50 protein-coding genes and 3 tRNA genes (2 of these 53 only partly in view) are annotated in these 57671 nt (G+C 69.1%); 24 read left to right on the top strand and 29 right to left on the bottom strand.

Annotation, left to right across the window (positions count from 1 at the left end):
• On the top strand, positions 1-276 hold the 3' portion of the coding sequence (locus O9280_RS05095; protein ID WP_297867207.1) for a replicative DNA helicase. 1116 nt of this gene lie to the left of the window's left edge; only the last 276 of its 1392 coding nucleotides appear in the window; the start codon falls outside the window, past its left edge; the stop codon is at positions 274-276.
• 15 nt (positions 277-291) lie between these two features.
• Here the strand turns inward: O9280_RS05095 and alr are convergent, their stop codons facing one another.
• Entirely contained in the window at positions 292-1431 is a 1140-nt protein-coding gene (gene alr / locus O9280_RS05090) for an alanine racemase (RefSeq protein WP_298339658.1), read from the bottom strand.
• Positions 1432-1523: 92 nt separating this feature from the next.
• On the opposite strand from alr, the gene O9280_RS05085 reads away from it, so the two are divergent.
• From O9280_RS05085 to O9280_RS05030, 12 genes are all read left to right on the top strand, one after another.
• On the top strand, positions 1524-3119 hold the full coding sequence (locus tag O9280_RS05085; protein WP_298339655.1) for a cryptochrome/photolyase family protein: 1596 nt from the start codon (positions 1524-1526) through the stop codon (positions 3117-3119).
• A complete protein-coding gene (locus O9280_RS05080) occupies positions 3116-3877 on the top strand; it encodes an SDR family oxidoreductase (RefSeq protein ID WP_298339652.1) in 762 nt (253 codons plus the stop codon). Before O9280_RS05085 ends, O9280_RS05080 begins: the two co-directional genes overlap by 4 nt.
• Positions 3874-5313, top strand: coding sequence for a deoxyribodipyrimidine photo-lyase (locus O9280_RS05075; protein WP_298339647.1), 1440 nt, complete (start codon positions 3874-3876; stop codon positions 5311-5313). Before O9280_RS05080 ends, O9280_RS05075 begins: the two co-directional genes overlap by 4 nt.
• A 100-nt stretch (positions 5314-5413) precedes the next feature.
• Positions 5414-6910, top strand: a complete 1497-nt coding sequence (locus O9280_RS05070) for a wax ester/triacylglycerol synthase family O-acyltransferase (RefSeq protein ID WP_298339644.1) — start codon at positions 5414-5416, stop codon at positions 6908-6910.
• A complete protein-coding gene (gene msrA / locus O9280_RS05065; protein WP_298339641.1) occupies positions 6911-7546 on the top strand; it encodes a peptide-methionine (S)-S-oxide reductase MsrA in 636 nt (211 codons plus the stop codon). It begins immediately after the preceding gene.
• Positions 7547-7570: 24 nt separating this feature from the next.
• Positions 7571-10186, top strand: a complete 2616-nt coding sequence (locus O9280_RS05060; RefSeq protein WP_298339638.1) for an EAL domain-containing protein — start codon at positions 7571-7573, stop codon at positions 10184-10186.
• Complete coding sequence (locus tag O9280_RS05055; protein WP_298339632.1) at positions 10183-10788, top strand: glutathione S-transferase N-terminal domain-containing protein; 606 nt, start codon at positions 10183-10185, stop codon at positions 10786-10788. The genes O9280_RS05060 and O9280_RS05055 overlap by 4 nt, the downstream gene beginning before the upstream one ends.
• Positions 10789-11089: 301 nt before the next feature.
• A tRNA-Val gene (locus O9280_RS05050) sits at positions 11090-11164 on the top strand.
• A 75-nt stretch (positions 11165-11239) separates the two neighbouring features.
• A complete protein-coding gene (locus O9280_RS05045; RefSeq protein ID WP_298339629.1) occupies positions 11240-11902 on the top strand; it encodes a 4'-phosphopantetheinyl transferase superfamily protein in 663 nt (220 codons plus the stop codon).
• Positions 11895-12212: a GIY-YIG nuclease family protein gene (locus tag O9280_RS05040; RefSeq protein ID WP_298339625.1), complete on the top strand. Its 318-nt coding sequence runs from the start codon at positions 11895-11897 to the stop codon at positions 12210-12212. Before O9280_RS05045 ends, O9280_RS05040 begins: the two co-directional genes overlap by 8 nt.
• Positions 12213-12216: 4 nt before the next feature.
• Complete coding sequence (locus O9280_RS05035) at positions 12217-12474, top strand: hypothetical protein (RefSeq protein ID WP_298339622.1); 258 nt, start codon at positions 12217-12219, stop codon at positions 12472-12474.
• Between the two features lie 2 nt (positions 12475-12476).
• Positions 12477-12971: a YgjP-like metallopeptidase domain-containing protein gene (locus O9280_RS05030; RefSeq protein WP_298339619.1), complete on the top strand. Its 495-nt coding sequence runs from the start codon at positions 12477-12479 to the stop codon at positions 12969-12971.
• A 62-nt stretch (positions 12972-13033) separates the two neighbouring features.
• Here the strand turns inward: O9280_RS05030 and O9280_RS05025 are convergent, their stop codons facing one another.
• The 3 genes from O9280_RS05025 to O9280_RS05015 all read right to left on the bottom strand — a co-directional run bounded on the left by O9280_RS05025 (position 13034) and on the right by O9280_RS05015 (position 15527).
• Positions 13034-14176 (bottom strand): hypothetical protein, encoded by a 1143-nt coding sequence (locus O9280_RS05025; RefSeq protein WP_298339616.1) that lies wholly within the window; start codon positions 14174-14176, stop codon positions 13034-13036.
• Between the two features lie 111 nt (positions 14177-14287).
• Complete coding sequence (locus O9280_RS05020) at positions 14288-15082, bottom strand: alpha/beta hydrolase (RefSeq protein WP_298339613.1); 795 nt, start codon at positions 15080-15082, stop codon at positions 14288-14290.
• A 61-nt stretch (positions 15083-15143) separates the two neighbouring features.
• Complete coding sequence (locus O9280_RS05015; RefSeq protein ID WP_298339610.1) at positions 15144-15527, bottom strand: hypothetical protein; 384 nt, start codon at positions 15525-15527, stop codon at positions 15144-15146.
• Between the two features lie 58 nt (positions 15528-15585).
• On the opposite strand from O9280_RS05015, the gene O9280_RS05010 reads away from it, so the two are divergent.
• Positions 15586-16761 (top strand): hypothetical protein, encoded by a 1176-nt coding sequence (locus O9280_RS05010; RefSeq protein ID WP_298339604.1) that lies wholly within the window; start codon positions 15586-15588, stop codon positions 16759-16761.
• A gap of 63 nt (positions 16762-16824) precedes the next feature.
• On the top strand, positions 16825-18036 hold the full coding sequence (locus tag O9280_RS05005) for a DUF1566 domain-containing protein (protein ID WP_298339601.1): 1212 nt from the start codon (positions 16825-16827) through the stop codon (positions 18034-18036).
• 30 nt (positions 18037-18066) lie between these two features.
• Here O9280_RS05005 and O9280_RS05000 read toward each other — a convergent pair whose 3' ends face one another.
• Positions 18067-18669 (bottom strand): TetR/AcrR family transcriptional regulator, encoded by a 603-nt coding sequence (locus O9280_RS05000; RefSeq protein WP_298339598.1) that lies wholly within the window; start codon positions 18667-18669, stop codon positions 18067-18069.
• A 61-nt stretch (positions 18670-18730) separates the two neighbouring features.
• Here O9280_RS05000 and O9280_RS04995 point away from each other — a divergent pair, with 61 nt between their 5' ends.
• Positions 18731-19804: an efflux RND transporter periplasmic adaptor subunit gene (locus O9280_RS04995; RefSeq protein ID WP_298339595.1), complete on the top strand. Its 1074-nt coding sequence runs from the start codon at positions 18731-18733 to the stop codon at positions 19802-19804.
• A complete protein-coding gene (locus tag O9280_RS04990) occupies positions 19801-22923 on the top strand; it encodes an efflux RND transporter permease subunit (RefSeq protein ID WP_298339592.1) in 3123 nt (1040 codons plus the stop codon). The genes O9280_RS04995 and O9280_RS04990 overlap by 4 nt, the downstream gene beginning before the upstream one ends.
• 61 nt (positions 22924-22984) lie before the next feature.
• Here the strand turns inward: O9280_RS04990 and O9280_RS04985 are convergent, their stop codons facing one another.
• On the bottom strand, positions 22985-23839 hold the full coding sequence (locus O9280_RS04985) for an NAD(P)H-binding protein (RefSeq protein ID WP_298339588.1): 855 nt from the start codon (positions 23837-23839) through the stop codon (positions 22985-22987).
• 101 nt (positions 23840-23940) lie between these two features.
• On the opposite strand from O9280_RS04985, the gene O9280_RS04980 reads away from it, so the two are divergent.
• Positions 23941-24894 (top strand): LysR family transcriptional regulator, encoded by a 954-nt coding sequence (locus O9280_RS04980; protein ID WP_298339585.1) that lies wholly within the window; start codon positions 23941-23943, stop codon positions 24892-24894.
• A gap of 134 nt (positions 24895-25028) precedes the next feature.
• Positions 25029-25226 (top strand): YjfB family protein, encoded by a 198-nt coding sequence (locus O9280_RS04975; RefSeq protein ID WP_298339582.1) that lies wholly within the window; start codon positions 25029-25031, stop codon positions 25224-25226.
• Here O9280_RS04975 and O9280_RS04970 read toward each other — a convergent pair.
• The gene (locus O9280_RS04970) at positions 25217-27325 is read right to left on the bottom strand and encodes an FAD-dependent oxidoreductase (RefSeq protein ID WP_298339579.1); all 2109 of its coding nucleotides are present in this window, start codon (positions 27323-27325) and stop codon (positions 25217-25219) included. The genes O9280_RS04975 and O9280_RS04970 overlap by 10 nt on opposite strands.
• Before the next feature lie 6 nt (positions 27326-27331).
• Positions 27332-28387 (bottom strand): SRPBCC family protein, encoded by a 1056-nt coding sequence (locus tag O9280_RS04965; RefSeq protein ID WP_298339577.1) that lies wholly within the window; start codon positions 28385-28387, stop codon positions 27332-27334.
• 100 nt (positions 28388-28487) lie between these two features.
• On the opposite strand from O9280_RS04965, the gene O9280_RS04960 reads away from it, so the two are divergent.
• Complete coding sequence (locus tag O9280_RS04960; RefSeq protein ID WP_298339574.1) at positions 28488-30191, top strand: tetratricopeptide repeat-containing sulfotransferase family protein; 1704 nt, start codon at positions 28488-28490, stop codon at positions 30189-30191.
• Positions 30192-30240: 49 nt separating this feature from the next.
• Positions 30241-32664 carry a TonB-dependent receptor gene (locus O9280_RS04955; RefSeq protein WP_298339572.1) on the top strand — a complete coding sequence of 808 codons (2424 nt, stop codon included), beginning with the start codon at positions 30241-30243 and terminating at the stop codon, positions 32662-32664.
• 158 nt (positions 32665-32822) lie between these two features.
• Here the strand turns inward: O9280_RS04955 and O9280_RS04950 are convergent.
• The 4 genes from O9280_RS04950 to O9280_RS04935 form a co-directional block, all read right to left on the bottom strand.
• Positions 32823-32898: transfer RNA gene (locus O9280_RS04950), tRNA-Glu, on the bottom strand.
• A gap of 23 nt (positions 32899-32921) precedes the next feature.
• Positions 32922-32997, bottom strand: a tRNA-Ala gene (locus O9280_RS04945).
• Between the two features lie 46 nt (positions 32998-33043).
• On the bottom strand, positions 33044-33544 hold the full coding sequence (locus O9280_RS04940; protein WP_298339569.1) for a DUF1249 domain-containing protein: 501 nt from the start codon (positions 33542-33544) through the stop codon (positions 33044-33046).
• 37 nt (positions 33545-33581) lie between these two features.
• The gene (locus tag O9280_RS04935) at positions 33582-34400 is read right to left on the bottom strand and encodes a pyruvate, water dikinase regulatory protein (protein ID WP_298339566.1); all 819 of its coding nucleotides are present in this window, start codon (positions 34398-34400) and stop codon (positions 33582-33584) included.
• Between the two features lie 139 nt (positions 34401-34539).
• On the opposite strand from O9280_RS04935, the gene ppsA reads away from it, so the two are divergent.
• Both ppsA and O9280_RS04925 read left to right on the top strand, forming a co-directional pair.
• Positions 34540-36927, top strand: a complete 2388-nt coding sequence (gene ppsA, locus O9280_RS04930; RefSeq protein ID WP_298339564.1) for a phosphoenolpyruvate synthase — start codon at positions 34540-34542, stop codon at positions 36925-36927.
• 5 nt (positions 36928-36932) lie between these two features.
• Positions 36933-37859, top strand: a complete 927-nt coding sequence (locus O9280_RS04925) for a mechanosensitive ion channel domain-containing protein (RefSeq protein WP_298339561.1) — start codon at positions 36933-36935, stop codon at positions 37857-37859.
• A 29-nt stretch (positions 37860-37888) separates the two neighbouring features.
• Here the strand turns inward: O9280_RS04925 and O9280_RS04920 are convergent, their stop codons facing one another.
• Positions 37889-40834, bottom strand: a complete 2946-nt coding sequence (locus tag O9280_RS04920) for a ligand-binding sensor domain-containing diguanylate cyclase (RefSeq protein WP_298339558.1) — start codon at positions 40832-40834, stop codon at positions 37889-37891.
• A gap of 36 nt (positions 40835-40870) precedes the next feature.
• Positions 40871-41440 carry an oligoribonuclease gene (gene orn / locus O9280_RS04915; RefSeq protein ID WP_298339554.1) on the bottom strand — a complete coding sequence of 190 codons (570 nt, stop codon included), beginning with the start codon at positions 41438-41440 and terminating at the stop codon, positions 40871-40873.
• Positions 41441-41563: 123 nt separating this feature from the next.
• Between orn and O9280_RS04910 the strand changes: the two genes are divergently transcribed.
• On the top strand, positions 41564-42037 hold the full coding sequence (locus tag O9280_RS04910) for a DUF2721 domain-containing protein (protein WP_298339551.1): 474 nt from the start codon (positions 41564-41566) through the stop codon (positions 42035-42037).
• A 1-nt stretch (position 42038) separates the two neighbouring features.
• Here O9280_RS04910 and tadA read toward each other — a convergent pair whose 3' ends face one another.
• The 15 genes from tadA to rlmN form a co-directional block, all read right to left on the bottom strand.
• Positions 42039-42512 carry a tRNA adenosine(34) deaminase TadA gene (tadA, locus tag O9280_RS04905; RefSeq protein ID WP_298339549.1) on the bottom strand — a complete coding sequence of 158 codons (474 nt, stop codon included), beginning with the start codon at positions 42510-42512 and terminating at the stop codon, positions 42039-42041.
• Positions 42503-44086, bottom strand: a complete 1584-nt coding sequence (gene guaA, locus O9280_RS04900; protein WP_298339546.1) for a glutamine-hydrolyzing GMP synthase — start codon at positions 44084-44086, stop codon at positions 42503-42505. The genes tadA and guaA overlap by 10 nt, the downstream gene beginning before the upstream one ends.
• Before the next feature lie 3 nt (positions 44087-44089).
• Positions 44090-45544 (bottom strand): IMP dehydrogenase, encoded by a 1455-nt coding sequence (guaB, locus tag O9280_RS04895; RefSeq protein ID WP_298339544.1) that lies wholly within the window; start codon positions 45542-45544, stop codon positions 44090-44092.
• A 31-nt stretch (positions 45545-45575) separates the two neighbouring features.
• On the bottom strand, positions 45576-46871 hold the full coding sequence (locus O9280_RS04890; RefSeq protein WP_298339541.1) for a TRAP transporter large permease subunit: 1296 nt from the start codon (positions 46869-46871) through the stop codon (positions 45576-45578).
• On the bottom strand, positions 46868-47362 hold the full coding sequence (locus O9280_RS04885; protein ID WP_298339538.1) for a TRAP transporter small permease: 495 nt from the start codon (positions 47360-47362) through the stop codon (positions 46868-46870). The genes O9280_RS04890 and O9280_RS04885 overlap by 4 nt, the downstream gene beginning before the upstream one ends.
• Positions 47359-48372 (bottom strand): TRAP transporter substrate-binding protein DctP, encoded by a 1014-nt coding sequence (dctP, locus tag O9280_RS04880; RefSeq protein ID WP_298339535.1) that lies wholly within the window; start codon positions 48370-48372, stop codon positions 47359-47361. The genes O9280_RS04885 and dctP overlap by 4 nt, the downstream gene beginning before the upstream one ends.
• 13 nt (positions 48373-48385) lie before the next feature.
• Complete coding sequence (locus O9280_RS04875; protein WP_298339532.1) at positions 48386-49279, bottom strand: TRAP transporter TatT component family protein; 894 nt, start codon at positions 49277-49279, stop codon at positions 48386-48388.
• A 9-nt stretch (positions 49280-49288) separates the two neighbouring features.
• Positions 49289-50179 (bottom strand): bifunctional methylenetetrahydrofolate dehydrogenase/methenyltetrahydrofolate cyclohydrolase FolD, encoded by an 891-nt coding sequence (gene folD / locus O9280_RS04870; protein WP_298339529.1) that lies wholly within the window; start codon positions 50177-50179, stop codon positions 49289-49291.
• A gap of 57 nt (positions 50180-50236) precedes the next feature.
• Complete coding sequence (gene moeB, locus O9280_RS04865) at positions 50237-51400, bottom strand: molybdopterin-synthase adenylyltransferase MoeB (RefSeq protein WP_298340606.1); 1164 nt, start codon at positions 51398-51400, stop codon at positions 50237-50239.
• Between the two features lie 642 nt (positions 51401-52042).
• Complete coding sequence (gene der, locus O9280_RS04860) at positions 52043-53440, bottom strand: ribosome biogenesis GTPase Der (RefSeq protein WP_298339525.1); 1398 nt, start codon at positions 53438-53440, stop codon at positions 52043-52045.
• Between the two features lie 4 nt (positions 53441-53444).
• Positions 53445-54662 (bottom strand): outer membrane protein assembly factor BamB, encoded by a 1218-nt coding sequence (gene bamB, locus O9280_RS04855; protein ID WP_298339522.1) that lies wholly within the window; start codon positions 54660-54662, stop codon positions 53445-53447.
• Between the two features lie 3 nt (positions 54663-54665).
• A complete protein-coding gene (locus tag O9280_RS04850) occupies positions 54666-55316 on the bottom strand; it encodes a tetratricopeptide repeat protein (protein WP_298339519.1) in 651 nt (216 codons plus the stop codon).
• 57 nt (positions 55317-55373) lie between these two features.
• On the bottom strand, positions 55374-56291 hold the full coding sequence (locus O9280_RS04845; RefSeq protein WP_298339516.1) for a RodZ domain-containing protein: 918 nt from the start codon (positions 56289-56291) through the stop codon (positions 55374-55376).
• The gene (pilW, locus tag O9280_RS04840; protein WP_298339513.1) at positions 56288-57070 is read right to left on the bottom strand and encodes a type IV pilus biogenesis/stability protein PilW; all 783 of its coding nucleotides are present in this window, start codon (positions 57068-57070) and stop codon (positions 56288-56290) included. The genes O9280_RS04845 and pilW overlap by 4 nt, the downstream gene beginning before the upstream one ends.
• Positions 57057-57671 carry the 3' portion of a 23S rRNA (adenine(2503)-C(2))-methyltransferase RlmN gene (gene rlmN, locus O9280_RS04835; RefSeq protein ID WP_298339510.1) on the bottom strand. The gene runs 573 nt beyond the window's last position, so 615 of the gene's 1188 nt are visible here — the last part of the coding sequence; its start codon lies off the right edge, out of view; it ends in the stop codon at positions 57057-57059. Before rlmN ends, pilW begins: the two co-directional genes overlap by 14 nt.

The following is a 57671-nucleotide window of genomic DNA, read 5'->3' as shown; positions in this document are numbered from 1 at the left end:
CTCTCGCAGCTCAACCGCGGCCTCGAATCGCGCACCGACAAGCGCCCGGTGATGTCCGACCTCCGCGAGTCGGGCGCCATCGAGCAGGATGCCGACATCATCCTGTTCATCTACCGCGACGATTACTACAACAAGGACAGCAACGACAAAGGCCTGGCGGAAGTGCTGATCTCCAAGCACCGTAACGGCGCGACCGGCACCGTCAAGCTGAAGTTCTTCGGCGAGTACACGCGCTTCGACAACCTCGCCCGCGATTCGGTGGGCAGCTTCGAGTAAGGCGCTGCCGCGGGCTCAGCCGCCGACGTATTCGCGCGGGATGCGCTCGTTCAAGCCCGTCAGGATCTCGTAGGGAATGGTGCCGGCGCGCTCGGCCACCGCCTCGACGCTCATGGCCCCATCGCCCTGCGTGCCGATCAGCACGACCTCGTCCTCGTTGTAGGCGGTGCCCTCGGGACCGAGATCGACCATGAACTGGTCCATGCACACACGCCCGATGATCGGCTTGCGCAGGCCGCGCACCAGCACCTCGCCTTTCGACGACAACGCGCGCGGCCAGCCGTCGCCGTAGCCGATGGGAATCGTGATCACCCGGGTATCGGTGCCGGCCGTCCACGTCGCGCCATAGCTCACCGTCGCGCCGGCACGCACGACCTTGAAGTAGACGACGCGCGAGGTCAGCGACAGCACCGGCTTCAATCCGATCGGATCGCGCGAGGCGGGGTCGGGCAGGGCGCCGTAAAGCGCGATGCCCGGACGAACCATGTCGAGCCAGGTGTCGGGGAAATGCAGCACGCCCCCGGAGTTCGCCAGATGACGGATCGGCATCGGCCCGCCGCTGCGGGCGCAGGCCCGTTCGACGTGGGCGCAGGCCTCGGCGAAGCGGGCGATCTGCTGGGCGGTCATCGGATGCGTCGGGTCGTCGGCGCAGGCCAGGTGCGAATAGACACCCTTGACCACGCAGCCGTGCGAGGCGAGCGCGGCGTCGATGAGGCCCTGGCACGAGTAGCTGTGCACACCCACGCGTTCCATGCCGGTGTCGATCTTGAGGTGCACGACGGCCTGTCGACCGGCCGCTTCGGCGGCGGCTTCCGCAAGGCGCAGCTTGTCGATCGACGAGACGGTGATCTCGAGATCGTGGGTGACGAAGTCCTGCAGCTGCTTGCCGTACACCCCGCCCATGACGAGGATCGGCACCCGCAGGCCCGCGCGGCGCAGGGCGATGCCTTCCTCGACGAAGGCCACGCCCAACTGGTCGATGCCCTGCGATTCCAAGTGCCGAGCCACCGGCACGAGGCCGTGGCCGTAGGCGTTCGCCTTGACGATGCCCATCACCGGTTTGCCGGTATGCCGGCGGATGCCCCGCAGGTTCTCGGCGAGGGCATCGAGATCGACGCGGATGCGGGTAGGGCGCTGGCTGGCGAGGTCGCTCATGGCGCGATTGTAGGGGGCCGGCATGGCGAGCTGCGGGCAGGAAAGGGCCGTCGGCCACGTGCCCTGCACGCCGCGCTGTCCAGACTCCGCCCATGCCCCGCGCACTCCGCCATCTCGTCCTCGTCCTCGGCGACCAGCTGAACCTCGACGCGGCGGCCTTCGATGGCTTCGACCCGGCGAAGGATGCGGTGTGGATGGCCGAGGTCGGCCACGAGGCCACGCAGGTGTGGTCGACGAAGCCGCGGATCGCGGTGTTCCTTTCAGGCATGCGGCACTTCCGGGACGCACTTCGCGCCCGCGGTGTCACCGTCCACTACCGGGCGATGGACGATCACCACGCTCCGACGCTGGAGGCGGCGCTGGCCGAAGACCTCGCGCAGCTGCGTCCGGAGGCGGTGATCGCGGTGACGCCGGGGGAATGGCGGCTGACGCAGTCCCTTCCGGCGACCTGCCGCGACGCCGGCGTGCGGTGGATCGAACGCGACGACACGCACTTCCTAGCCAGCCGCGAGGACTTCGCGCGCTGGGCGAAGGGCCGCAAGGAGTACCGGATGGAGTACTTCTACCGCGAGATGCGCCGGCAGCAGGGCGTGCTGATGGACGGCGACCAGCCGGCCGGCGGGCAGTGGAACTTCGACCATGACAACCGCGAGGCCTTCGATGCGCGCGGGCCGGGCTTCCTGCCCGCGCCGATCCGCTTCGAGCCCGATGCGACCACCCGCGAGGTGATCGATCTCGTCGAACGCCGCTTCGCCCTGCATCCCGGACGGCTGGCATCGTTCGACTGGCCGGTGACACCCGAACAGGGCGAAGCGGCGCTGCAGGACTTCATCGCCCACCGCCTGCCGCTGTTCGGCCGATACCAGGACGCGATGTGGACCGGCGAGCCGTGGCTCTACCACTCGCGGATCAGCGCCGCGCTGAACCTCAAGCTCCTCGACCCGCGCCGCGTCATCGCGGCGGCGGTCGCGGCTTGGGAGGAGGGCGGGGCGCCATTGGCTGCGGTGGAGGGCTTCGTGCGGCAGGTGCTGGGCTGGCGCGAATTCATCCGCGGCATGTACTGGCTGCGCATGCCCGCCTTCCTCGAAGACAACGCTCTGGACGCGCACGAGCCGCTGCCAGGGCTGTACTGGACCGGCGACACCGAGATGCGCTGCCTCGCCGAGGCCGTCGGCCAGACGCTGGAGCACGGCTACGCGCACCACATCCACCGCCTGATGGTGACCGGGCTGTTCGCCCAGCTCGTCGGCGTCGAGCCGCGGCGGGTGCACGAGTGGTACCTCGCGGTCTATGTCGATGCGGTCGAATGGGTCGAGCTGCCGAACGTGCTGGGCATGAGCCAGTACGCCGACGGCGGCAAGATGACCAGCAAGCCCTACGTGGCCAGCGGCAAGTACATCGAGCGCATGTCGAACTACTGCGCGCATTGCCCCTACGACCCGGCCAAAGCCACCGGCCAGAAGGCCTGCCCGTTCACCACGCTTTACTGGGACTTCCTCGACCGCCACCGCGAACGCTTCGAGCGCCATCCGCGAACGGCCCTGCAGTGGAAGAACCTCGCCCGCAAACCCGATGCGGAACTCGCCGCCATCCGCGAGGCCGCTGCCGCGCTTCGCGTCCGGCTGCGTGCCGCCCCGAATCCTGAAACCGCATCCCAAACGGGCCGCGTGCCCGAGGAGACGACATGAATCGCACCTGCCTCATCACCGGCGGTTCCGGCGGCATTGCCCGCGCATTGGCGGCCACGCTGCGCGCGCAAGGTTGGCGCATGGCCCGCGCCGGCCGCTCGCTCGACAAGCTCGCGCCCGATGACGGCGACGTGCTCATCGAAGCGGACATCGCCACGGAAGCGGGCGCGGCGAATGCCGTCGCCGAAGCCACCGCCGCGTTCGGTGCGGTGCCCGACGCGGTGGTCAACGCCGCCGGCGCCATCCTGCTGGCGGGCATCACCCGCACCAGCGAGGCGCAGTACCGCGACTGCCTCGCCGCCAACCTCGATACCGCGTTCTTCACCGCCAAGGCCTACGTGGCCGCGCTGCAGCAGGCGCAAAAGGACGGCGGCAGCGGGGCAGGGCGCCTGCTGATGTTCTCGTCGGTCGCCGCGGGCATCGGCGTCGGCAACCACGCCGCCATCGCGATGGCCAAGGGCGCGATCGAGGCGCTGGTGCGCTCCCTGGCCGCCGACCATTCGGCGATGGGCCTGCGCGTCAACGCCATCGCGCCGGGCCTGATGGCCACGCCGCTGACCGCGAAGCTCGTCGCCAACGAGGCGTCGAAGAAGGCGATCAGCGCGCAGTACCCGCTCGGTCGCCACGGCGAAGCCGAGGACGCCGCGGCGCTCGCGGCCTTCCTGCTCGGCCCGGGCGGCGATTGGATCAACGGCCAGATCATCGCGCTGGACGGCGGCTTTACCGCAGTGCGGCCGATGGTGAAGGTGGCCGGATGAGCCGCGCACTGGTCTGGTTCCGCCGCGACCTGCGGCTGGACGACCACCCGGCGCTGCAGGCCGCGCTGAAGGCCGGGCATGCCCCGGTGCCGGTCTACATCCACGCGCCGGAAGAGGAGGCCCCCTGGGCGCCGGGCGCCGCTTCGCACGCGTGGCTGGACCGCTCGCTGCGCTCGCTGCGCGAGGCGCTTCGCGCCATCGGCAGCGACCTGATCATCCGTCAGGGCCCGAGCACCGAGACGCTTCTGGCGCTGGCGAAGGAGTGCGAGGCCGAAGCGGTGTACTGGCACCGTCTGTACGAACCGGCGAGCATCGCCCGCGACTCGGCCACCAAGGCGGCTCTCAAGGCCGCCGGACTGCAGGCCGAGAGCCACAACGGCGCGCTGCTGGCCGAGCCTTGGACGGTCAAGACCGGCAACGGCGACCCGTACCGGGTGTTCACGCCATTCTGGAAGAACGCGCGGCAGGCGCTGGACGGCAACACCACCCATGAGGCCCCGACGAGCCTCCCGGCGGTGCCGATCGTCCACTCGCTCGATATCGATGCGCTCGGGCTTCGCCCCCACGCGCGTGAGGGCGGATGGGACCTCGGCTTCTGGCCGCACTGGCAACCCGGTGAAGCCGGCGCCGCGGACCTGCTCGAGGCCTTCATCGACGGCGCGCTGCATGGCTACAAAGAGCAGCGCAATTTCCCCGACCGCACCGGCAGTTCGAAGCTGTCGCCACACCTGCACTTCGGCGAGATCTCGCCGCGGCGCATCGTCGCGGCGCTGCAGTCGGCCCGCGTGCCGGCCAAGGTGCAGCCGGATCTGGACCACTACTACTCCGAGCTGGGCTGGCGGGAATTCAGCCACCACCTGCTGTTCCACTTTCCGCACACCAGCGACGAGAACATGAACCCGCGGTTCCAGGAGTTCGCATGGGCGGAGGTCGATCCCGCCCATCTCGAGGCCTGGCAGCGCGGCCGCACCGGCGTGCCGATCGTCGACGCCGGCATGCGCGAGCTGTACGCCACCGGCTGGATGCACAACCGCGTGCGCATGGTGGTGGCCAGCTTCCTCACCAAGAACCTGCGTTACCACTGGATCCATGGCGCGCGTTGGTTCTGGGACACGCTGGTCGACGCGAGCCTGCCGAACAACACCCAAGGCTGGCAGTGGACGGCCGGCACCGGCGCCGACGCCGCGCCCTATTTCCGCATCTTCAGCCCGGTGGCGCAGGCCGAGAAGTTCGATCCGAAAGGGGCGTACATCCAGCGCTGGGTGCCCGAACTGGCCCGCGTGCCGGCCGCAGCGCTCGCCGAGCCCTGGGCCCATGCCGAGGTGCTGCAGCGCACCGCGCCAGGCTATCCGAGCAAGCCCATCGTCGACCTGAAGGCGAGTCGCGCCGAGGCCTTGGCGGCGTATTCCGGCCCGAAGTCCTTGCCGCACGACTGAGTTGCGCGGCATCCTGCGGTCAACAGGGGAGGGGACCATGGCGAGGCGGAAATCCACGCGGGACAGGGCATCGGGCGCGCCGGCGAAAACCGGGAGCACCGTGCCGCGCAGCAGCGCCGCGGAACCGGCCGGCGACTCGCCGCCGCCGCGCCGTCGTCGCCGCGAGCCGATGTCGCGGGTCGATACGGCCTGGCTGCGCATGGAGCGCAGCACCAACCTGATGATGATCACCTCGGTGATGATGTTCGAGTCGCCGCTGGCGCTCGACCGCCTGAAGAAGGTGATCAAGGATCGCTTCCTCGCCTATCCGCGCTTCCGCCAGAAGGTGGTCGAGACGGCGATGGGGCCGCATTGGGAGAACGATCCCGATTTCGACATCGACTGGCACGTGCGCCTCTCGGCGTTGCCGGGCCGGGGCGGCAAGCGCGAGTTGGAGCGTTTCGCCAGCCACATGGCGAGCACCCCGCTCGACCAGACCAAGCCGCTCTGGCAGTTCCATCTCGTCGAGCGCTACGGCGGCGGCTCGGCCGTGGTCTGCCGCATCCACCATTGCTACGCCGACGGCATCGCGCTGGTGCAGGTGCTGCTCTCGATGACCGACGTCGAGGCCCAGCCGCAGAAGTCCGAGCCGCTGACGAAGCGCTGGCTCAAGAAGGAAGAGCACGCCAAGGTCGCGCAACGCGTCGGCGCGATCGGCCGCTACGTGCAGATGGGCGAGAAGGTGCTCGAGAAGGGCATGGATTTCGCCCGTGATCCCTCGCTGGCCGGCGTGCTCGCCAACGAGGGCATGGAGCTCGCGAAGGAACTCGCCTACGCCCTCGCGCTAGAGGACGACCCCTCCACCGTGCTGAAGATGCCGCTGGGCGTCAGCAAACGCTGCGCCTGGGCCGAGCCGCTGACCCTCTCCGACGTCAAAGCCGTGGGCCGCGCGTTCCAGTGCACCGTCAACGACGTGCTGCTCGCTTCGGTGGCGGGTGCGCTGCGCAGCTACCTGATCGAACGCGGTGAGGTGCTCGACGGCCGCAACATCCGCGTCACCGTGCCGGTGAACCTGCGGCCGCTGGAGCACGCCAAGCAGCTCGGCAACCATTTCGGACTCGTCTTCCTCGAACTACCCGTCGGCGAGCCGAACCCGGTGGCCCGGCTGCAGAAGGTCGCGGCGAACATGCGCCAGCTGCGCAAGTCGCGGCAGGCGATCATGGCCTTCGGCCTGCTGGCCGCGCTGGGCATGGCGCCGGTGCCGCTGCAGCGCGTCGCGCTGGAGCTGTTCTCGCGCAAGGCCACCGCGGTGGCGACGAACGTGCCGGGCCCGCAGAGCCCGCTCTACCTCGCCGGCAGCAAGATCAAGGACATGATGTTCTGGGTGCCTCAGACCGGCGGCATCGGCATCGGCGTCTCCATCCTCAGCTACAACGGCCGCGTGCATTTCGGCCTGATCGCCGACGCGAAGCTGATGCCCGACCCGGATTCGGTGATCCGCCGCTTCGAGCCGGAATTTGAGAAGCTGGTCTACCTCGCGCTGATGGCGGGCTGGGAGCACGACTTCGGCCCCGAGGATGCCGAGGCCCTGATGCCGACCGCCGACGAGCACGCCTGAGTGGCCACGTTCTGCCCGATCCCCGGACAGGGCCTGCAGGTGGCGCCCGACCAGGTGCCGATGCCCGCCGTGGACCTCGCACGCGACGACGACATGGGCGTGGCCGTGCTGGCCGGCGGCTGCTTCTGGTGCACGGAAGCGGTGTTCGCCGCCCTCGACGGCGTGCTCAACGTGATGCCCGGCTACATGGGCGGCGATGCGGCCACGGCGAACTACGACGCGGTGTGCAGCGGCCGCAGTGGCCATGCCGAAGCCATCCGCATCAGCTACAACCCCGCGAAGCTCAGCTTCGGCGCGCTGCTCCGGGTGTTCTTCACCGTGGCCCACGACCCCACGCAGCGCAACCGACAGGGCCACGACGTCGGGACGCAGTACCGGTCGACGATCTTTCCGCTCGACCACCGCCAGCACCAGGTCGCGGCCGGATACATCGCCCAGCTCGACACCGCCAAGGTGTTCGCGGGCCCGATTGCGACGACCCTGGAGCTTCACGGCGCGTTCTTCCCCGCGGAGGCATACCATCACCGGTATGCCGAGCGGAACCCCAGCCAGCCCTACGTGGCGGCCGTGGCCCTGCCCAAGCTCGACAAGCTCTACGAACACTTCGGGACATGGACCCGGCGTCAGCCGGATTGATCGCCTCACCTGGAGATTTTCAGGATGACGCTCCAGAACCATCGCGCCCCCCCGATCGTCCTGCGCGACCGCCACTCGCCCGTCGAGGCCTCGAGCATTCTCGCCGCTGCGCACGTGGCGATCGTCGTGCAGGGCCCCGACGGACAGATCGTCCATTGCAATGCCGATGCGGAACGCGTGCTCGGATTGAGCCGTGAGCAGATGCTCGGGCGCGACTCGCTCGATCCGCGCTGGGGCGCCATCACCGCCGAAGGAGCGACGTTGCCGGGCGATCACCATCCCGGGCCAGTCGCTCTGCGCACCGGCGAGGCGCAACTCGGCGTGACCATGGGCGTCCGGCTGCCGAACGGCAAGCGCCGCTGGTTGCTGGTCGATTCCGACGTGTTCGAGGCCGAGGGCCTGGGCACCTGCGCGGTATCGAGTTTCATGGACATCACCGAGCGGCGCCGACTGGAAGCCTGGCAAGCACTCACCCTGACCTTGCTGGACGAGATGGGCCGCCGTGCGCCGCTCGATGACCTGTTGCTTCGGCTCGTTGGATTCGTGGAGTCCCAGCTCGCCGGCGCCCGTTGCTCGATGCAGTTGCTGTCGGAGGATCGCCGACGGATGCAGAGGAGCCTCTCGCCGTCGCTCCCCGGCGCTTACGTCGCCGCACTCGCTGGCCTGGAGATTTCCCCGACGGTCGGCTCCTGCGGCGCCGCAGCCTCGCTGGGACAGACCGTCATCGTCTCCGACGTCTACAACCATCCGAACTGGGCGCCCTTTCTTTTCCTCGCCGAAGCACACGGCTTCCGCGCCTGCTGGTCGGAGCCGGTCTTCGACGACGCGGGGCGCCCGATGGGCACGTTCGCGGTGTACTACGACGAAGTGCGCGAGCCGGAACCGGACGACCTCCTCCTGCTCAGGCAATCGGCCAGCCTCGCGTCCTTGGTGATCCAGCGCGCCTCGGCGCACGAGGATCTGATGCTGGCCGCGGCGCTCTTCGAGCAGGGCAAGGAGTCGGTGGGGGTCACCGATGCCGGGCACCGCATCGTGCGGGTGAACCGCTCGTTTGAACGCCTCACGGGCTTCACCTCCGAGGAGGTCGTCGGTCGGCGCCCGGCCGACCTGCACGCCGCGTCACCGCTGGCCACGCAGGGCCGCAGCATCGAGGAGGACGCGGAGTCGGAGGGCCATTGGCAGGGCGAACTGCTGCTGCGCCGCAAGGACGGCGCCGTGGTGCCGGTGTGGCTGTCCGTCGTGGCGCTCCATGGGCCGGACGGCCACATCAGCCACTACCTGCGCACCGCCGTCGACCTTCGCGAAACCAAGGCGCAGGCCGAGCGCATCCGCCAGCTGGCGTTCTTCGACCCGCTCACCCGCCTGCCGAACCGCGCCTTGGTCACCGACCGCCTGCGCCAGGCGCTGGTGAGCGCGGAGCGGCGACGTCAGCCGCTCGCCGTGCTGTTCATCGACCTCAATCGCTTCAAGGAAGTCAACGACACGCTCGGCCACGATATCGGCGACAGCGTGCTGGCCGCGGTCGCGCGGCGCTTCGCCAACGTGGTCCGTCCCGACGACACCCTGGGCCGGTTGGGCGGCGACGAGTTCATCGTGATCGCCGATGGCGCGAGCGAGCCCGAAGCCACGCTTTGCGCCGAGCGTCTGATGGACGCGCTGGCCGAACCGATCGTCGCGCAGGACCAGCCCTTCGCCCTCGGAGCCAGCGTCGGCATTGCGATGTACCCGGGTGACGGCCAGGCGCCCGAGGAACTGATGAAGCACGCCGACATCGCCATGTACCGCGCGAAGAGCGCAGGCGGCGGCTACCGCCTCTACCAGCCGGAGATGAGCAGCGGCCTCGGCGAGCGCGTGGCGCTGGCCCGCGATCTCCGCTACGCGGTGATGCGCGGCGACGCCCTCAGCCTGCATTTCCAGCCGCAGTTCGAGCTCGCCACCGGCCGGCTGAGCGGCGCCGAAGCCTTGATCCGCTGGAACCATCCCACGCTGGGCCCGATCTCGCCGGCCTCGTTCATCCCGCTGGCGGAAGAGCGCTCGATGATGCTCGAGGTCGGTGAATGGGTGCTGCGCGCGGCCTGCCGGCAATTGGTGGCTTGGAAGGTGCAGGGCAGGGCGCTTCCCGGGCGGCTGGCCATCAACGTCTCGGCCCAGCAGCTGGACGCGCCGGACGCGCTGGCCCGGGCACGCCGGACGATGGAAGCCCACCGCATCGGCGCGGACGAAATCGAGATGGAACTGACCGAGAGCGCACTGATGCGCAACATCGATCACGCCCTGGCGGTGATGCGGGAACTGCGCGATGCGGGAATCGCCCTGGCGATCGATGATTTCGGCACCGGCTACTCGTCGCTCGCCTACCTGAAGCGCTTCCCGGTGGATCGCCTGAAGATCGACATGAGCTTCGTGCGCGACATGCTCTCCGACCAGAACGATTACGCCATCGTCGGCAGCATCGTCGGCATGGCGCGCCCGCTGCGGCTGGCCACCGTGGCCGAGGGCGTGGAGCATGCCGGCCAGGCCGAAGCCCTTCGCGAACTCGGCTGCACGCATGCGCAGGGCTACCTGTTCGGGCGGCCCGTTCCCGCCTCGGAATTCGCCGACCGCTGGCTTCCTATTTCTCCCTTGGCTCCCACCCCATGAAACTCTTCCACAGCCCCGCCAGTTGCTCGCTGTCGCCCGCCATCGCCCTGTTCGAAGCCGGCCTCCCGGTGGAACTGGTGAAGGTGGACCTGCGCAGCAAGACCACCGAGCACGGCGCCGACTACCGCGTCATCAATCCGCTCGGCTATGTGCCTGCCCTGCAGCTCGACGATGGCGAGATCCTGGTGGAAGGCCCGGCGATCGTGCAGTTCATCGCCGATCTCGCGCCGGCCAGTGGGCTGGCGCCGGCCAATGGCACGCGCGAGCGCTATCGCCTGCAGTCAGCGTTGGCCTTCATCAACAGCGAACTGCACAAGGGCATCGGCGTGCTGTTCGCACCCGGTCTCTCCGACGAGGAGAAGGCCGGCATGACCAAGCGCATCCGCTACCGCCTCGACCAGCATGAAGCGCAGTGGGGCGAGCGCACCTGGTTCCTCGGCGATGGATTCACCGTGGCCGACGGCTACCAGTTCGTGGTGCTGAATTGGCTGCAGTTCGTGGGCATGGACCTCGCCGACTGGCCGAAGCTCACGGCGCACAGCGCACGCGTCCGTGCGCGCCCCGCTGTGCAGGCCGCGATGAAGGCGGTGGGCCTCGGCTGAGCGCGCAGGCGCTTTTCCCCAAAGCCTGTGGATAGGCGTCTGGACAGTTCCGGGAATGCGGCCGGAGCGGCTGGCGCGGCAAGGGTGTCAAGCGGTCTGCTGGTTTTTTGACCAGGCTCGGAAGGCGGCATTCCGCTTTTCCACACGCGTTGTGGATAAGCGTCTGGACAGGCTCTGGAGCAAGTGCGTCGCGGCCTTGCGGCATGGGCGTGTCAAGGCGGTTTGCTCAAGGTTTGAGCAGCCCGCGGAGGAAATTTGACCGCCACGGGGGGAAGCCCGTATCCTTCGCGTCCCGATTTACGGGCGGTTAGCTCAGCGGTAGAGCACTGCTTTCACACGGCAGGGGTCACAGGTTCGAAACCTGTACCGCCCACCAGAACAAGGCGCCCCCGGGCGCCTTTTCTTTTGCCCCGGCTTCCTCGCAGCGACCGAACGATTGGAGCAGAGCAGGGTGGTCCCCATCGCGTTCTCCGTCCGCTTCTTCGATCTCGATGCCGTCCTCGTGGACGATTCGCTGTTGTCTAGCGACGAACGCGAGCGCGTCGGCCGCAAGGCGACGCCGGTCCTGCGCCAGCGCCAGGCCGCCTCGTTCCAGTGCTTGCGCCTCACCTTGGGCGAAGTGCTCGGCACCCGACCCGAGGCCTTGGCGTTCCGCGTCCAGGACAACGGGAAACCGGTCTTGGCCGAGGGCGAACTGCATTTCAACGTCAGCCACAGCGCCGGCGTGGGGCTGTTGGCCTGGGGGCCGCGCGAGCTCGGTGCCGACGTGGAAGCCCTGATCGCCCGCCCGAGCGAGAGCCTTGCCGAGGAGATCCTGGCGATCACCGAGCTGGAGGCCTGGCGGGCCCTGCCCACCACGCTTCGTCAAGCCGCACTGACGCGTGCGTGGGCGCGGAAAGAGGCGACCCTGAAGGCGATCGGCAGCGGCCTCCGCATCGCGCCGCGCACCATCGACGTCGGACGTTTCTGGCACGAACCCGATGCCCCGACGGCGCCGACGACGCTCCGTTGGACCCACGAGCACGAGGGACGCCGGTGGCAGGGTTTCGAAGGCTTCGAAGGGGTGCCGGAGGGCTACCGGGCGGCCGTCTGCATCGAGGCCGAGAGTGACTGACGCGGAACACTGGTTCGTCTACGTGCTCCGATGCCGCGGTGATCGCTTGTACTGCGGCATCGCCAAGGACGTCGAGGCGCGATTCGCCGAGCATCGCGCAGGGAAGGGCGCCAAGTTCACACGCGCGTTCCCTCCGGAGGCCATCGTCGCCACGATCACGGTCGCCGGCAAAGCGGAGGCGCTGCGGGAGGAGCGGGCGTTCAAGGCCCTGGCCCGCGTCCGCAAGCTGGAGCGGGTGGCGGAGTGGGGTGAACGCCGGTCAAACCGCGACCCAACGCACGCCAAGACAGACGCCCGCAACGGAACCTAGGCGCATGCTCCCGCCGGTTTTCGGCCCCGCCCTGGGGCCCACGCTGCCCATCGCCCCGTTCCGGCCGACGCCCATCGGCACGCCGGAAGCGCTGGCGACGCCGGCTCCCGCGGCCCGCCCTCTGCCACCCGTGCGCTCGCCGGGCATCGACGAAGTCGGCGCGATGCTTGCGTCGATGGTTCAGCAGCTCGATCCCGCCCGCACGACGGCCGCGAATGCGGCGAAGATCTACAGCGCGGTGTCGCGCCTTCCGCCGGGCTAATCATGCAGGCATTGAAGTACCTCGTTGGCTATCCCGAACCGGCGCAGGAGCGGGTACGTGCCTTGATCGAGCAAGGCCGGCTGGACCAGATGCTCGCGGAGAAGTATCCGGATCGGCACGCCGTTCGCAGCGATGGCCAGTTGTACGAGTACGTCCAAGAACTGAAGGACCGGCACCTTCGCCAGTCGCCACCGTTGGGCAAGGTGATTTACGACGGCAAGCTGCAGGTGCTGAAGCACGCCCTAGGAACGCACACCACGGTGTCGCGGGTGCAGGGGAGCCGACTGAAGGTGAGCCGCGAGATCCGCATTGCCGCCTTGTTCAAGGATGCGGCCCCGGAGTTCCTAGAGATGATCGTGGTGCACGAACTGGCGCATATGCGGGAGAGCGACCACGACAAGGCGTTCTACCAGCTGTGCACCCATATGGCACCGGAGTATCACCAGTGGGAATTCGATCTGCGGCTGTATCTGACGCAGCGGGACTTGGGGGCGTAAGAACCGGCAGAAAACACTAGTTCGCATAATGAATATTATGTAATTTCGTACAGGGGCGATGCCTAGAGCCCCGCGAGGATCCGCCGCACGTGCTCGGTCACGTCCGGATGGCCCAGAAGCCTCAGGTGCCCAACGTCGTCGAACACCCGTCGGCTGCGGACCGGCAACTCAGACGGAGATACGGATCGAGCCAAAGCGCTGGCGACCGGGACCAGCCCGTCCCCCCAGTGCTCGTGCGCGGCCCGAGGACCACGCCGTGTCTGGCACCCGGCCACGAGATGCAAATGCACGCCGTCGAGCGACGATGGCCATGACGGCACGGCGGCGTCCCCGAGTTGGCGAATCGCGATGCTGCGAAGGCGGCCCAGCATCGCCCAAGGCGCGGAAAACCGGTTGAGCGCAAGCAGCGTCTCGATCGATGCACCAAGCCGCTCCAGGGGAGCCCCCTCGTGCGGCGTCCCCAGGCAAACCACATGCCCGAGGCGTTGCGGCCATCGGTGCCCATGCTCGACACCCGCGGCGATGGCGCTACGAACGACCAGCCCCCCTAGGCTGTGGGCGACCAGATGCAGGGGCCGGTCTGTACTGGCGGGCCGTAACTCGCGACGCTCCAGGATCTTTGCCAGACGGCGACCGTTCTCTTCGATCGGCCGGCCGGAGTTGTATCGCGCGTAAAGCGGCCGTAGCTCGTGGACCATCGACAGTGCACGACCGAGATCGACCGCGTCCGCCGCTTCGTCCTGCCAATGGCGATCGTGCATGCACAGGCCATGGACGAAGACCACGTCACCCGCCACGGCCGTTCGACGCGCCACGCGCGACGAACGGTGCGGATGAAGGCGCATGGGCAGCACCGTCGCCGGGGCCACCTGATCGAGCCGGTCGCCGAGGACCCCATTGAGCGCCGCTTGGACGCCCAACGGCACGGGAGGCGAAAGGCGTCGGCGGGTGTCCGACCCGAGGCGAGGCGCCAGTAGGGACAGCAGACGATCGCCGCCCTGCCCTGCAAGGCCCGCAACGCCGCGGACACTCGCGTAGATGGTCCTCGCCAGGGGCCGCCCGATCCCCCATGGGGTGGTCGACAGCACCGCCATGTGCACGGCTTCCGCCAGCGTGGCGGCGGCGACGGTGCCGGCCACGCCGATCTGGAGCGCGCCACGGGCGGCGGCGAGGTTGCGGGTGGCGGTGGTTCGGCGCGGGCTCACCCGGACAGTAGTGCACGAAATGGCCGCGCCGTCGACGGTCGGCTTTAGCAGAGGCCGCGCCACGTATTGAACAACATCGAGCCGCGATGCGGAGTCGGCTTGCTTGAATTGTCAGGCGCTACATGCCGCCAAGAATGGCTGTACTTCTTCCAGAAACAGCTCTGGCACCTCCGCAAATGAAGCGTGGCCACATGGCAGAGCTTTGAACTGCGCTGACGGTATGCACCGCGCTGCCACCCTTCCGTCTTTTCCGGCTGGAATCACGGGATCGCTTTTGCCGAAGAGCAGCAATGTGGGTGCCTTGATCTTCGGCGCAACGGTTCGAAGGTCGTTGTCCGGCGTGGCGAAGCCACGCCAGAGGGCACGATTGAGCATGATCTGTGGTGCTGCGGCCTGTGTTGTGGACGCGCGCTCCAGCATGGCCCGTGTCGTGGCTGTGCGGTGCTTGAGATACAGACTTGCAAAGCGACGGGGCGAAAGAGAAAACCGGCTGCCCTGCAGCTTGCAGAAGTTGCGCGAAACCAAACTCGGGGTCGTGAATCCCCCCGGGGCAACCAGCACCAAGCCGCGGACGAGCTCGGGTGACTCTGCGGCGAGACGTGCAGCGGCATTGCCGCCAAGCGAGTTTCCAATGAAGCAAGCGGGCGGCAATGCCAACGCTGCCAGGAACTCACGCAGGACTTGGTAGAAGAACAGCACCCCAACCCATTCAGGCTGTTGTGGAAGAGCCGATTGACCGTAGCCCGGCCAGTCAAGCGCGAGAACGCGGTAGGTTTTTGAAAGCGCGGGAACAACGGCCTCGAAATCCTTGCTGTCGCCGGGGTTGGCGTGGAGCAAAACAAGGGGGACACCCTGCCCATGCTCGGTGTAGTGAACGGAGCCCGTAGGTAGCTTGATCGATGGCATGCCGCCTCCTCAGGGAACGCCTGAACGACGCCACCACTTTCGGCGAGGATGGGTCATCGCTTCAAGGATGAGCCGGAGACTCGGCGAGAAGCCTCCAGACCCACGCCCCTAACACGAGATCGTCGACAACGCCGAAGTGCGAGAAGCGCACCCGGCCCTGGCGATCGATCAGCGTGAGGCTCGGCGTGCCGCGCCAGCCGTAGGCGCGCAACGTGCGTGGCAGCGGATCGCCGTCGACATGGGCGTCGACGAACACCGGGGAGCCGATGCGGTACTCGTGCAGAAACACGATCAGCGCCTGCGGGTGCATGTCGAAGTGGTGCTCAAACGCGCTGTGCGCGCCAGTGACGGCGAGTCGTGAACCGTTTTCAGAATCGCGCAGGAACCGGCGCCCCGCCTCCACAAACGTCCTGTCTGTCCCAGAAGTCACACGGGCATCAGGCACGGGCGCTGCAGTGCCCGGGTCGGCAGGATGGCGGCCTGATCGCCAAGGAACGTCCCGGATGCGCCTCGCCCCGCTGGCCCTCGCCCTCGCCCTCGCCCTGTTCGCCCCCAACCTGCCCGCCCAGGCATCCCATGACACGGCAACGCCTGCGGCAACCTCGCCCATCCACGCGGACGCACGTTGGCAAGCACTCCCGACCGAGCCGTATCGCGGCAAGCAGGACGACATCGTGTTCGTCGACGCCGAGAACGGCCTCTACGCGAATGGGCTGGGTCGCATTTTCCGCACGACCGATGGCGGCCGACACTGGGACAAGGTGCACGACACGCCGGGCACCTACTTCCGGGCGCTGGGCATGATCGACGCGCAACACGGGTTCGCCGGCAACATCGGCACCGACTACTTCCCCGGCGTCACCGATACCCGCCCGCTGTATCGCACGGCAGACGGTGGACGCACGTGGACGCCGGTCGACGACCCGACGGTGCTGGCGATGCGCGGCGTCTGCGCCATCGACATCGTGCACGAGCCCTTCATCAACGCCGGCGAGCTGGGCCATCGCACCGTGGTGCATGTGGGCGGTCGCGTCGGCGGCCCGGCCCACCTGCTGCGCAGCCTCGACGGCGGCGCCACGTGGTCGATGATCGACCTCTCCGCCCAGGCCGGCATGATCGTCGACGTGAAGTTCTTCGATGCGCAGCGTGGCCTCGTGTTCGCGGCGACCGACGCGGCCATCGAGCAGGCGAACGCCCTCATCCTGCGCACCGAGGACGGCGGGGCGACGTGGACGCCGGTGTACCGTTCGACGCGCGGCTTCGAGATCACCTGGAAAGGCGCCTTCCCGACCCCCGAGGTGGGCTACGCGACGATCCAGTCCTACGACCCTGACCCGGCAAGGTCGCAGCGCTACGTCGCCAAGACCACCGACGGCGGCCGCACGTGGACGGAGATGCCCCTCGTGGACGATGCCGGTGTGCGGGCGTTCGGTGTGGGCTTCCTCGACGCCGAGCGTGGCTGGGTTGGCACCAACAAGGGTGGCTTCGAGACGCGCGACGGTGGGGCCACCTGGACGGCGGTCGACCTCGGCCGCGTGGTCAACAAGATCCGCGTCCTGCACACGCCGGATGGGCCGCTGGCCTACGCGATCGGTGCCGACGTGTACCGCTTCGGCCCGCCGCTGGCCGACCTGCCGGCGCCGCCCGCGCCAGCCGCAGCGCCGGTGGGCAAACCCTGAGGGCCTCCTGCGACGCATCAGCCCCCCCGCTGCATCATGGGGAGCAGGCTCCCGGAGACTGCCATGACCCGTTGCGCAGCGTGTGTCACCGCCCTCCTCGTCGCGTGCCTCGCGATGCCCATCGCCGCGGCCACGCCGTCGTATCCGCTCGTCGGCACCCAGCAGGATCAGTGCTACGCCGTCAGCGGCGCCACGATGCCCTGCCCCGCGTCCGGCCAACCGCTGGCCGGGCAGGACGCCGCATCCGGCGGACGCGCGACGGCCTATGTCGACCATGGCGACGGCACCGTCACGGACACCGTCACGGGGTTGATGTGGGCCAAAGCCCCCATCGACGCCGTGGCCTTCGCGGACACCGGCGCGACCGCGAAAGCGAGCCGGCTGGCCGGCCACGACGACTGGCGCGTGCCCAGCCTTCGCGAGCTGTACTCGCTGATCGATTTCCGCGGCGGCTTCACCGGTGACCCGGCCACCTCGCGTCCGTACATCGATGCAAAGGCCTTCACCTTCGCCTACGCGGCCGGCACCGGCTTGGGGGACGCGGCCCACGGACGCCGCCCCATCGACGTGCAGGAGTGGACGTCGACCCGCTACATCGGCCGGACCATGGGACGGGACGAGACGGTGTTCGGCGTGAACTTCGCCGATGGCAGGATCAAGGGCTACCCGGTGATGGACCCCGCCAACCGGATGCAGACGCCGCACCGCCTGGCGCTGCGCCTCGTCCGCGGGCCGACGTACGGCACCAATGACTTCCATGCCGGCGGCGAGGTCGTCGAGGACCGCGCGACCGGACTGACGTGGCAGCGCGGCGACAGCCGCACGCCCGTCCCGTGGGCCGAGGCCCTCGCCACCTGCGACCGGCTCGTGCTCGGCGGCCACGACGACTGGCGCCTGCCCACCGCCAAGGAACTGCAGTCGATCATCGACACCACGCGCGTGCCGGCGCTCGACCCGGTGTTCGACCTGTCCGATCCGGCGGCCTACCTGTGGACCTCGACCACCCACCTCGAGAGCGCGCCCCCGGCGGCGGAGACGGCGCCCTTCCATGCGCGGGGCGAGCTGGCCGTCTACTTCGCCGTGGGGCCGGCCCTCGGCAAGGTCGAATCACCGCCCGGTTTGGGGCGACGCGTGTGGATGGACGTCCATGGCGCCGGTGCGCAGCGCAGCGACCCGAAGACCGCAACGCCGGGCCAGTGGCCGGGCGGCTTCGGCCCTCAGGGCGACGACATCCGCGGGGCGAACCTCGCAAAGTGCGTGCGCCGGACACGCTGAAGGGCGGATCGAGGCCTGCGCGCCTTGGCGTCACCAACCACGCACGACCGGCGCGACGATGTCCGCGGCCGGCGCGAAGGCGCCCGGGGGCTGGAAGTCGGTCATGCCGTCGATGGCGAGCCGCGACCAGCCGTGGACCACGGTCCAGATCGCATTGGCCCGCTTGAGCAGGTCGATCTCGTCGAGGATCCCCGGGGCCGACGCGGCCGCCGTGGCCGCCACGAGCCGGCCGAAACAGGCCATCGCCGCCTCGTGCAGCGGGGAGTGCTCCATCAGCGCGGGTTTGTCGATGCCGAACATCACCCGGTAGAGATGCGGGAACTCCACGGCGAAGCCGGTGTAGAGGTCGCAGAGCCGGATCAGGCGCTCCTTGGCATCGGGTTCGCTGTAGGCATCGAAGCGCTCCGTCATCTGGACGAAGCCACCGGCGGCCACCTCCGCGAGGATCTCGTCCTTGGATGCGAAGTGCCGGTATGGGGCGTTGGCCGTCACCCCGGCCCGCTTCGCCAGTTCCCGCAGGCTCAAGGATTCATAGGCGCCCTGGTCCAACGCCCTCCGGGCGACCTGCAGGATGGCCTCCCGGAGATTCCCGTGGTGGTAGGCGTTTCGTGGTTTCCGGACAGGCTTGGACATGGCTTGACGATAGCGCGAATCGCGAGTGTACACTATCCACATTGTGTACATCGGACACTTTATGCGCCAGCGTGCCCTGCCCCTTCGCCTCGCCGCGTGGATCGCGGCCTCCCTCGTCATGGCGGGCTGCTCCGCCGACCCGGACCGTCGCGCCGAGGCCTCGGCCGCGACCGCGGTGCCGGTCGTGGTCCAGACGCCGCGGCCGGCCTCCACGTTGCTTCCTGTGCCGGCGATCGGCCGCCTCGAGCGCGCCGAGGAATCGACGCTCGGCTTCCTCTCCGGCGGCGTGGTCGATCGCATCGACGTCGATATCGGCGACGTCGTGCGCAAGGGCCAGGTGCTCGCGACGCAGGCCCCGACGACCGTCGATGCCGCGCTCCAGCAGGCGCAGGAGCAGCAGGCGCAGGCCCACCGCGACCGGGAACGCGCCGCCGAACTGGTGCAGAAGCAACTGCTGCCGCGCCAGGTCCTCGACGACGCCACGACCCGCCTCATCGTGGCCGAGGCCCAGGTGCGCAGCGCGGTGTTCGCCGCCCGCAACGCGCGGATCGTCGCGCCGGCGGACGGGGTGGTCAGGCGGCGCCTGGCCGAACCCGGCGAAGTCGTCGGCGCCGGTGCGCCCATCCTCGTGGTGAGTGGCGGCGATGCGGGATGGCGGCTGCGCGCGACGGTCGCGGACCGCGACGGCCTGCGCCTCCGCGTCGGCGATCGGGCGAGCATCCGCATCGACGCGATCGGCGGCCTCCCGTGGCCGGCGACCGTGTCGCGGATTGGCGGCGAAGCCGACGCGGCGAGCGGCGGCATCGCCGTGGACCTCGCGCTTTCGGCTCCCGCGGGCGAGGGCGCCGCGGCACTGCGCAGCGGCCTCGTGGCCAGCGCGCGGATCGATGCATCCGCCGACACGGGACTCGCCGTGCCGACCTCGGCCCTCGTCGCCATCGAGGACGGACGGGGGCGCGTGTTCGTCGCGAGGGACGGCCGGGCGGTGCCGCTCGACCTCCGACTCGGGGAGGTCGGGTCCGAGCACGTCCGCGTGCTCGAAGGCCTGGACGCGAACGACGCGGTGGTGGTGGAAGGCGCCGCCTACCTCGCCGAAGGCACCCCGGTTTCGACCCTGAGCGACGGTGCGCCGTGAGCCCCTGGTCCTTCGCCGTCCAGCGCTGGCAGTTCACCAGCGTCGCCCTGCTCCTGCTCGTGGCCCTGGGCGCCTTCGCCATGGCCTCCATCCCGCGCCAGGAGGACCCCACCTTCCCGATTCCGCTCACCACGGTGGTGGTCGTGTATCCCGGCGCCGATCCGATGGACGTCGAGCGCCTCGCCATCGACCCGATCGAAGACGCGCTCGCCGAACTGGAGGACGTCAAGGAGATCCGCTCCACCAGCGAGAGCGGGCTTGGCGTCATCCAGATCGAATTCGAGTGGACGGTGACGCCGGACGACAAATACGACGAGGTGGTCCGCGAGGTGAACGCACTCCGCGGATCGCTGCCGGCGGGCGTGCGTGACATCACCTTCCGCAAGGCCAACCCGGGCCTCGTGAACATCCTGCAGGTTGCGCTGGTCGCACCGGCCCTCGACGGTCGGCGCCTCAAGCAGTTGACCGATGATCTCGAGGAATCGCTGGAAAGCGTGCCCGGCATCCGCCGCGCGGAGTCCTGGGGCTTTCCCGCACCGGAAGTTCGCGCCACGCTCGATCTGCCGCGCATGGCCGCGCTGGGCATCGACGTGGCCACGGTCGATGCCGCGGTGGCCGGCGAGGGCGCAAGCATTCCCGGCGGCGCGGTCGACGTCGGCCAGCGCCGCTACAACCTCAAGGGCACCGGCGACTACGCCAGCGTCGAGGCCATCGCGAACACGGTGGTCGCGACACGCAACGGGCGCCCCGTGCTGCTCCGTGACATCGCCGACGTGCGATGGGCCACCGAGGAACCGACCTACCTCGCGCGCTACAACGGCGAGCGCGCGGCCTTCGTCACCGCCAACATGAAGGACGGCTTCAGCATCTTCGACGTCCAGGCCGGGCTCGACCGGCGGCTGGCCGAGTTTCGCGCCACCCTGCCCCCGGGCGTCCGCCTCGAGGTCGGCTTCGAGCAGGCGGACAACGTCGCCCATCGCCTGAGCCGCCTTGGCTTCGACTTCGGCATCGCGCTCGCACTGGTCTCGATCACCCTGCTCCCCCTCGGGTTCCGCGCCGCCGGCATCGTCATGGTCGCCATCCCGCTGTCGCTGGCCATGGGCGTGGCCGCGCTGTGGTTCCTCGGCTTCTCGCTGAACCAGATTTCGATCGCGGGCTTCGTCGTCGCGCTCGGCCTGCTGGTCGACGACGCCATCGTCGTGGTCGAGAACATCGCGCGGCACCTGCGTGAAGGCGCCGACCGCGTGCGCGCCGCCATCGATGGCACGCGGCAGATCGCGTTGGCCGTCCTCGGCACCACGGCGGTACTGATCCTCGCCTTCCTGCCGCTGCTCAACCTGCCCGAAGGGGCCGGCAAGTTCACGCGCGGCCTGCCGCTGGCCGTGGTGATGACCGTGGCGGCCTCGCTGCTGGTGGCATTCACCGTGGTGCCCTTTCTCGCCAGCCGTTTCCTGCCGCGCGAATCGCACGGCGAAGGCAATGCCCTGCTGCGTGGCCTGAAGTCGGCCATCCACCGCGTGTACGCCCCGGTGCTGGCCAAGGCGCTGGTCGCCCCGAGGCGGGCGCTACTGCTCTGCACCGCGCTGTTCGTCGCGTCGCTGGCTCTCGTGCCCTTCCTCGGCTTCTCGCTGTTCCCTGCCGCCGACAAGCCGCAGTTCCTCGTCAAGATCGACGCCGCGGAAGGCGCCTCGCTGGACTCGACCGATCGCGCCCTGCGCTTCGTCGATGGCGTGCTGGCCGGGACGCCGGGCGTGGTCCACCGCATGGCGAACCTCGGCCGCGGCAACCCGCTGATCTACTACAACGAGTTCCCCGAGGAGACGAAGACCACGGTCGGCGAGGTGTTCGTCTCGCTCGATCGCTGGGACGGCGCCCGCTCCGAGGCCCTGCTGGAAGACCTGCGCCGGCGTTTCGCGGCATATCCCGACGCGCGTATCACCGTGGCGCAGTTCCAGAACGGCCCGCCGATCGAGGCCCCGATCGCGGTGCGCGTGGTCGGCCCCGACCTCGCGGCGTTGTCCACGTTGGCCCGCGACGTCGAAACGACGCTGGTCGCCGTTCCGGGCGTGCGCGACGTCGACAATCCGCTGCGCCTGCCGCGCATCGACCTCGATCTCGGTTTCGACACCCTCGAGGCGGGCCTGCTCGGTGTGCCGAGCCTCGACCTCGACCGCATGACGCGCCTTGCTACGGCCGGCGTCGAAAGCGCGCGGTTCCGGGATGAACGCGGCGACGACTATGCCGTGCAGCTGCGACTGCCGACCGGCGCCCATCCGACGCCCGAGGTGCTGGCCGACCTGTACTTCACCAGCCGCAGCAGCGGCGCGGCGATCCCCTTCCGGCAGCTGGCCGAACCCCGGCTCGTGAGTGGCCCGAGCGAGATCCAGCGCCTCGACCGCGAGCGAATGGTCACGGTCACGGCGAATGTGCGGCAGGGTTTCGTGTCGGGCGATGTCTCGGCGGCCGTGTACCGGGCGCTGGACGCGAAGGACTGGCCCGCGGGCTACCGCATCGAGGCCGGCGGCGAGGCAGAGGCAGCCGCCAGCAGCCTCGGTGGGCTCGGCACCGCGGTGATCATTGCCACCTTCGGCATCCTCGCCGTGCTCGTGCTCGAGTTCGGCAGCTTCCGCAGCACGCTGATCGTCCTCGGCGTCGTGCCCTTCGGCATCCTCGGCGCCCTGGTCGCCCTGTTCCTCGCCGGCTACCCGCTGAGCTACATGGCGATCATCGGCTTCGTCGCGCTCGTCGGCATCGAGACCAAGAACAGCCTCCTGCTCGTCGACTTCACCAACGAGCTGCGCCGCGAAGGCCTCCCGCTCGACGCCGCGATCGCCAAGGCCGGCGAGCAGCGCTTCCTGCCCGTAGTGCTGACCTCGGTGACGGCCATCGGCGGCCTGTTGCCGCTGGCCTTGAGCGGCTCGGCGCTCTATGCCCCGCTGGCCATCGTGCTGATCGGTGGCCTGGTGAGTTCGACGCTGCTTTCGCGGGTAGTCACGCCCTTGATGTACAAGCTGCTGCCGCCGGCCATCGACGTCGACGTCGACGTCGACGTGCCGCCGATCCTTTCGTCCCCACCGACGGCAGGCGTCGCCTCGGGGCGGTCGAACCCGACGGGCTGACGGAAGGCGTGCCCCGGCCGGCCGGGGCCACCCCATTCCGGGCGCGCGATCTTCCTTGGCGTCAGCGCCAGACGTGGGCGTGCCCGCGGGCGAAGTCGGCGAACCGCCGGGGCGGACGTCCGGTCAGGGTCTGCACGCCGTCGGCGATGCCTGCGCCCCAGCCGTTGCGCACGATCGCGTTCAGGCTGGTCAGCCAGTCGACGACGGCGGGCGGCATGCCGGACGCCGCCATCGCATCGCGGGCGGTGTCCAGAGGCACGTCGACGTACTGCACGGGACGACCGAGTTCCTGCGAGATGAGCGCCATCTGCTCCGCCTCCGTCAGCGCCTCGGGGCCGGTCAGGTCGTAGGTGCGGCCCGAATGCGCGGCGGGGTCGGCCAACACCACGGCCGCAGCCGCCGCGATGTCGCGGACATCGACCACCGCCATCGCGCCTTCGCCGTGCGCGGCGTAGAGCGTGCCGGCGCGGATCGCCCCAGCGTTGAAGTTCACGTGGTTCTGCATGAAGAAGGTCGGCCGGAGGATCGTCCACGGCAGCCCGCTCTGCATGACGAGACGGTCGATCTCGCCCTGCACGCGGGCGATCGCCATCGGACTGTCCGGGTCGGCGCCCGCGCCCGAGGAACGCACCACGTGGCGGATGCCCGCGTCACGTGCGGCCTGCAGCGCGTTCGCGGCCCACGCGAGCATGTCGGGGGCCAAGGGCAGCAGCAGGAACAGGGTGTCGAAACCACGCATCGCCTCGGCGAGCGTGTCCGGCCGGGCGAAGTCGCCGACCACGACGGGCACGGGCGAGGCCTCGCTGGAGGGCTTCGAACGGAGCGCCGTGACGTCGGCGCCCTGGCGGAGGAGTTCGGCCACGAGGGCCGAGCCGATGGTGCCGGATGCGCCGGCGACGAGGATGCGATGGCTCATGACGATGTCCTTGCGGGTGTTGAGGTGGCAGGCATCCTGATCCGCTCGGGGAAAGACAGAAAGCCATAGAATGGAAATTCATCTTCAACCTGAATTTGAAAATGAGCGCCCCCAAGCTCCAGCGTCTGGTTGCCTTCGTCGAGTCCGCGGCGAACGGCGGGTTCAGTGCGGCCGCACGCCGCCTCGACCTCACGCCCGCGGCCGTCAGCAAGAGCGTGCAGCGGCTCGAGGACGAGCTTGGCCTGCGCCTGTTCAAGCGTTCGACGCGCCAGCTGCGCCTGACGCCGGAAGGCGAACGCTTCCTCGCGCAGGTCGCCCCCGGCCTTCGGCAGCTCGACGAGGCGGTGGCCGAGATGGCGCAGGACGCCAGCCTGCCGCGGGGCCGCGTGCGCATCTCCGCGCCGCCGGGGTTCGGGCGCCGCTATGTGCTGCCCTGCCTGCCGTCCCTCGCCGCGCAACACCCGCAACTGGACATCGAACTGAGCCTCGAGAACCGCAAGGTCGACCTGATCGGCGATGGCTTCGACATCGGCGTGCGCGGCGGAACCCTCGAAGATTCAGGACTTGTCGCACGCCGTGTCGCACGCTTGCCCCTCGTGCTGGTGGCGTCGTCCACCTACCTCCGCCGGCACGGCGCTCCGCCTTCCGCCGACGCCCTTTCCAGCCATCAGTGCATCGGCATACGCCTCGATGGCGGCGCCGAGATTCCGTGGCGGTTCCGCCGCGGCGACCGCAGCCACGATCTCCGCCCTCGGGGTGTGCGCCTGTGGCTCTCCGACCCCGAGGCCGCGCTCGACCTCGCGCTGGCCCACGGCGGCATCGCCCAGGTGGGCCTGCACCACGCGATGCCCGGCCTGCGCAGCGGGCGGCTGAGGGCCTTGCTCATCAACGAGCATGACCCCGGCGACCGCGAGATCGCCGTGCACTACGCCCACCGGCACCATCTCGCCCCGCGCGTCCGGGTGGTCGTCGATGCGCTCGTGGACGCCCTCGCCGGCCACGACGATCTGCAGGCCGCACCCGGCCAACTCCCCGGCGCCTGGGTCGCGGGTTGAGCGCCGGTCGGGACAACCTGCTCATGCGCCGCGCCGTGAAGGCGAGCGCGTGAACCGGCGAGGCTTGGCATCGGCGGTCAAGTTTCTGCCGGCTCGGCCGATTCACACTTCGATTCGAGAGGAACCATGACGACATGGACCCGATTTCCGCTGCCATCGTCCGCAGCGCGACGGCGCTTTCACAGGCGCAACTCAACCAGCAGGTGAGCTATGCCGTGCTTCGGAAGGCGATGGATGCCGAAGCCAGCACCGCCGCGATGCTGTTGCAGGCCATTCCGCAACCGCCCCCGATGAAAGGCACGAGCGGCGGCCTGGTGGACACCTACGCCTGATCGTGGTGGAAATGCCGGCGGAAGGCCACCTCGCTTTCGCGTGGCGCGCCCAGTTCCTGCGCGTGCCGGTGGCCGGCGTAGACGGCGTGAACGATCATGCCCGGGGCCTGGGCGTCGCCGATGCAATCGACCGTCACGATGCCTGCATCGCGCCATTCGGGCTCGCGCTCGCGCAGCGCCAGGTACAGGGCATCATCGGGTGACCGGGAGGTGACAAGCAGCACCGCGTCGCAGGCGAGGTGCTCCTGACGACCTGTCCAGACGTCTTCCAGGGTGACGCGGCCGGACTCGGCGGCGACGAGGTTGACCGACACCCGGGTTGCCACATCGAGGGCCGCCAGTCGCTTTCGTACGTGGCGGTACTCGAGGGTGTGACCACCCCAGGCGCCAACCACATCGTCAGGCGTGGCCAGAACAACGGGGTTGCCGCGTGCACGCAGGGCCTCCGCGGCCACGCCGGCGTAGTAACCGTAGTCGTCATCGAAGACCAGCACGCGACCCTTGGGCCAGCGGCCATCCATGAGGTCATCCAGCGTAAACACCGGCGGATGTGCCGACACCGCAAGCTTCGCCGCGACAGGATCGGCCACGCTGATCGCGCCGCCCAGTGCGGCGATGCCCAGGCCATTGCTGCGACCGTAGCCGTCACGGCGCCAATGGCAGCCGGTGGCGATCACCACATGCTCGGCGCCGAAATCCAGTACGTCCTGCACGCCCAAAAGCGAATCGAGGTAAATGGCCACGTTCGGCATCTTGCGGATCTGCCCCAGCCGCCAGTCGCGCACGCGGGCCCACTCCGCCAATCCCGGCAGCCGCGCTTCGCGAGTCACGCGTCCACCGAGCTCACGGCGTGCTTCAGCGAGGCTCACGTCGTAACCGCGCTGGCCCAGCGCCCTCGCCGCCTCCAGTCCCGCCGGTCCGCCACCCACCACGAGGATGCGCGCTTCGCGATGGCGCGGCGCGATGCGCTCCGGGTGCCAGCCCTTGCGCCACTCCTCGCCCATGCTCGGGTTCTGCGTGCAGCGGATCGGCGAGATGGTGTTGTCGCCGGAAACACAGACGTTGCAGCCGATGCACTCGCGGATGTCGTCGACGCGGCCTTCCTCGATTTTCTTAGGCAGGTAGGGGTCGGCGATCGAGGGCCGCGCGGCACCGATGAAATCAACGATCCCACGGCGGATCTGCGAGACCATCGTGTCGGGCGAGGTGAAGCGCCCGACGCCGACCACCGGCTTGGTGGTGGTGCGCTTCACGAAATCGACGAAGGGTTCCTGCGCGCCCTCCCCGGCGAAGCGCGAGGGCACGGAATCGTTGTACCAGGCCGCGACGTTCACATCCCAGAGGTCGGGCAGCTCGGCCAGCATCGCAACGATGTCGCGCGCCTCGGCCAGCTCCACGCCCTCGGGGCCCAGCATCTCCTCGGTCGCGAAGCGCAGGGCCACACCGCAGCGGTGGCCGACGGCCTCGCGGGTGTCCTCCAGCAGTTCGCGCAGCAGTCGCACGCGATTCTCGAGCGAGCCGCCGTACTCGTCGGTGCGGTGGTTGCGGCGGCGCTGCAGGAAGTGCATCGCCAGCGAGAGATCGTGCGCGGCGTAGACGTACACCACGTCCATGCCCGCCCGCATCGCCCGCACGGCCGCCTCGCGATGCCAGCGCCGGTAGTCGCGGATGTCGGCCTTGTCCATCTCCCGCGCCTGCGTCGGGTAGCCGTACTTCGAGGGCTGGTGCGAAGGGGCGATCAGCACCTCGCGCGAGAACAGGTTCGAGGCCGTCGGGCCGTTGTGCGTCAGCTCGATCGCGGCCAGCGCGCCATGGGCGTGCACTTTGTCCGCCATCAGGGCCAGCGCGGGGATGTCGCGGTCGTCCCAGAGCCGCGCCTCGACGAAGGGCGTGAGATCACCGCTGGGGTGGATCTCGCATTCCTCCGTGCTGATCACCGCCCAGCCGCCTTCGGCCTTTACCTCGCGCATGGCGGCGTGGGCCAGCGGCATCGCGTGGCCCATGCCGTTGCAGTGCGGCACCTGGAAGAAGCGGTTCTTCGCCACCACGGGGCCAATGGCCACCGGGGTGAACAGCACGTCGAAGCGCGGGTCGCGCATTAGGCCTCAGCCCGCGCCCGCCGCGGCGTAGGCCGCGCGCAGCAGGTTCTGGAAGTGCCACACCCCGCTCTCGCGCTTCGGGCACAGGCGCCCGGCCTCGTAGGTACCCGAGGCGAGGCCCTTCTGCACGGCCTCGCAGATGCCGATGTCCTCTTCCTGCACCTCGTGGCTGAAGTCGCGGTCGGCGGCGATGCGGGCCTGCGCCTGCTCGTCCTCGACGTAGTAGTAGTCGAACTCCACGCGGCAGCGGTCGGGCCCCAGCGGCAGGATCCGGTTGGTCTGCAGGCGCCCCGGCATGATGTTGAGCATCACGTTCGGGTAGACGAAGTAGTAGAAGGCGTCGCCATCGCCGTACATCGCGCCGCCATCGCGGATCGGCGAGTGCTGCAGGGAGTGCCAGGCCCCAAGCTCGGTGTCGTAGGCGCGGTAGTCCAACACCTTCGACAGCCCCGGATGGACGTGCGGCAGGTGGTAGCCCTCGAGGAAATTGTCGACATACACCTTCCAGTTGCAGGCGATGTCGTACTGCTCACGGCGCAGGAAGCGCATGGCCGAGAGGTCGATCGGGGCGATGCGCTCGGCGATGCCGGCATACACCTCGTCGAACGGCGGCGTTTCGGGATCGATCGCCACGAACACCAGGCCCTGCCACTCGTGCACGCGCAGCGGCGGAAGGCGGATCGCCTTGACGTCGAAGTCCTCGGCGCCCTGCATCTCCGGGGCGGATTTCAGCTGCCCGTCGAGCCCGTAGCTCCAGCCGTGGTACTTGCAGTGCAACGCCCGCGCGCCCTTGCCGTTGCAGAAGGCCAGCGGCCCGGCCCGGTGTCGGCAGACGTTCGGGAAGGCACGCAGTACGCCGTCGGCACCGCGCACCACGAGGACCGGCACGTCACCGACCTGCTCGACCACGTGGTCGCCCGGCTCGGCCAGCAGGCCCTGATGGGCCACCAGCTGCCAGCTGCGCGCGATGACCGCCCGCTGGTCACGGCGAAGCGCCGCGTCACCCGCGTAGTAAAGGGCCGGCAATGCGATGGCGCGCGCCAGCACCGTGTTGGACTCCATCCCCATTCTTCCCCCCATCAGTCGTGCCCGGTCCCGGTGGACGGCCATGCTCGCATGCCGTTAGATTGCCGTGACGAAAAAATGAAAGGCACGGCAGGCGATGCCAGCAGAGCCACACGCGACCAGCGTACCGCAGGCCCCCAGCCGGCCCGATGCCGGCGTCGCTACGTCGCCGCCCGGCCGACTCGCCCGACAGCTCGACGCCGCCAAACGCAACCCGCGATTGATCGCCGCGGCCAGCGCCCTGCAAGCCAATGCCCTGCCCGACGCCGAAACCCATCTGCGCGAGCACCTCGCCATCGCGCCCGACGACGTCGCGGCGCTGCGGATGATGGCGGAGCTCGCCGCCCGCCTCGGCCGCCAGGAAGACGCTGAAGCCCTGCTCGAACGCTGCCTGGCCCTGGAACCCGGCTTCGACGCCGCGCGGCAGAACTACGCGATGGTCCTGCATCGCGGCAACAAGCCCGAGCAGGCGCTGGCCGAGATCGAACGCCTGCTCCGCACCCAACCCGACAACGCGCACTACCGCAACCTCAAGGCCGTGGTGCTGTGCCGCATCGGTGATTACGCCCCGGCGATCGCCCTGTACGAAGGCATCCTCCGCGAGCATCCGGGGCAGTCCCGCCTCTGGCTGAGCCTCGGGCACGCGCTGAAGACCCACGGCGAGACGGCCCGGGCCATCGAGGCCTACCGCCGCGGCCTCGCGCTGGAGCCCGGCCACGGCGAGACCTGGTGGAGCCTCGCCAACCTCAAGACCTTCCGCTTCAGCGACGAGGACGTGGCGACGATGCAGCAACAGCTCGCGCGAGCCGACCTCTCCGAGGACGACCGCCTGCAGCTGCATTTCGCGCTCGGCAAGGCCCACGAGGACCGCGCCGAGCCCGCCCTCGCCTTCGCGAACTACGACCAGGGCAACCGCCGACGGCGCGCGCAGCTGCACTACTCGGCCGATGACACCACGGCACGCGTCGCCCGCATCGAAGCCACCTGCACCGAAGGCTTCTTCGCCTCGCGCCGGGGTTTCGGCAGCCCGGCGCGCGATCCGATCTTCATCCTCGGCCTGCCGCGCTCAGGCTCGACGCTGATCGAGCAGATCCTCTCCAGCCATTCGCAGGTGGAGGGCACGATGGAACTGCCCGAAGTGATCTCGATCACCCGCGAGCTGCGAGGCAAGGGCCCCGACGGCCGTCCCCTGCCCTACCACGAAGCGCTGGCCTCGCTCGGCGCCGACCGCCTCCGCGAACTGGGCGAGCAGTACCTCGAACACACGCGCATCCATCGTCGCAGCGACGCACCGCTGTTCATCGACAAGATGCCGAACAACTTCCAGCACATCGGGCTCATCCACCTGATGCTGCCGAACGCGACGATCATCGACGCCCGTCGCCACCCGCTGGCCTGCTGCTTCTCCGGCTTCAAGCAGCACTTCGCGCGTGGGCAGGCCTTCACCTATTCGCTCGAGGACATCGGCCGCTACTACCGCGACTACGTGCGCCTGATGGCGCACTACGACGCCGTGTTGCCGGGCCGGGTCCATCGCATCCACTACGAGTCCATGGTGGAAGACACCGAAGCCGAAGTTCGCCGCCTGCTGGACCACTGCGGCCTGCCTTTCGAGGACGGCTGCCTGCGCTTCTTCGAGAACACCCGGCCGGTGCGCACCGCGAGTTCCGAGCAGGTGCGCCAACCGATCTACCGCGATGGCGTCGACCACTGGCGCCATTTCGAACCCTGGCTCGACCCGCTGAAGGCCGCGCTCGGCCCGGTGCTCGACGCCTACCCCGCCGTTCCGCCGTTCCATTGAGCCACCACGCACCATCGCGTCCAACACGCCTGTCCACAGGGAGTCGACCATGAGTCATCGCATCCAACCTTCCGGCGCCAAACGGCCTCGGCCCTTGCCCAACCGAGGGCGCCTCGCCGTCGCGATCTACCTCGCCTTCGGCTCCGCGGCCTTCGCGCAGGCGCCCGAGCCGGAACGCACCGCAACGCTCGATGCGATCACGGTCACCTCGCAGAAGCGCAGCGAGAACCTCCAGGACGTGCCGATCAGCCTGCAGGTGCTCGACGCCCAGAAGCTCGACGAGCTGAACATCACCAACTTCGAGGACTACGTGAAGTACCTGCCCTCGGTCTCCTACGAGACGGGCGGCCCGGGCTTCGCGAAGATCTACATGCGCGGCGTCGCCAGCGGCGGCGACGGCAACCATTCCGGCTCGCTGCCGAGCGTGGGCGTGTACCTCGACGAGCAGCCGGTGACCACCATCCAGGGCCCGCTCGACATCCACGTCTACGACGTCGAGCGCATCGAGTCGCTGTCCGGCCCGCAGGGCACGCTGTACGGCGCCAGCTCGCAGGCCGGCACCCTGCGCATCATCACCAAGAAGCCGGACACGGCGGGCTTCGAGGCCGGTTATTCGGTCGGCGTGGACAAGACCTCCAGCGGCGGCTCCGGCCACGTGGCCGAGGGCTTCGTGAACCAGCCGCTCGGCGACAGCGCCGCCCTGCGCGTGGTTGCGTGGAAGGAGAAGGAAGCCGGCTTCATCGACAACGTGCGCGGCACCCGCACCTACCCGTCGTGGGATGCCGACTCCGGCGGCAATGGCACCGAGAACAACTTCGACCTCGCACGCGACGACTACAACAGCATCGACACCGAGGGTTTCCGCGCCGCGGCGCGCTTCGAACTCGGCGACCGCTGGACCATCACCCCCACCGTGATGCACCAGCGCCAGGAATCGCCGGGCTTCTTCGCCTTCGACCCGCAGGTGGGTGACCTCGCCGTCACGCACTTCAACCCGGAGGGCGGCGAGGACCGCTGGACGCAGGCCGCGCTGACCATCGAAGGCAAGATCGGCAACTTCGACGTCACCTACGCGTACGCCAACCTCGACCGCGACGTCGACACCGAATCCGACTACAGCGACTACGCGTTCTGGTACGACACCCTCGCGGGCTATGGCGCGTACTTCTACGACAACGACGGCGCGCTGGTGAACCCGTCGCAGTACATCCAGGCGGTGGACGGCTACAAGCGCGAAAGCCACGAGATCCGCTTCAGCTCGTCGCAGGAGAACCGCCTGCGCTTCGTCGGTGGTTTCTTCTTCCAGCAGCAGGACCACGACATCCAGCAGCGTTACAAGATCGACGGCATCGCCGATTCCCTCGCCGTCACCGGCTGGCGCGACACGCTGTGGCTGACCAAGCAGTTCCGCCAGGACGACGACAAGGCGGCGTTCGGCGAAGTCGCCTTCGACATCAATGATCGGCTCACGGCGACGCTGGGTGGCCGCCACTTCCGCGTCGACAACCGCCTGAAGGGCTTCTTCGGCTTCAGCGCCGGGTACAGCAGCCGCACCGGCGAGGCCGCGTGCTTCGACCAGACCGACTTCAACGGCGCGCCCTGCATCAACCTCGACAAGGGCGTGAAGGAGTCGGGGAACATCGGCAAGGCCAACCTGAGCTGGAAGATCGACGACGACCGGATGCTCTACCTCACGTGGTCGGAGGGTTTCCGTCCCGGTGGCATCAACCGCCGCGGCACCTTGCCGCCCTACCTGTCGGACTACCTGACGAACCTCGAGTTCGGCTGGAAGACCACGTGGTTCGAGAACCGCCTCGCATTCAACGGCTCGCTGTTCCGGCAGGACTGGGAGGACTTCCAGTTCAGCATCCTCGGCGCCAACGGCCTCACCGAGATCAAGAACGCCAACCAGGCGCAGATCGACGGCCTCGAGATGGACCTGAACTGGGCCGCCACCTACAACCTCAACCTCAGCGCCGCGGTGGCCTTCTACGACGCCAAACTGACCGAGAACTACTGCGGCTTCACCAACGCCAGCGGCGTCCCGGTCACGACCTGCCCGACGCCGGAGGCCCCGAAGGGCACGCAGCTGCCGGTGACGCCCGAGTTCAAGGGCACCGCGCAGGCGCGCTACAGCTTCGACCTCGCCGACGGTGAGGCCTATTGGCAGCTAGCGGCCTCCCGCGTGGGCGAGCGCACCTCGGACCTCCGGCTCCGCGAACGCGCGATCCTCGGCAACCTCGCCGCCTACACGACGATCGACTTCTCGATGGGCTACCGCCGCAACGACTGGTCGCTGGACCTCTACGCCAGCAACATCGCCGACGAGCGCGCCGAGGTGTCGAAGTTCACCGCCTGCGCGGAGACCGTCTGCGGCGCCCGGGGCGTGGTGCCGGAGTATCCGAACGGTCAGGTTTACACCAACACCATCCGTCCCCGCTCGATCGGGCTGCGCTTCTCGCAGTCGTTCTGATCGACGCCGGCTAACGGTGATCGCGTGAGAAGACGCCCCGGCTCGCCGGGGCGTCTTCTTTTCGGGATGCGGCGAACGATCCCGCAATCCCGACGCACCAAAACGCGCGCAAAAACAAACGGCCCGCATTGCTGCGAGCCGTTGGAATCAGCGTAAGCTGGCGTCCCCACGGGGATTCGAACCCCGGTCGCCTCCGTGAAAGGGAGGTGTCCTAGGCCTCTAGACGATGGGGACGTTTAGAGGGTTCAACAAAGAAGTGGTGGAGCTAATCGGGATCGAACCGATGACCTCTACAATGCCATTGTAGCGCTCTCCCAGCTGAGCTATAGCCCCACCGATTCAGGAGAGGCGCGCATCATATTCAGCAGGATCGGCCACGTCAAGCATCTGTCATCGATTGATTCGCTTCGACGTCATCTTCGGCTTGGTGGGCCAGCGTCGAGCGCGCATGGCCGAGGCTTTCCAGATAGCCCAGCCACTTGCTCAGGAAGCTGTTCATGCGCAGCCGGTGACCCATCATCACCTTCGGCGACGGTCGCAGGCCGAGCACATCCTGCCAATGGCGACCCACGTAGCAGTTGGTGGCTTCCGCCTGCCGGGAATCGAGGTAGGCGCGCAGCACCGCGGAAGGGTCGGGCGCACCCGTGACCGGATCGGTCATGGCGTAGGAGAGCCGGAGTTCCACCGTGTGGGCGTGCCGCGCCAACAGCTCGATATGGACGTCCAGGCCATCGCCCACACGCGAGACATGGCGGCCGACGGGCGCGTGCTTGAGGTCGATGATCCGGGCGATGCGCTCGAAGTTCTCGCCATACAGGCCCATCAGCCACGCGAAGCGGCCGATGGCGGGGTACGGGAGCTCGCTGCGGTTCTGGCGCATCGCTGGAATGTAGAGGCGCCCCGCCCGGCCTTCAACCTCAGAAATGGCTGCGCTGGAAGCCGAACTGCGCGACGATCTTCGAGGCGATCTCTTCGATCGACGTGTGCGTCGTGCTGAGCACCGGGATCTGTTCGCGCTTGAACATGCCCTCCGCGATCGACACCTCGCGGCGGCAGACCTCCAGCGTCGCGTAGCGCGAGCCGGGCTTGCGCTCCTCGCGGATCTTCTGGAGCCGCTGCGGGTCGATGGTGAGCCCGAACAGCTTGCGCCGGTGGCGGCGCAGCTTCTCCGGCAAGCGGTCGGATTCGAGGTCCTCGGGCGTGAGCGGATAGTTCGCCGCGCGAAGGCTGTAGTGCAGCGCGAGGTACAGGCAGGTGGGCGTCTTTCCCGAGCGCGACACCCCGACGAGCAGCACATCCGCCTCGTCGTAGTCGAGGTCGGTGCCGTCGTCGTGCGTCAGCGCGAAGTTGGTGGCGTCCATACGGCGCTCGTAGGCGTCGGGGTCGATGAGCGCATGCGCCTGCCCCACTTTCGGCTGCCGCTTCTGGCCCAGCTCCGCCTCCAGTGGCGCCATGAAGGGCGCGAAGACATCGAGGATCAGGCCGCCGCTCTCGGCCAGGGCCCGGGCCAACTCGCTGTCCACGACCGTATTGATGACGATCGGCCGGCTGCCGTGGCGTTCGCCGCCCTCGCGGATGGCCACCGCCGCCTGCCGCGCCTTCTCGAGCGTGTCGACGAAGGGCAGGCGCTGGCGTTCGAACGCCTGCCCGGCGAACTGGGTCAGCAGGCTGTTGCCGATGGTCTCGGCGGTGATGCCGGTGCCGTCGGACACGAAATACACGGGGCGGATCGCCATGGGCAGCGGTTCGGCAAGGGTGTGCCCTCGATTCTGCGTGGAAATCGGTCGGAAATCGCCAGAAGGGACGATCAAGCTTGTCCGCGGGGCGCCGGGCCCGGAAAATAGGCGTTTCCCCTCGCGGTGTGCCGGAGTTGCCTTGAACGCCCACGTCCTTTGGCTGAACGACCTTCGTCTGACCGATCTTCCGCAGGTGGGGGGCAAGAATGCCTCGCTCGGCGAAATGATCGGCAACCTCGCCCAGCTGGGCGTCTCGGTGCCGGGCGGCTTCGCCACCACCGCCGACGCGTTCCGCGAATTCATCGCTGAGAACCACCTGCACGATCGCATCTATTCGAAGCTCGGCACGCTGGACGTCGAGGACGTCGACGCACTGGGCCGCGCGGGCGCCGAGATCCGCGGCTGGGTGATCGACGCCCCGTTGCCGAAGGCGCTCGATGCCGCGATCCGCGACGCCTACGTGCGCATGTGCAAAGAGGCCGGTGCGGCCGAAATCTCGGTGGCCGTGCGCTCCTCGGCCACCGCCGAGGACCTGCCGGACGCCAGCTTCGCCGGCCAGCAGGAGACCTTCCTCAACGTCACCGGCGCCGACGATGTCGTGCACAAGGTGAAGGAAGTCTTTGCCTCGCTCTACAACGACCGCGCCATCGCCTACCGCGTGCACCACGGCTTCAAGCACGAGGACGTGTTCCTGTCGGCCGGCGTGCAACTGATGGTGCGCTCGGACGTCGGCGCCTCGGGCGTGCTGTTCACGCTGGACACCGAATCGGGCTTCCGCGACGTCGTGTTCGTCACCTCCAGCTACGGCCTCGGCGAGACGGTCGTGCAGGGCGCGGTGAACCCGGACGAGTTCTACGCCTACAAGCCGAACCTCGAAGCCGGCCGCCCGGCCATCCTGCGCCGCACGCTCGGCAGCAAGCAGATCCGCATGGTGTATTCGAAGGCGCCGGGTGAGCGCGTTCGCACCGAAGACACGCCGGCCGAGCTGCGCAACCGCTTCTCCATCAGCGACCACGACATCGAAGAGCTGTCGCGCCAGGCGCTGGTCATCGAGAAGCACTACGGCCGTCCGATGGACGTCGAGTGGGCGAAGGACGGCATCACCGGCAAGCTCTACATCGTGCAGGCCCGCCCGGAGACGGTGAAGTCGCGCGCCCGTGCCACCCAGATCGAGCGCTTCCGCCTTCAGCAGCGCGGCGAAGTGATCGCCCAGGGCCGCGCCATCGGCCAGAAGATCGGCACCGGCATCGCCCGCGTGATCCGCAGCGTGGCCGAGATGAACAAGGTGCAGCCCGGCGATGTGCTCATCGCCGACATGACCGACCCCGACTGGGAGCCGGTGATGAAGCGCGCGGCCGCCATCGTCACCAACCGCGGCGGCCGCACCTGCCACGCCGCGATCATCGCGCGCGAGCTGGGCGTGCCGGCCGTCGTCGGTACCGGTGATGCGCTGAAGGTGATTCCGGACGGCACGCTGGTGACGGTGAGCTGCGCCGAGGGCGACACCGGCTTCATCTACGCCGGCCAGCTGCCTTTCGAGCGGGTCGTCGCCGACCTCGACAAGATGCCGCCCGCGCCGCTGAAGATCATGATGAACGTGGGCAACCCGGAGCGTGCGTTCGACTTCGCGCAGCTGCCGCACCAGGGCATCGGCCTCGCCCGCCTCGAGTTCATCATCGCCCGCCAGATCGGCGTGCACCCCCGCGCCCTGCTCGAGTACGACAAGCAGCCGGCCAACATCCGCGCGCAGATCGATCCGCTGATCGCCGGCTATGCCGACCCGGTGAGCTTCTACGTCGAGCGCCTCGTCGAGGGCATCGCCACGCTGACGGCGGCCTTCGCGCCCTACCCCGTCATCGTCCGCCTCTCCGACTTCAAGTCGAACGAGTACGCGAACCTCATCGCTGGTGCGGCCTACGAGCCGCACGAGGAGAACCCGATGATCGGGTTCCGCGGTGCCTCGCGCTACATCCACCCGGACTTCAAGGACTGCTTCGCGCTCGAGTGCCGCGCCGTCCGCAAGGTCCGCGACGAGATGGGCCTGAAGAACCTGTGGGTGATGATCCCCTTCGTGCGCACGCTCGAGGAAGGCCAGGCCGTGATCGACACGCTGGCCGCCAACGGCCTCGTGCAGGGCAGCAAGTCCGGCAACCCGGACGGCCTGAAGGTCATCATGATGTGCGAAGTGCCCTCGAACGCCCTGCTGGCCGACGAGTTCCTCGACATCTTCGACGGCTTCTCGATCGGCTCGAACGACCTGACCCAGCTCACGCTGGGCCTTGACCGCGATTCCGGCATCGTCGCCAACCTGTTCGACGAACGGAACCCGGCGGTCAAGAAGATGCTGTCGATGGCGATCTCGGCGGCTCGCGCCAAGGGCAAGTACGTCGGCATCTGCGGCCAGGGCCCGAGCGACCACCCGGACCTCGCCGAGTGGCTGATGGACCAGGGCATCGAATCGGTGTCGCTGAACCCGGACACCGTCGTCGACACCTGGCTGCGCCTCGCCCAGCACAAGAAGGGCTGAGCGCTGTGACGCCGATCCTGCCGACCTCGACCGCGGAAGCGGTCGGGCTCTGGGCCAAGCTGCAGTCGCGGTTTGAGAAAGCCGACTGGGCCGGGCTGCTGGAGGCCTGGGGCCTGAAGCTGCTATCGGTCGCGCTGATCCTCGTCGTCGGCGTCTGGATCGCGCGCAAGTTGAGCAACGGCCTCGCGCGGGTGCTGGAGCGCTCGAACGCCGACCCGATCCTCGTCGGCTTCCTGCGCAACATCGCCTACTTCGGCCTGCTGATCGTCGTCATCATCGCGGCGCTGGCCCAGATGGGCGTGAACCCGGCATCGCTGCTGGCGGTGCTCGGTGCGGCCGGCCTCGCCATCGCGCTGGCACTGAAGGATTCGCTGTCGAACTTCGCTTCGGGCGTGATGCTGATCCTGTTGCGCCCGTTCAAGGCCGGCGATTACGTGCAGATCGCCGGGCTGGAAGGAACGATCGAGCAGGTCCGCGTGTTCCAGACCCAGATGCGCACCATCGACAACCGCGTGATCGTGCTGCCCAACAGCCAGATCACCACGGCGCCGATCATCAACTTCACGGGCCGCCCCACGCGTCGTCTCGACCTCGTGGTGGGCGTCGGCTACGACGACGACCTGTCGGCGGCACGATCGGCGCTGCTGGACGTCGCGAGCGCCAACGAGCGCGTGCTGAAGGACCCATCCGCCGACGTTCTGGTGTCTGCACTCGGCGAGAGCAGCGTGCAACTGACGCTGCGGGCGTGGGTGGCCACCAGCGACGTGCTGGCGGCGAAGAGCGAGCTGCTCGAAGGCATCCATCGCGAGCTGCGCCAGCGTGGCCTGTCGATTCCGTTTCCGCAGCGCGACCTGCACGTGTACCACCACGGCACGCCGCCTTCGGGCCTTCCGAAAGCGGTACAGGACGCGCTGGACGACGGCGACCGCTGAGGCGCCGTCCACCGGGCACGCCCGGCGGCTCAGGTCTCGACGCGGTTGCGTCCGGCGCGCTTCGCGGCATACAGCCGCTCGTCGGCGCGATAGATCATCCGCTCGTGGTGCGTGAACCCCGTGCGGCTGGCCAAGCCGATGCTCGCCGAGGCGCGCGCACCGGGCGCGAAAGCACTGGTATCGATGGCTTCGATGCGTCGGCGGATGCGTTCGGCGGAGTCCGCGGCCTGTTCAAGCGTGGCGTCGACGAACAGCAGGGCGAACTCCTCGCCACCCCAGCGCGCGAGGTTGTGGTCGCCGCCCATCACGTCCGACATCACCCGCGCGACCTCCTGCAGCAGCTGGTCGCCGGCCGCGTGCGAGAAGTTGTCGTTGATGTCCTTGAAATGGTCGAGGTCGAGCACGCCCAGGCACAAGGGCTTGCCGTCGCGCTGCGCCTCCGCGAAGCAATCCGCGAGACGTTCTTCCATGTGCCGGCGGTTCGGCAGACCGGTCAAGGCATCCGTGCGCGCCTGGAGCTCGTAGGCGCTGCTCTGCTCGCGAACGGTCTCGGCGAGACGCTCCAGCTCGGTGTTCTGCCGCGTCAGCGTCTGCGTACGCTCCTCGACCAGCCGGCTGAGTTCCCGCTCGCGCTGCTGCAGGGCGTCCACCCGGAGCGCATAGCCCCAGTAGAGGCCGAGGGCAAGCAACAGCCCGCCCAGCACGAGGAACAGCGGCTGCTCCCAGAAGCGCGGCTGCACTTCGACCTCGATGCCGATGACATCGCTGCTGGTGCCGCTGCCGCGGGTCTCCGCGCTGACTTCGAAGCGGTACTTGCCGGGCGGCAGGTGGTTGAAGCGCGCCGAACGCACGGCGCCGCTGTCGGTCCAGCCCTCGTCGAGACCCGCCATGCGGTAGCGGTAGCGGATCTGCTCCGGCATCCGGTAGCTGAGGCTGGCGAAGTCGATCTCGAGCCGGCTCTCCGACGGGCTCAGCACGAGGCGCCCTTCCGCCGGGCGGGCCTGGGCATCCACGCGGATGCTCTCGATGATCACCGGCGGCGGCGGACGCTGGTAGCGCGCGAGCTGGTCCGGCTGCACCACGCTGACGCCACGCGCGGTGGCGATCCACAGGCTGCCGTCGTCCGCGCGGATGGCGGCCGGTCCGGCGCCACCATTGCACTGCGCACTGGCGAGGCCATCGGCCTCCGCGAAGCTGAGCGCATCCAGCCGCTCGCGCCGCCCCTCGATGACTTCCTCGAGCTGCTGCCGCGGCACCTGCAACACGCCGCGGTTCGAGGTCAACCAGAAATTGCCGTAGCCGTCCTCGACCACTTGGAACAGCGTCGCGACGGGCAGGCCGTGGCGCACGCCGACGCCGCTGAGAACGTCGTCCTTCAGGCGAAGCAGGCCGCGATCGGTGGCGAGCCACAGGCTGCCCTCGCCATCCTCGTGGATGCCGAACACATCCTGCGCGTCGAACAATTGCCGGATCGGTACCTCGCGGAAGCGTTCGCCTTCGCGGACGGCCAGCCCGTTCGAGGTGCCGATCCAGAGCCGCCCATCGCGCCCTTCGTGCAGGGCCACGACGAAGTTCCGCGGCAAACCGTCGCGTTCGTCGAAGCGGTCGATGCGGCCATCGGCGCGGCGACGGAACAGCCCCGAACTGGTGCCGATCCAGAGATCGCCATTTCGGGCCTCGAAGATCGCGCGCACCTGCGGCCCCAGCAGGCCGTCGCCGGCACCGAGCTGGTTGACCACCTTGCCGTCGCGCAACTGGTAGAGGCCCAGCGAATACATGCCCACCCACACGCTGCCGTCGCGGCCGTGCGCGAGGCTCAGCACGGCTTCGTTGCCGATGCCGCCCTCCTCCCTCGACACCGGCTCGATGCGACCGTCCTTCCAGCGATCCAGGCCGCCGCTGCTGCCGATCAGCACGCTGCCGTCAGGCAACTGCAGCACCGATCGCACGTAGTTGTCGGCCAGGCCCTGGTAGGTGTCGTAGCTGCCGAAGGGCGTGTCGGCAAAGCGCAGCAGGCCGGCGTTCGTGCCGACCCAGATCGAGCCCTCGCGGTCGACGAACAGGGCCGGCACGCGGTTGTTGGGCAAGCCGCCGGCGCGGCTGAAACGCTCGAGCCCGATGGGCTTCGCGCGGAACACGCCGCGGTTCACCGTGCCCGCGATCAGGCTGCCCTGCGGATCGATGGCGAGGCTCGGCACGGCGTCATCCGAGAAACCGGCCTCATGCACGCGGAACTCGCCGTTGCGGCCACGCCACACGCCGTGGTGCGTACCAAGGAACAGGCCGCCGTCCGGCGCCGCGACGATCGCGTAGACTGCGCCTTGGGGCATGCCGTCCGCGGTGCCGAAGGCCTGGACGCGGTCGTCCTCGATGCGGACGAGGCCTTCCGCGCTGCCGGCCCAGACCACGTCGTTGGCATCGATCATCAGCGCGAACATCTGGCCCGAGGGCAGGCCCTGCTCGACACCGAACGGCGTCGCCGTTCCGTCCGGCGCGATGCGCACGAGGCCCTGGCTTTCGTGCGCCACCCACAGGCGACCCTGCGCATCGAACTCGGCGCGCATGGTTTCTTCCTGCGCCAGCCCTTCGGCGACGCCAACGCGTCGCCACTCGCCGTCCTCGCGGATCATCACGCCGCCGCGCGACGTGGAGACCACCAACTTGCCCGGCACGCGGGTGGAGATGCTGCGGATGCCCTGGTCGGTGAAGGCCTCGACGTTCTGAGGCCCGAACAGCGTGAAATCCTGGCCGTTGTAGCGGACGAGACCCTCCCAGGTGGCGAGCCAGAGGTAGCCGTCCTCGGTCTGGGCGATGTCGTTGACCTGGTTGTGCGGCAGGCCATTGCGCGTGGTCCAGACGTCGCGCGCGTACGCCGCGAGCGGCTTCGAATCCATCGCGGCCGCCGTGCCCGTGGCCAAGCCGAGGAACAGCGCCAGCCAACAGGCCAGCGCCGGTGCCAGTGCAGCAATCCGCATGCCTCCCTCCCGGTGCGTCGCGGATGGGCGCGCCGGTCAGCCGATCTGGCCGCCGAGCGCACCCATGTGGCGACGATAGTGCCTGAGTTCCTCGATGGACTCCCGGGCATCCGCCAAGGCCGTGTGGGCGCCCTGCTTCTGCATGCCGTCGAGGACGCCCGGCGCCCAACGACGCGCGAGCTCCTTCACCGTCGAGACGTCGAGGTTCCGGTAGTGGAACCACTTCTCGAGCCGCGGCATCAGGCGGGCGAGGAAGCGCCGGTCCTGGCAGATGGAATTGCCGCACATCGGCGACTTGCCGGCGGCGATCCACGGCGAGAGGAAATCGCAGGTGAGCGCCTCGGCCTCGGCCAAGGAGTGCGGGCTGGCCAGCACGCGATCCCACAGCCCGGACTTCCGATGCGTTCCGCGGTTCCACTCGTCCATCGCCTCAAGAGTGGCGAGGTCATGGCGGACGGCCAGCGAGGGCCCCTCGGCCAGCACGTTGAGATCACGGTCGGTGACGATCGTGGCGATCTCGATGATGGAGTCGGACATCGGATCCAACCCGGTCATCTCGAGGTCGATCCAGATCAGGCGGGCGTCATCGGGGGCTGGCTTCGTCATCACCTGAGTGTAACGACTCCGTTCAGGCTTCCGGCCGCGTCCCGTGCCGCGCGCCACCTGAATTGACGCCGTTTGTCAGTCTGCCGGGCGCTGCGCGATCATCCGGGCGTTCCGGAGACTCCGATGCCGCTGACCGACACCCTAGCCCACCCCACCGTCATCGGCGCGATGCTTGCCCCGGCCTTGTTGATGGCCGCGACCGGCTCGCTGCTGATTTCGGCCAACGCACGGCTGGCCCGCGTGGTCGACCGTCTCCGGCTGCTGGTGCTCGGCGAGGGCGATCCCGACGGCGAAGCCCCGCCCCTGTCCGAGCACGAAACGCAGATCGCCGAGCATCGCCGCCGCGCCGCGCTGGTGCTGCGCGCCTGCTGGATGCTTTACGTGGCGCTGGGATGCTTCATCGGCACCAGCCTCGCCCTGGCCGGCGGCGCGCTGGTGGAGGCCCGGATCGGCATCATCGCCACGGTGCTGGCCATCCTCGGCATGGGTTGCCTCCTCGGCGCCGCCGTCGCGATGGGCCGCGAGGTGAGCATGGCAGTGCGAAGCCTCGACACCGAACTCGACATCGCGCTGGCGAAGCGCCGGCGCAACGGCTGAATCAGCCCTTCGCGCGCTTGGCGCGGAAGTAGCCCGTCAGCATGGCCGAGGCCTCGTCGGCCAGGACTCCGCCCTCGACCGCCACGCGGTGGTTGTGGCGCGGGTCGGAAAGCAGGTCGAAGACGCTGCCGGCTGCACCGGTCTTGGGGTCAGTCGCCGCATACACCACGCGGGCGATACGCGCATGCACCATCGCCATCGCGCACATCGCGCAGGGCTCGAGCGTCACGTAGAGCGTAGCGCCGAGCAGACGATGGTTTCCCAGAGCCAGCCCAGCCCTGCGCATCGCCACGATCTCGGCGTGTGCGCTGGGGTCATGTTCCGTGATGTTGCGGTTGCCACCCTCCGCCAACAGCGTGCCGTCGGCAGCGACCAGCACGGCACCGACCGGCACCTCGCCGTCCTCGCGCTCGGCCTTTCGGGCGAGCTCGAGGGCGTGGCGCATCCAGTGCTGGTCGGCCTCACTCACTCCCATTCAATGGTCGCGGGCGGCTTGCCGGAAATGTCGTAGACCACGCGGCTGACGCCCCGCAGCTCGTTGACGACGCGGCGGGCCACGACGTCGAGCAGTTCGTACGGCAGGTGCGCCCAGTGCGCGGTCATGAAGTCGATGGTCTCAACCGCGCGCAGCGCAATCACCCACTCGTAGGCGCGGGCATCACCGACCACGCCCACCGACTTCACCGGCAGAAACACGGCGAAAGCCTGCGAGGTTTTGTCGTACCAGCCCGCCTTGCGCAGCTCCTCGATGAAGATGGCATCGGCACGGGCGAGGATCTCGGCGTATTCGCGCTTCACTTCGCCGAGGATGCGCACGCCAAGGCCCGGGCCCGGGAACGGATGGCGGAACACCATCTCGCGCGGCAGGCCGAGCTCGACGCCGATACGGCGAACCTCGTCCTTGAACAGCTCGCGCAGCGGCTCGACCAGCTTGAGGTGCATGCGCTCCGGCAGGCCGCCCACGTTGTGGTGGCTCTTGATCACGTGCGCTTTGCCGGTCTTGCTGCCGGCCGACTCGATGACGTCGGGGTAGATCGTGCCCTGCGCCAGCCACTTCACGTTCGAGAGCTTCTTCGATTCCTCCTCGAAGATCTCGACGAACAGGCGGCCGATGATCTTGCGCTTGGCCTCCGGGTCTTGCACGCCGGCGAGCTCGCCGTAGAAGCGCTCCGCGGCGTTCACGCGGATGACCTTGATGCCCATGCCGCCCTTCTCGGCGTTGTTGGCGAACATCGCCATCACCTGGTCGCCCTCGTTCCAGCGCAGCAGACCGGTGTCGACGAAGACGCAGGTGAGCTTCTCGCCGATGGCCCGGTGCAACAGCGCGGCCACCACGGAGGAATCGACGCCGCCGGACAGGCCCAGCAGCACCTCGTCGTCGCCCACCTGGGCGCGCACGCGGGCGATCTGGTCCTCGATGATGTTGGCCGCCGTCCACAGCGTGGCGCAGCCGCAGATCTCCGCCACGAAGCGGCGCAGCTGCTCGGTGCCCTGCTTGGTATGCGTCACTTCCGGGTGCCACTGCACGCCGTAGTAGCGACGGGCCTCGTCGGCCATCGCCACGATCGGCACGCTGTGCGTGCGGGCGGTGATCTTGAAGCCCTCGGGCAGTCGGGTGACGCGATCGCCGTGGCTCATCCACACGTCGATGCGCGGCGGCGTGCCCGGGTGGTCCTTCTGCTCATCCAGCAGGCGGCAGGCCGAGGCCACTTCCACTTCCGCGTAACCGAACTCGCGGTCATGGCCACCTTCGACGAGGCCGCCGAGCTGCATGGCCATCGTCTGCATGCCGTAGCAGATGCCGAGCACCGGCACCTTGAGGTCGAAGACCGGCTGCGGCGCGCGCGGCGAGCCGGCTTCGGTGGTCGACTCCGGACCGCCCGACAGGATGATGCCCTTGGGCGCGAACTTGGCGATGTCGGACGGGTCGTGGTCCCAGGCCCAGATCTCGCAGTAGACGCCCAGCTCGCGGACGCGGCGGGCGATCAGCTGCGTGTACTGCGCGCCGAAGTCGAGGATCAGGATCTTGTCGCTGTGGATGTCGGTCATCGCTTACTGCCGGTAGTTCGGCGGTTCCTTGGTGATCTGCACGTCGTGCACGTGGGCTTCGCGGGTGCCGGCGTTGGTCACGCGGACGAAGCTCGGCTTGGTGCGCATCTCTTCGATGCTGGCGCAGCCGACGTAACCCATCGACGCGCGCAGGCCACCAGCGAGCTGGTGCACCACGTTCGCCAGCGGGCCGCGGTACGGCACGCGGCCTTCGATGCCTTCCGGCACCAGCTTGTCGGCGTCGGAGGCGTCCTGGAAATAGCGGTCCTTGCTGCCCTGCTGCATGGCGCCGAGGCTGCCCATGCCGCGGTAGCTCTTGTAGCTGCGGCCCTGGAAGAGCTCGATCTCGCCCGGCGATTCCTCGGTGCCGGCGAACAGACCGCCGATCATGATGCTCGAGGCGCCGGCCACGATCGCCTTGGCGATGTCGCCCGAGTAGCGGATGCCACCATCGGCAATCAGCGGGATGCGGCCCTTCAGTGCGTCGGCCACCATGCCCACGGCGGTGATCTGCGGCACGCCCACGCCCGCGACGATGCGGGTGGTGCAGATCGAGCCCGGGCCCACGCCCACCTTCACCGCGTCGGCTCCGTGCGCCTCGAGCGCCAATGCCGCCTCGCCCGTAACGATGTTCCCGCCGATGACCTGCAGCTGCGGAAAGGTCTTCTTCACCCATGCCACGCGGTCGAGCACGCCCTGCGAATGGCCGTGCGCGGTGTCGACGACGATGACGTCAACGCCGGCGGCCACGAGGGCCTCGACGCGCGCTTCGGTGTCGCCACCGACGCCGACGGCCGCACCGACGACGAGGCGCTCGCTCGAATCCTTCGCGGCGTTCGGGTTGTCGCGGGCCTTCTGGATGTCCTTGACGGTGATCAGCCCACGCAGGGCGAAGGCGTCATCAACCACCAGCACCTTTTCGATGCGGTACTGGTGCAGCTTGGCAAGGACCTCTTCATCGGTCGCGCCTTCGCGCACGGTCACGAGGCGGTCCTTGCCGGTCATGATGCTGCTCACCGGCGCGTCGAGCCGCGTCTCGAAGCGCATGTCGCGACCGGTGACGATGCCGACAAGCTGGCCGTTGTCGACCACGGGCACGCCGGAGATGCGGCGCGCGGCGGTGAGCTTCAGCACTTCACCCACCGTCGTGCCCGGTGTCACGGTGAAGGGCTCACGGATGACGCCGGCCTCGAACTTCTTGACCTCGGCGACCTCGGCGGCCTGCCGCTCGACACTCATGTTCTTGTGCATGATGGCGATGCCGCCCAGCTGCGCCATCGCGATGGCGAGCCGCGCCTCGGACACGGTGTCCATGGCGGCGGCGACGATCGGGAGGTTCAGGGAGAGGCCACGCGTGAGGCGGGTGGCGAGGGAGACGTCCTTGGGCAGCACGGCCGAATGGGCCGGGATCAGGGAGACGTCGTCGAACGTGAGGGCTTCCGCCTGGATACGCAGCATGGACTGCTCCGGAACTGGGAAGCGCGACATTCTAACCGGTTCCGCCGGTCTCCAGCAGGGCCAGCGACAGGGCCGGCCACCAGGTGATCAGGAGCACGGAGGCGCCCAGGAGCAGCAGGAAAGGCAGCGTGGCGCGGACCAGCGTCGTGACGGGCACCTTGAACCGGTAGGCGGCGATGAACAGGTTCATACCGACCGGCGGCGTGAAATAGCCCAACTGCAGGTTCGCCAGCATCACGATGCCCAGGTGGGCGGGGTGGACCCCGAACTGGGCGGCCAGCGGCATCAGCAGCGGGGTCAGGATGACGATGGCCGAGAAGATGTCGATCAGCATGCCCACGACCAGCAGAAACACGTTCAGCACCAGCAGGAATTCCAGCGGGCTGTCGATGTGGGTGCTGACGAGGGCGTAGAGCCGGCCCGGCACGTCCTGGTCGATGAACCAGTTCGACAGGGCCCGCGCGGCACCTAGGATGAGCAGGATGGCGCCCACCATCCGCATGGCTTCGGCCATCACGCCCGGCAACTGGCGGAAGGCCAGCTCGCGACGCACCAGCAGCGTCACCACGAGCACATAGGCAGCGGTGAGCGCCGCCACTTCGCTGACCGCAAGCACGCCTTGGTAGATCGCAGCCAGCACCACCACCGGCAAGGGCAGTTCCCAGCGCGCGTCCTTGGCGGCCGCCCACAGCTCGCGGGCATCGAAGGCCTTGCCTGTCGAGGGGACGCCTCGCCCCACCCACATCGCGTGGGCAGACAGGACGACCAGCATCAGCGCCCCCGGCAACAGGCCCGCGAGGAACAGGTCCTGCACGCTGACCGTGGGATTCGTGGCGATCGGCGCCGCGACGAAGCCGTAGAGGATCAGGGGCAGCGACGGCGCGAACAGCAGGCCGAGGCTGCCCGCCGCCGTGACCAGGCCGAGGCTGTAGCGGTCCGGGTAGCCGGCGGCCTTCAAGGCCGGATACAGCAGCGCGCCCATCGCCACCACGGTGACGCCCGAGGCCCCGGTGAACGCCGTGAAGAATGCACAGGCGACGATCGCGACGATGGCCAGCCCGCCCGGCAAGCTGCCGAGCAGCGCGTCGGAGAGCCGCACCAGCCGCTTCGGCGCACCGCTTTCGCTGAGCAGATAGCCCGCGAGCGTGAACAGCGGAATTGCGATCAGGCCCGGCATGTCGCCAAGGCCGTAGAACTCGGTGAGTGCCGCCTGCTCGTAGCCGGCGGCCTGCAGGCCGACCAGCGCGATGCCCAGGATCACCGCGAACAGCGGCATGCCCAGGGCGGCGAGCAACAGGAGCAGGCCGATCTGCAGCTCGAGGCTCACGGCGCCGGCTCGTCGATGGGCCGCGGCGCGAAGGCCGAGAGCACGAAGCGCAGGGCCAGCAGGCCGAAGCCGAACGGCAGCACCAGCATCGGCACCCAGCTTTCGATGCCGGCGACGAAGGGCAGCGGGAACTCGCGCTCGGACACCATCAGGCCCCAGCCCACCCACGCCGCCCAGCCGCAGAGGCCCGCGGCAGCGAACTGGGTGAGCACGTGCACTGCCCGCCACGCTGCATCGGGGAGCAGGCGCGGAATCGCGTCCACGGCGATGTGGCGCTGCTGGCGCGCCGCCCCCAAGGCACCGAGCATCGCCAGCCAGAGCACGCCGGCGCGACTGATCGCCTCGGCCCACGCCAAGCCTGCGTCGAAACCAACGCGCAGCACGATCTGCACCACGGCCAGCAGCAGCAGTCCGCCCAAGGCCGTGGCCAGCACGGCGTCCTCGGCACGATGCAAGACGCGCAAGACGCGCTGGAGCGCGCCTTCGCTCAAGGCTGGCCGCCCGCCGGGGCCGTGCCGGAGGCCTTGGCGTCGCGGATGGCCTTCAGGATGGTCGGGCTGATGCCCTGCTCCGCCTCGAGCCGCGCGAGCACCCGACGACCCACCTCGCGGAAGTACTCGGCATCGGCCGGCGTCGGCGTCACGACGGTGAGCCCCTGCTTCTTCATGGCCTCCAGCGCGGCCACGTCGTCGCGGCGGATCGTCTGGTCGACGCGCGCGGACGCGGCCTTGAAGATGCGGTCGACGATGGCCTGATCAGCGGGCGCGATGCGCGACCACGCGCGCTGGTCGACGACGATGAAGCCCACCACGTACACCAACGGCAGGTCGTAGAGCGTCTTCAAGCGGCCGTGCCACTGCAGGGCCACGGTGCCGGCCGGCGTGTTCGCCACCATGTCGACCATGCCGGTCTGCAGGCTGGTGAAGACGTCACCGATCGGCAGCGGAATCGGGCTCGCGCCGCCCTCGCGGAAGGTCATCTCCGCGACGGCATCGTTCTGCGGCACCCACAGCTTCGCGCGCCGGACATCCTCGACGCCGGCCATCGGCTTGGCGCTCATCAGGTAGGCGAAGCCCACGCCCGAGGCGCCCAGCATGTGGAAGCCGCGCTCGGCGAAGCCCGTCGCGAGCAGCGGATCGACCTTCGGCCGCACGCGGTCGATTTCAGACCAGTTCGCGAACATGAACGGCAGCGTGTAGACGGGCGCGTCCGGATAAACCAGCGACAGTTCGCTCGAGGTGAGTACCCCGCCCTGAAGCTGGCCGCCCTGGCGGATTCGGCGCAGCACGGCCTGGTCATTGCCCATCACTCCGCCCGGGAAGTAGCGGATCTCCACGCGGCCGCCGGTTTCGGCCTTCACCTGTTCCGCCGCGGCACGCAGCTCGCGCATCCACGGCGAACCGTCCGGAGCCAGCGTGGCGAGACGCAGGGTCTGGGTCTGGGCGAGCAGCGCCGGCGTGAACGCCAGCAGCAGGATCGAGAGCAGGAGACGGCGGATCATCGGGGGGCGTCCTTCAGAAATAGTCCTTGCCGGACTCCAGCAGCGCCTTCGCGCGCGCCTGGGCCAGCGTGTTCATCAGCGTGTAGCGCGGCGCCTTCGGGTCGGCGGCCAGCACTTCGTTCAACAAGCGGTCGTGCAGGTCCTGGTCGAAGACCAGGCGCGCATGGAACTCCGCCATCAGCGTCTTGGCGTACAGATTGCGCCCTTCGGAGGCGTCGATCGCCTGCTGGAAGTAAGCCTTGCCCACCTCGGGCTTGCCGCCGACGGCCTCGGGCCGGAGCGAGTTCAGCACGCCGAGATAGACCAGCGGCAGCCCGCCGTCGTGGTTCGCATCGATGGCCACCACCCGCTGGAGCAGGGCCTCCACCTTGGGCAGGTCCGCCACCGCGCCCCAGTCGTCGCGGTTCGCCTGGATGTAACCGGCCCAGGCCGCGGCGAGCCCGTACATCAGGCCGATGCGCTCGTCGCCGACGGCCTTGAGCGCCGCGGCGAAATCGTCCGGATTGCCCTCGAGCGTCGCGCAGAGCGCCTCTTCCTCGAGGCAGGTGGCGCGCTTCGCATAGGCCAGCGCCTTGGCTGCCAGCCGCTTCGCCCGTTCGCTGTCGCTGCCGGTGAAGTTGCCGGCGTAGGCGCCGTTGAGGTTCGCCGCGGCGAGCAACGTGCCGACGTTCTCGGGGTCGCCCTCAAGCAGGCCGTCGAGCAGCAGCAGGTAGGCAGGAAGCCCGTCACGGACGGTGGACGGGTCGTCGGCGTTCAACACGGCGCTGCCGAGGTTGTCGGCGAGGCGCTGGGTGGCCTTGCCGACGATCGAGCTGCAGCCGGCGACAAGCAGCACCAACAGGGCGAGGCCCACCGCGCGCAGCGTGGGGCGAACTAGAGCGGCGGCGGCGGGGGTCGAAACGGTCATGCGGCCAGCCTATCGGGCGTAGGTGTAGAGCTCGTGACCGGGGCGATCGGCCGCATCGGCGGCTTCGATAGTGTTCTGCATCAGGGTGGCGACCGTCATCGGCCCCACGCCGCCGGGCACCGGGGTGATCCAGCTGGCCCGATCGCGCGCCACGTCAAACCCGACATCGCCGACGAGGCGCCCGTCGTCCATCCGGTTGATGCCGACATCGATGACGACCGCGCCCGGCTTCACCCACTCGCCGGGCACGATGCCCGGGCGGCCCACGGCGACGACGAGGATGTCGGCCTGCTCGATCTGCCGCTGCAGCACCTCGCGCGGCGTGAACTTGTGGCATGCCGTCACGGTGCAGCCGGCGATCATCAATTCGAGCACCATCGGGCGGCCGACGTGGTTGCTCACGCCGACCACCACGGCGTTCGCGCCGCGCACCGGGCGATCCGTGTAGCCGAGCAAGGTGGTGATGCCCCGCGGCGTGCACGGGCGCAGGCCGAACTGCCGCAGCGCGAGGCGGCCGACGTTCTCCGGATGGAAACCGTCGACGTCCTTGCGCGGGTCGATGCGCTGGATGATCTCGCGGCCGTCGCGGCCGCCGGGCAGCGGGAGCTGAAGCAGGATGCCGTGGATGCCGGGATCCGCGTTCAAACGGTCGATCAACGCGATCAGCTCGGCATCGCTGGTGTCGGCGGGCAGGTCGAAGTCGTGGGCCTCGATGCCCACCTTCAGGCAGGCGCGGCGCTTGTTGCGCACGTACACCGCCGATGCCGGATCGTCGCCGACGAGGACCACCGCGAGGCCCGGGCGCGATTGACCGGCCGCGAGCCGGGCCTGCACGCGGGCGGCGAGATCATCGAGCAAGCGGTCGGCGATGCCTTTGCCGTCGAGCAGGCGCGCACTCATCGGGGTTTCGGGTCCGTGCTGGAAAGCGGCGGATTATCGCATGCCACATTCACGCCGTTAGCGCGAAGCGCAAAAGGTCTCGATCGCGGCGTAGCCGTCGAACACGGCGTGGGCACCGCAGCCCGGGCAGTCGGGATCAGCCGCCAGCGCCAATTCGCGGAAGCGCATGCCGAGCGCATCGACGGTGAGCAGGCGCCCCACCAGCGGATCACCGATACCCAACAGGAGCTTCAGTGCCTCGGTGGCCTGCAGCATCCCGATCAGCCCCGGCAGCACGCCCAGCACCCCGGCCTCGGCGCAGTTTGGTGCGGCGTCGGCGCCCGGCGGCTCCGGGAACAGGCAGCGATAGCAGGGCGCCCTGCCCCGCTGCCGGCCGGCATCGAACACCGACACCTGGCCGGTGAAGCGCTCCACCGCGCCGTACACCAGCGGCACCGCCAGCTGGCGGCAGGCCGCGTCGACGAGGTAACGCGTGGCGAAGTTGTCGCTGCCATCGATGACGACATCGGCGCCGCTGAGCAGGGCCTCGACGTTTTCCGGAAGGAGGCGCGCCTCGACGCCCTCCACGCGCAGACGGGGATTCAGGGCGAGCAGCCGCTCGCGCGCCGAAACCACCTTCGGCGAGCCGACCGCGGCGTCGGTGTGCAGGATCTGGCGCTGCAGGTTGCTGCGCTCGACCCGATCGTCGTCGATGATCACCAGCGTGCCCACACCCGCTGCCGCGAGGTAGAACGCCGCTGGCGAACCGAGCCCGCCGGCCCCCACCAGCACCACGCGCGAGGCCATCAGGCGTTGCTGGCCTGCGGCGCCGACCTGGGCCAGACGGAGGTGTCGGTCGTAGCGCGCGAGCGCATCGGCGTCGAAGGTCGGGACGGCGGAGGAAGCATCGCCCGACGCGAGCGGCAATCCGGCGGACCGCCAAGCGTCGAATCCACCGCGAACGCTGGCGACGTCGTCGAATCCCCGCTCGCGCAGCAGCTCGGCCGCGCGCTGCGACCGCTGGCCGCGCGCGCAGATCAGCAGGAGCGGAGCGCCGTCCGCGGGGAGTACGGCGTCACCCGCCTCGAGGGCCGATAGCGGTAGCGGCAGCGCACCGGCGGGCAGGCCGTGGGCATGCTCTTCGGCCTCGCGCACGTCGTAGAAGTGCGCACCGCCGGCCACCAAAGCCGCCACCGCCGCCACCTCGCACTCCGAAGGAAACCCACCGGCCACGCCCTGCATGGCCTCGATCAACGCCTCGCCGGTCGCCGGCCACATCGCCTCGAGGCGCTCCGGATCGTCGGGCAGCGAGAGAAGCACCGCACGCGGAGCACGTTCGCCGAACGGCGCCGCGGTGGAACCTTCGATCAGGGTCGAAAGCCGGGGGCCGCGCTCACCATCCGCTTCCGAACAGGCGATGACGACGTCGAACGCTTGGGCGGCGTCGTGCAAGGCTGGTGCAGCGCGCGACGGGTCACCCGGAAGGATCGGCCAAGCGACGGGATCGAGTCCCATCGCCTGCAGCAAGGCCAGCAGCACGGGTCGGGCGGCATCGTGACGCTCGCCCGCGCCGAGCGCCTGCCCGGGCGGACGCAGCGCGTCGCCGCTGCTGAACACTGCGACGGTCGGTCGCCGCGCGCACGGCACTTCCGCCAGGCCTCGCGCGGCCAAGAATCCAAGATCGGAAGGACGCAGCCGATGTCCCGCGGGCAACAGGGTCCCGGAAGGCGCGGCAGCGGGAATGCCTTCCGCCAACACGCGGCCGCGGGCGCGGGCCAGCGGCACGCGCTCGGCATCCGTGCGGTGCGCGGCTCCCATGCGCCGGATCGCCAACGCCTGCAAGGAAGGATCGAAGGGCCGGGCGGCCATGGAACGGCCGCGCCGTCAGCGCTTCTTCGAGAAGCGCATCAGCCGGCGGCGCTTCGCCACCTGCCGTTCGGTCAGCACGTTCTTCTTGCCCTCGTAGGGGTTCTCGCCTTCGCGGAACTCGAACTTCACCGGCGTGCCGACGAGATTGAAGCGCTTGCGGAAGAAGTTCTCGAGGTAGCGCCGGTAGCTTTCGGGCAAGCCTTTCAGGCGCGAGCCGTGGACGATGAACGTCGGCGGCGTGCTGCCACCGGAGTGGCCATAGCGCATCTTGGGCGCATGGCCGCGCACCGATGGCGGCGGATTGCTTTCGTACGCCACTTCCAGCGCACGGTTGATCTCGCTGGTGCCGAAGGTCTTCGTCACCGAGGCATGGGCACGGTTCACGGCCTTGAACAACTCGCGCAGGCCGCTGCCGTGGAGGGCGGAGATGGTGATGCGCTCGGCCCAGGGCGCGAACATCAGCTTGCGTTCGAGCAACACGCGGTTCTGCTCGCGCTCGTAGGTGCTCAGGCCGTCCCACTTGTTGACCGCGACGACGAGGCCACGGCCGGCTTCCAGCACGTGACCGAGCACGGTGGCGTCCTGGTCGGTGATGCCTTCCGTGCCGTCCACCAGCACCACGGCGACCTGGCAGTGCTCGATGGAGGCCAGCGTCTTGAAGGCGCTGAACTTCTCGACGGCCTCCTCGACCTTGCCGCGGCGCCGCAGGCCAGCGGTGTCGATCAGGCGGTAGAGCTTGCCGTCGCGCTCGAGGTCGACGGCGATGGAATCCCGCGTGGTGCCCGGCACGTCGGAGGCGATCATCCGCTCTTCGCCGAGCATGCGGTTCACCAGCGTGCTCTTGCCGACATTCGGTCGGCCGACGAACGCCACGCGGATGCGCTGCGGGTCGTCTTCCAGCACCGAGAGATCGCGATCCGCCGGCAGCCGGGACTGCACGAGCTCGACGAGGTCGGGCACGCCGCGCTGGTGCGAGGCCGCGAGCGGGAGCGCGTCGGCGATGCCGAACTTCGCGAATTCCGCCATGCAGTCGGATTCGACGAGTCCGTCGGTCTTGTTGACGGCCAGAACCAGCGGTTTGCCGGTCTTGCGCAGCCAACCGATGATCTCGCGGTCGAGCGCGGCCAGCCCTTCGCGGGCATCCACGACGAACACGACGAGGTCCGCCTCCTCGACGCCCGCCCGCGCTTGCTTGGCGGTGGCACCGGCGAGGCCGATCTCCTCGCCCGACAGGCCGCCAGTATCGACGATGGCGAAGGGGTGCGTCGGATCAAGCCGGCACACGCCGTAATGGCGGTCGCGCGTGACGCCGGGCTGGTCGTGGACCAGCGCGTCACGCGTGCGCGTCAGGGCATTGAAGATCGTGCTCTTGCCGACGTTCGGCCGACCGACCAGCGCGACAAGAGGCAGCATGCGATTACTCGACGACGCGATAGGCCGCGAGGCGGCCTTCGTCGGTCACGGCAACGACCGTGCCCGTCGGCGTGACGATGGGCGTGGCAACGATGCGCGCATCACCGACGCGCTCGCGTGCGGTGAACGAGCCGGTGCGCGGGTCGAACCAGTGCAGGTAGCCTTCGAGATCGCCGACGACGGCGTAGGTGCCGGCGAGAACAGGGCCGGTGGGCTGGCGGCGGATCAGGGCTTCCTGGCGCCAGAGGGCGCTGCCGCTCGCGCGATCGAGCGACCACAGCGTGCCGCCCTTGTCGGCCACCAGGACGCCATCGGCCGTGAGATCGATGCTGTTGGCGCCACCGTTGTCACGCGTCCAAGCGATCTGGCCCGAGGCGATGGCGATCGCCGCCGTGATGCCGCGGACGCTGCTGGCATACACCGCATCGGCGCCGACGGCGAGGTCGCCATCGATGTCCACGAGGCGGTCGAGCTCGCTGCGGCCTTCCGGCTCGGCAACGGGTGCTTCCCAGACCGGCAAGCCGTCATCCGGACGAAGCGCCACGACCGTACCGTCGTCGTTGCCCACGAGGATCAGGCCCGCAGCGGCCAACGGCGTGCTGGCACCGCGGGAGCTCAGGGTCGGAATGGCGCGGTCGAACGCCCAGCGCTGCTTGCCGTCCGCCGCATTCAGGCCGAACACCCGCCCATCCTGCGAGCGCACCACCACCAGGCCATTGGCGATCAGCGGCGTGGCGAGCACTTCGGCCGAGGCCTGCGCTTCCCAGCGCGGCTCGCCGCTTTCCGCGGACACCGCGAAGACCGTACCGCTGCGGCCGGCGACGACGACGAGGCCTTCGCCCACGCCGACGGAGGATTGCAGCCCACCTTCACGGACGCCGCTCTGCCACAGACGCCAGCCGCGGCTGTTGGAGAGTTCCTCGAGATCACGCTCCCAGCGCTCGTCGCCGGTTTCGACATCGATGGCGCGAAGCGCGCCGCCGTCGGCGACGACGTACAGGGTGCTGCCGTCGAAGCCGGGACGCTGGCGGAAGCCGAGGCTGCCCTCGCCATCACCGAGCGATTCCGACCACAACTTCTCGACCTCGCGGGCACCCTCGATCTCGACGAGCTTGGTTGGATCGGTGGCCTTCGCCTTGTCGGTGCGGAACCAGTCGCGGACGGTGGTGCAGCCCGGGAGGACGAGCGCGGCGACGATGGCCAGGCCGAGGAGCTTGCGCATGGATCAGGCTTCCGGAGTCGTGGAGCCGCCGGTATCGGCGAGCTTGAGTTCGAGGAGGACACGCGTCGGCGAGGCGACGTCAGTGCCCGTCAAGGCCTTCTGGTAGGCATCGCGGGCCTCGTCGCGCTTGCCCTGGCCGGCAAGGGCGTCGCCACGGAGTTCATCGCGGAGCGCGGCGTAGCCGTCGAGGTCGATGCCACCGAGGCGGGCCAAGGCCGCGTCATGGCGACCGAGCACCAGTTCGGCGCGAGCGGCGCGCAGCAGGAGCAATTGGCGCAGCGTTTCGTCGCGCGTGGTCGGCAGTGCGCCTTCGAGCGCCTTCAGGGCGTCCTCGGCCTTGTCCTCGTTGACGAGGGCGGCGCTGCGACGCAGGGCGGCGAGCGCGGGGTACGGCGTCTCGGCGTAGTTGGCCGTCAGCGATGCGGCAAGGCCGGCCGCCTGTTCGGCTTCGCCGGCTTCCTGCGCGGTGAGGAAGCTTTCGAACTGTTTGGCGGCCTCGAGCTTCTGCGCATCCTGCCGGCCCTGCCAGGTCTGGAAGCCGACGATGGCGGCGAGGCCGATCGCGATGCCGCCCAGCACGGAGCCGCCGTTGTCACGAAGCCACTTGCGGACGCGTTCGCCCTGTTCGTATTCGTCGATCTGGTCGTTGGACATGAGCCGTCACCGCGGCAACCGCGGCTTGTCAGGGGATGGGGCGAGGCCCCCGCGGCTTCAACGCGCGACGGCCTCGATCGAGCCGTCGGAGGATAGCGCAAAGCGGGCGACGTTCGCCGCGCGCACCGCGTCGAGGTTCACGCGCGAGCCATTCAGCACGACTTCCGTCGCCTCGACATTGCCGATGGTGACGCGGCCGATGTCGGCGGCGGCAAAGCGGCGCGCCTCCCCGTCACGGGCGAGTGCACGCTCGACCACGCCGCCGTCGCGCCCGAAGACCTCGATCCAGCTGTCACCGGTGAAACGCAGCTCGAGCTGCGGCGCCGAAGGCAGCACGCCAGCGAGGCTGGCGGACACCGGGGTCGGGCCGGACGACGCGGACGGGGATTCGACGGGCAGGTCGGTTGGCGCCAAAGCGGCGACCGCCTCGGTGCCGGGGATACCGACCGGAACGGCGGCGTCGCCATCATCGGCGAGGGCCGATTCAGCCGTCGTGGACGGCGCTGCCATGGCGGGAGACGGCACCGCCGCCCTCGGGGCCGGCGCAACGATTTCGGCGGGCACCGGATCGAGAGGGCGGTACTCGGCCGGACCGGAGGCGGTCCGCGACAGCGCGAGGTACACGAGCGGCAGCACGAGCAGGCTGCCGCCGACATAGGCCGCGTTGCGCATCGACACGTCGGCGATGCGGCCCATGCGGGACACGGAGATCTGCGGACGAAGGACCGGCGCTTCGACGCACTGGACGACCTCGTCGAGATCGACGCTCACGCCCAAGCGGCTGGCATAGCGGCCGACCAGATGACGGGCGAACACGGGCGCGCCAAGACGCGCCCAGTCGCCGCGCTCGATGCCCTCGAGCACCGCTCGGGGGTTCTTGAGCTCGCGCGCCAGCGCTTCGATCTCGAGGCCTTGCTGGAGGCGCGCGGCCTTGAGGCGCGCGGCGATGCCGTGGTTCTGGTCCGAAGTGCTCACTGTTTCGAACTACCCGTGTCGGAGGGGGGCGAGCTGGCTTCGACCTCGGCGGCGAGGGTGGCCAACTGGTTGCGGTAACGCGCCGCGGCACGGGCATCGCCCGCGGCGGTTTCGATCTCGATGGCCAAGGCCAACTCCGGCGCCGTGAGCGGAGCCACGGCTTCGCGGCGCTGGAGAAAGGCGCGCGCCTTCAGGGCATCGCCACGGCGATGTTCGAGCCGCGCCATGCCCGAGAGCGCCTGCGCCTGCTGGGGCGCCAGCGTGAGAGCGGCCCGGAAATTGAACTCGGCCTGCTCGTCGCGCCCGGCTTCGGAGGCACAACTGCCCGCGTTGGCCAAGGCTTGCGTGGGCTGCCGGTAGGACTCATCGGCGATGGCATCACTGAACGCCTTGAGGGCCTCGTCGGTGCGGCCGGCCCGGCACAGCCAGGCGCCATAGGCGTTCAGCACGGGGCCGCTCGCAGGCGAAAGCCGCAGGGCCTGCTTGTAGTCGTCACCCGCTTCGAGGCCCCGTCCGAGCGCCTCCAAGGCGGTACCGCGCATCACCCGCGCCTGTGCGCTGCGCGAATCCGCCTTCACCGCGAGTTCGGCCTCGACCAGCGCGCCTGCGGCATCGCCGCGCTCCAGCAAGGCCTGCGCGGCATTGATCGAGCGCTGGGCGATCGGCGAAGTGTGGTGAGGGGTGTCGCGATCCGCAGGACGCGGCGCGGGCGCGGAAGCGCAACCCGCCAGGACGAGGGCGGCCAGCAGCAGATGCAGGAGGCGATCAGGCCGCCGCATCCGCGCTGCCCTCGAGCTTGCGGCGGAATTCGGCCTGTCGGCGCGTCTTGTCCATCACCTGCCCCTTCAGCTGGCCGCAGGCGGCATCGATGTCATCGCCGCGGGTGCGGCGCACCATCGTCAGGATGCCGGCATCGAGCAGCTTCTTCTGGAAGGCACGGATCTCCGTTTCGCCGCTGCGCTCGAAGCGCGTGCCGGGAAACGGATTGAACGGAATCAGGTTCACCTTCGCGGCATGGCCGTCCTGCGCCTGGCGGCAGAACTGGCGCATCAGCGCCGCGAGTTCGCGGGCATGTTCGGGCTGGTCGTTCACGCCCTTCATGAGCGTGTACTCGAAGGTGATCGAATCGATCTTGGTGGATCGCACGTAGCGAAGGCAGGCGGCCATCAGCTCGGCGATCGGGTACTTCTTGTTCAGCGGGACGAGCTGTGTGCGCAGTTCGTCGTTGGCCGCGTGCAGCGAGACGGCCAAGGCCACGTCGCAGCGCGCCGCCAGATGGTCGATCATCGGCACCATGCCGGCAGTGCTCAAGGTGACGCGCTTGCTGGCGAGGCCGAAACCGAGGTCATCGCGCATCAGGTTCATCGCGGTGACGACGTT

Origin of the sequence: Silanimonas sp. (assembly GCF_027531545.1) — a bacterium.
In the GTDB taxonomy this organism is placed as follows: domain Bacteria; phylum Pseudomonadota; class Gammaproteobacteria; order Xanthomonadales; family Xanthomonadaceae; genus Silanimonas.
The sequence above is the reverse complement of the archived record's forward strand: the minus strand, read 5'-3'. Positions and strand labels throughout refer to the sequence as shown.

Excerpts from the sequence above, each read along its gene's own strand:
- bamB (WP_298339522.1), bottom strand. The coding sequence starts at position 54,662 with ATGCGCAAGCTCCTCGGCCTGGCCATCGTCGCCGCGCTCGTCCTCCCG.
- guaA (WP_298339546.1), bottom strand. The coding sequence starts at position 44,086 with ATGACCGACATCCACAGCGACAAGATCCTGATCCTCGACTTCGGCGCG.
- tadA (WP_298339549.1), bottom strand. The coding sequence starts at position 42,512 with ATGGGAGTGAGTGAGGCCGACCAGCACTGGATGCGCCACGCCCTCGAG.
- O9280_RS05055 (WP_298339632.1), top strand. The coding sequence starts at position 10,183 with ATGAAACTCTTCCACAGCCCCGCCAGTTGCTCGCTGTCGCCCGCCATC.
- orn (WP_298339554.1), bottom strand. The coding sequence starts at position 41,440 with ATGACGAAGCCAGCCCCCGATGACGCCCGCCTGATCTGGATCGACCTC.
- alr (WP_298339658.1), bottom strand. The coding sequence starts at position 1,431 with ATGAGCGACCTCGCCAGCCAGCGCCCTACCCGCATCCGCGTCGATCTC.
- der (WP_298339525.1), bottom strand. The coding sequence starts at position 53,440 with ATGCTGCCTCTTGTCGCGCTGGTCGGTCGGCCGAACGTCGGCAAGAGC.
- O9280_RS04985 (WP_298339588.1), bottom strand. The coding sequence starts at position 23,839 with ATGAGCCATCGCATCCTCGTCGCCGGCGCATCCGGCACCATCGGCTCG.
- pilW (WP_298339513.1), bottom strand. The coding sequence starts at position 57,070 with ATGCGGCGGCCTGATCGCCTCCTGCATCTGCTGCTGGCCGCCCTCGTC.
- O9280_RS04935 (WP_298339566.1), bottom strand. The coding sequence starts at position 34,400 with ATGGCGATCCGCCCCGTGTATTTCGTGTCCGACGGCACCGGCATCACC.
- O9280_RS04975 (WP_298339582.1), top strand. The coding sequence starts at position 25,029 with ATGGACCCGATTTCCGCTGCCATCGTCCGCAGCGCGACGGCGCTTTCA.
- O9280_RS05075 (WP_298339647.1), top strand. The coding sequence starts at position 3,874 with ATGAGCCGCGCACTGGTCTGGTTCCGCCGCGACCTGCGGCTGGACGAC.
- O9280_RS05080 (WP_298339652.1), top strand. The coding sequence starts at position 3,116 with ATGAATCGCACCTGCCTCATCACCGGCGGTTCCGGCGGCATTGCCCGC.
- O9280_RS04875 (WP_298339532.1), bottom strand. The coding sequence starts at position 49,279 with ATGACCGTTTCGACCCCCGCCGCCGCCGCTCTAGTTCGCCCCACGCTG.
- moeB (WP_298340606.1), bottom strand. The coding sequence starts at position 51,400 with ATGCAGGGCGTGGCCGGTGGGTTTCCTTCGGAGTGCGAGGTGGCGGCG.
- O9280_RS04995 (WP_298339595.1), top strand. The coding sequence starts at position 18,731 with ATGCGCCAGCGTGCCCTGCCCCTTCGCCTCGCCGCGTGGATCGCGGCC.
- O9280_RS05000 (WP_298339598.1), bottom strand. The coding sequence starts at position 18,669 with ATGTCCAAGCCTGTCCGGAAACCACGAAACGCCTACCACCACGGGAAT.
- O9280_RS05030 (WP_298339619.1), top strand. The coding sequence starts at position 12,477 with ATGCAGGCATTGAAGTACCTCGTTGGCTATCCCGAACCGGCGCAGGAG.
- O9280_RS05060 (WP_298339638.1), top strand. The coding sequence starts at position 7,571 with ATGACGCTCCAGAACCATCGCGCCCCCCCGATCGTCCTGCGCGACCGC.
- O9280_RS04980 (WP_298339585.1), top strand. The coding sequence starts at position 23,941 with ATGAGCGCCCCCAAGCTCCAGCGTCTGGTTGCCTTCGTCGAGTCCGCG.
- O9280_RS04960 (WP_298339574.1), top strand. The coding sequence starts at position 28,488 with ATGCCAGCAGAGCCACACGCGACCAGCGTACCGCAGGCCCCCAGCCGG.
- O9280_RS04970 (WP_298339579.1), bottom strand. The coding sequence starts at position 27,325 with ATGCGCGACCCGCGCTTCGACGTGCTGTTCACCCCGGTGGCCATTGGC.
- O9280_RS04910 (WP_298339551.1), top strand. The coding sequence starts at position 41,564 with ATGCCGCTGACCGACACCCTAGCCCACCCCACCGTCATCGGCGCGATG.
- O9280_RS04955 (WP_298339572.1), top strand. The coding sequence starts at position 30,241 with ATGAGTCATCGCATCCAACCTTCCGGCGCCAAACGGCCTCGGCCCTTG.
- O9280_RS05085 (WP_298339655.1), top strand. The coding sequence starts at position 1,524 with ATGCCCCGCGCACTCCGCCATCTCGTCCTCGTCCTCGGCGACCAGCTG.
- O9280_RS05035 (WP_298339622.1), top strand. The coding sequence starts at position 12,217 with ATGCTCCCGCCGGTTTTCGGCCCCGCCCTGGGGCCCACGCTGCCCATC.
- O9280_RS05005 (WP_298339601.1), top strand. The coding sequence starts at position 16,825 with ATGACCCGTTGCGCAGCGTGTGTCACCGCCCTCCTCGTCGCGTGCCTC.
- guaB (WP_298339544.1), bottom strand. The coding sequence starts at position 45,544 with ATGCTGCGTATCCAGGCGGAAGCCCTCACGTTCGACGACGTCTCCCTG.
- dctP (WP_298339535.1), bottom strand. The coding sequence starts at position 48,372 with ATGATCCGCCGTCTCCTGCTCTCGATCCTGCTGCTGGCGTTCACGCCG.
- O9280_RS04965 (WP_298339577.1), bottom strand. The coding sequence starts at position 28,387 with ATGGAGTCCAACACGGTGCTGGCGCGCGCCATCGCATTGCCGGCCCTT.
- O9280_RS05010 (WP_298339604.1), top strand. The coding sequence starts at position 15,586 with ATGCGCCTCGCCCCGCTGGCCCTCGCCCTCGCCCTCGCCCTGTTCGCC.
- O9280_RS04850 (WP_298339519.1), bottom strand. The coding sequence starts at position 55,316 with ATGTCCAACGACCAGATCGACGAATACGAACAGGGCGAACGCGTCCGC.
- folD (WP_298339529.1), bottom strand. The coding sequence starts at position 50,179 with ATGAGTGCGCGCCTGCTCGACGGCAAAGGCATCGCCGACCGCTTGCTC.
- O9280_RS05020 (WP_298339613.1), bottom strand. The coding sequence starts at position 15,082 with ATGCCATCGATCAAGCTACCTACGGGCTCCGTTCACTACACCGAGCAT.
- O9280_RS04920 (WP_298339558.1), bottom strand. The coding sequence starts at position 40,834 with ATGCGGATTGCTGCACTGGCACCGGCGCTGGCCTGTTGGCTGGCGCTG.
- O9280_RS04940 (WP_298339569.1), bottom strand. The coding sequence starts at position 33,544 with ATGCGCCAGAACCGCAGCGAGCTCCCGTACCCCGCCATCGGCCGCTTC.